This is a genomic window from Streptomyces sp. NBC_00289, from assembly GCF_041435115.1.
Classification (GTDB): domain Bacteria; phylum Actinomycetota; class Actinomycetes; order Streptomycetales; family Streptomycetaceae; genus Streptomyces.
In genome coordinates this window covers 3394197-3451152 of sequence record NZ_CP108046.1, presented here as the reverse complement: position 1 = coordinate 3451152, position 56956 = coordinate 3394197, and the positions used below count along the sequence as shown (strand labels likewise).

Below are 56956 nucleotides of genomic sequence, written 5' to 3'. Positions count from 1 at the left end.
GGTCATCGGCGAGGTGCTCAACCCCTCGGCGCTGCCCCAGGTCACCGTCGACGGCGCGCCGTGGACGAAGAAGGGCGGCTGGGACCACTTCGGGGACATCGAGTCATGAGCGTCTCCGGTGCACCGCCGAGGGTGCTGACGGTCGCGGGCTCCGACTCCGGCGGCGGCGCGGGCGTCCAGGCCGACCTGAAGACCATGCTCGCGCTCGGGGTGCACGGCATGAGCGTGATCACGGCCGTCACGGCACAGAACTCCCTGGGCGTGCAGGGAGCCTGGGAGCTACCGGTGGCGGCGGTGCGGGCCCAGTACCGCAGTGTCGTGGACGACATCGGCGTCCAGGCGGTCAAGACCGGGATGCTCGCCTCGGCCGAACTCGTCGAAACGGTGGCCGAGTTGATCGGGGCCACGGACGCGCCGGCGGTCGTCGACCCGGTGGGCGTCTCGAAACACGGTGACCCGCTGCTGGCGGCCTCCGCGCTGGACTCCGTACGGACGAAGCTGCTGCCCGTGGCCACCGTCGCGACGCCGAACCTCGACGAGGTGGCGCAACTCACCGGTGTGCGCGTCGCGTCGGAGAGCGACCTGCGGCGGGCGGCGGCGGCCGTGCTGGCGTACGGGCCGCGCTGGGTGTTGATCAAGGGCGGCCACCTGACCGGGGAGGCCGTCGACCTCCTCACCGACGGCTCGGCGGAGCACTGGCTGCGGGCGCCGAGGTACGACAACCGGCACACCCACGGCACCGGCTGCACCCTGGCCTCGGCGATCGCGTCGCAGCTCGCCAGGGGCCAGAGCGTGCCGGAGGCGGTCACAGCCGCCAAGGAGTACGTCACCGGGGCGATCGCGGCCGGGTTCGCACTCGGCGGCGGGATCGGGCCGGTGGATCACGGGTGGGCCCTCGACAGGGGAACTCCCGCGGTCTGAGGTCCGGGACCGCGTGCTACGGCGCCGTCCTCCGGCGGCTCACCCGGTGCGGGCATGGCAAAAAGCCGGTCCACACAAGGTGGACCGGCTCTGTGCGGCGAACCAGCAGTGGCCGCGCGTGATGGAGGTCCCCCCAACTCGACCCGGGTCGAGAGCGGGGGGATATGCGTCAGCGCGAGACCTTGCCGGCCTTGATGCACGAGGTGCAAGCGTTCACGCGCTTCGGCGTCCCGCCCACCACGGTACGCACACGCTGGATGTTCGGGTTCCAGCGACGGGACGTACGGCGGTGCGAGTGCGAGATGTTGTTGCCGAAGCCCGGCCCCTTGCCGCAGACGTCGCAGTTGGCAGCCACCGGTCACTCCAAAGACTTCAGATGCACTTACGGTTGATTCCGGCATGCCGAAATCGGATCGAGGATCTGAGTGGCGGTGCCGGGGGAGAGCCCGATCTGCATCGGGCAACCGGAGCAGCATACAACGACTGCGCCAGTACAACGAAACTACCATGGCTGCTCAGCGGGCGGCTCCACGCCCTCTTCCGGTGGGCACCGACCCGGGGTCTACGCTGCCTCCCACGTCCAGCAGCTCAAGGAGGCGCAGGTGGCGCAGGTGCCGCAGACATTCTTCGATGCTCTCGCGGTGCGCACCTGGTGCGGTCTCGCGCTCGAGGCGCTCGGGCGGGCCCGCGAGGAGATCGACGCGATCAACGTCTACCCCGTGGCGGACGGGGACACCGGCACCAACCTGTATCTGACCGTCGAGTCCGCCGTCACCGCCGTCGAGGCGGTGTTCGCGGGGCACGAGATGGGCTCCGGGAGCGCGGCGGGCGGGGAACCGTCGCTGTCCGACGCCGTCCGGGCCATGGCCCACGGGGCGCTCATCGGGGCACGCGGCAACTCCGGGACGATCCTCGCGCAGCTGCTGCGCGGCATGGCACAGGTGCTCGGCGCCGACGGTGAGGCGCCGCACACCGACGGGCAGGGCCTGCGGCTCGCCCTGCGGCACGCGGCCGACTCCGCCCGCCAGGCCGTGGCCCACCCCGTCGAGGGCACGGTCCTCACGGTGGCCTCCGCCGCCGCCGACGCGGCCGACGGGGCCGAGGGGGACTGCGGCACGGTCTCCCGCGCGGCCTACGAGGGGGCTCGTGCGGCCCTCGCCGCCACCCCGGGCCAGCTCGCGGTGCTGCGGCGGGCCGGCGTGGTCGACGCCGGGGGCCGGGGACTGGTGGCGGTCCTGGCGGCGCTGGTGGAGACGCTGACCGGGGAGGCGCCCAGGGCCGTCGCGCGGGGGCACGCGCGCGAGGACGCGGTTTCGGACGAGGCCGGCGACTGCGCCGACATACGGAGCCCGGGCGTGACCGCGGGCGCCCCGACGAAGGCCGGCCCCGCCTTCGAGGTCATCTACCTCCTGGAGGCCGGCGACTCCGCGGTCACACGGCTGCGGGCCCGGCTGGACGCCCTCGGGGACTCCCTCGTCGTCGTCGGCGGCGACGGGCTGTGGAACGTGCACGTCCATGTGGACGACGCGGGCGCCGCCGTGGAGGCGGGCGTCGAGGCCGGGCGGCCGTACCGGATCCGGATCACGCACTTCGGGGCCGGCGACGTGCACACCACCGGTGCCGAGCGGCCGCCCCGGGAGCGGGCCCAGCGGGCCGTGGTGGCCGTCGTGCCCGGCGAGGGGCTGGCCGGGCTGTACGCCGAGGCGGGCGCGACCACGGTGCTCGCCCGGCCGGGGGAGCCGCCCGCGAGCGGTGAGCTGGTCGAGGCCGTACGGCGGGCCCACGCGCGCGAGGTCGTGCTGCTGCCCAACGACGCGGAGCTGCGTCACACCGCTGCGGCGGCGGCCGAGCAGGCCCGCGCGGACGGCATCCGCGTGGCACTGATCCCGACCCGTTCCGCGGTCCAGGGCATCGCGGCGCTCGCCGTGCACGAGCCGGGGCGCCGCTTCGACGAGGACGTGGTGGCGATGACCTCGGCCGCGGGCGCCACCCGCTACGCCGAGGTCGCCGTCGCGGAACGCCAGTCCTGGACCATGGCCGGCATCTGCCAGGCCGGGGACGTGCTCGGACTCATCGACGGCGACGTGGCCGTGATCGGGTCGGACGTCACCGTCACGGCGGAGATCGTCCTCGACCGGATGCTCTCGGCGGGCGGCGAACTGGTCACCCTCGTCCTCGGCGACGAGGCCCCCGAACCCGTCGCCGCCCACCTGGAGACCCGCGTCCGGGAGGCGTACCTCGCCGTCGACACGGTGGTGTACCGGGGCGGCCGACAGGGAGCGGTGCTGCTCATCGGCGTGGAGTAGCGGCGCCGACGGAGTCGGGGCCCGGTGCGGGGGGACCCGTGTGACGGGGAAGATCCCGCGGCGGACGGATCGGGGGCGCTGTGCTCCCGTATGCGACGGGAGTGGGGTGGGCCCCGTCTAGTCCGCCTCCTCCTTCACCGCGTCGAGCAGTTGCCGGGCCTCTGCGCGGCGGGCCTGTGCCGTCTCGTCCTGGTCCTCGTCGGCGGTGGTCGTGTACGCCGTCAGTACCGCACGCGCGCGTGCGGCCGCCTCGGTGGGGCGGCCGAGGTCGGCCGCCAGCCGGCCCGCCGCGAGCTCGGCGCCGGTCCGGCCGTGCCGGGCGTCGTCGCCGAGGGTGGCGAAGACGTCGACCGCCTCCGCCATCCGGCCGAGGGCCTCCTCGAGCACGGAGCGGATCGCGTCGTCCTCCGTGTCCCCGGTGTCTTCGGCCTCCTCCGTGACCGAGCGGGTGAGCAGGTCGCCGAACTGCTGCTGGGTGTGGCCGAGTTCGGCGACGATCCGCTGCCGCGCCTCCTCGTCCTCCGCCACGGGCAGCGCCGCCTCGCACTCCCCGACCGCGGCCGCCATCAACTCCCGTGCTCCCTCCGGTCCGTCCTGTGTGCCGAGCGCGAGCCACGCGCGGGCGCGCAGGGCCCGCACCAGCCCGTGGACGTTGCCGAGGGAACGCCACAGGTCGCCCGCGCGCGCGTAGGCCCGGTCCGCCTCGTCCGGCAGCCCCGCGTGTCCCAGGGACTCGGCGGCGAGGTGGGCCAGCGTCGCGTGATCGTGCTGCTCGGGCCAGTTCCGGGCGATCTCGGCGGCGCGCAGCCATCGTTCGGCGGCCTCACGGTGTTCGCCGAGCTCGCTCAGACAGTCGCCGAGCCACCACTGCGTCTGGACGACCGCGCCGTCGCCGTGTGTCTCGGCGGTCAGGTCGGGCAGCGCCGACTCCAGCACCTCCGCGGCCTCGGCCCACCGCCCCTGCCGCAGGAGGAACCCGCCGAGCTGCTGCCGCGCCCAGGCGCCGAGGGTGGGACCCTCGCCGGCCTCGTCGGCCCAGTGCGCCGCCTCCAGGGCGTGTGCGGCGGCCTCCTCCGACAGGCCCCGGCCGCCGATGACCTCGGCCAGCTGCAGGTTCAGTTGTGCCCGGCCGGTCGCCTCCAGGTGCGGGCCGCCGTGCTCCAGGGCCGCGCGCAGGGCCCGTTCCGCTTCCTCGATGTCGCCGAGGTGGTGCGCGAGCCCCGCCAGCCGGGCCTCGTACTCCACCGCGAACCACGGCAGCCCCGCGCCGACGAACGCGTCCGCCGCCCGTGCGAACAACTGCGCGGCCCGCTCCACGTCCCCGGTGCGCGCCGCCAGTTCCGCCAGCATCGCCTGCGCCTCGGCGGCCCGCGAGGCGAGCCGTACGTCGTCCCCGACGTGGCCGTCCACCAGGGCCAGCACCTCCCGCGCGGCCGTCTCGGCATCGGCCAGGACCGCCGGCCCGACGGCTTCCCCGGCCTCGTGCACCCGACGCAGCAGAATCCGCGCCCGTCCCATCAGCACGGCAGCCGTCTGCCGGACGCCCGTGCCGTCCACGGCGTAGAGCGCCAGGACGTTGTCGTACGGTTCGGCGACCGCCGCCAGTGCCTCGTCCACCTCGCCCGCCAGAGCGCGGACGTACGCCGCACGCGCGCGTGCGGCCAGGCTCTCGCCGGGGTCGCCCGCCTCCCCGTAAAGCTCGGCCGCCCGCTCGAACAGCTCGATGCCCTCGGGGCCCCGGCCCATGGCCTCGTGATCGGCGATCTCCGCCCGGTCACGGGCGTCCAGGTCCAGGCCCTCCGCCGCCCTGGCGGCCGCCGCCCACGCCTCGACGGCATGGGGCCGCAACGTGTCGGACAGCCGCCGCGCCTCGGCGATCAGCGCGGCCGGATCCGGCGCGTCCGGCGCGTCCGTCGCGGGAAGGGGTGCCGGTGCCGCCACCGCCGGCGCGACGGACGCCCGCGCCGACCGCACCCCCAGCGGCAGCCGCTCCACCAGCGTCCGCTGCGCCATGCGCGCGCGGGCCCGCTCACTGACGTACGACGTGCCGTTGCGTTCGTCGAAGCGCGCGGCCAGCGCCAGCGCCTCCACGCGCGCGTGGACGGCGAGTTCCCGCGCGGTCCACGCCCGGCCGGCCGGACCGGGCACCTCCCGGTCGGCGTGCCCCAGCGCGGCCAGCCGCTCCATGAGCAGGGCCACCACCGCCATGAACTCCAGCTTGCTGCGCGGATGCCCGTCGTCGGTGAAGTACGCCGGCCGCTCCGCGAGGAGTTCGAGTCCGCGCGCCTCGTTGCCGGTCAGCGCGCAGAACTCGACGTGGTCCGCGTAGGCGCCGCGCATGCTCTCCATGACCCGTACCAGCCGGAAGCCCCGCAGATGGTTGGCGCGCGCCTCGTCCGTCCGGCCCAGCCGCAGCAGGGGCGTCAGGGAGGAGGCGAGGACCGTGTGCGGTTCGTGGGCGCAGGTGTACTCGCCCTCCAGGACCGGCCGCCACAGCTCCAGCGCCTCCGCGTCCCGGCCGCGCTCCGCCTGCCACCAGCCCTGCCCGTGCAGCTCGCACGCGTGGCAGTCGGCCATGGTGTCCCGGTCGGCGGCCAGCCAGGCGTCGTACGCCCGCTCCGCCCGCCCGATGTCACCGACGTGCGCGGCGACGCTGAACTCGGCGCTGCGCACCGCCCGTTCGGAGTGCCCGGCGAGCCGGTAGCGGTGCTCCATCTCGCCGAGCCACTTCTCGACGGAGGCCAGTGGCACGTGCGGCTGGTCCAGCATCCCGGACGACATCCACTTGAACACCCAGTGCAGCGAGTGGACCTCGTACTCGTCGAAGTCCTCGGGCCGCTCGTCCCACATGCGCAGCAGACGCGCGAAGGGGACGAACATCCGGTCCTTCTCGGAGCTGTAGTTGTAGACCTTCAGCTGGTGTCCGAGCGCCTCGATCACCGCGAGCGGGATGGTCAGCTTCTCGGCCTCGGCGAGCAGCAGCTCCGCGCGCGCGTTGCGGGCCGGGCCCTCCGGCTGCTCGGCGTTCTCCGCCATCGCCCGGCGCAGCGCGTCGAAGTCCGTGATCGCGCTCATCGGCGGTCGTCCTCCCGGGGGTCGGGGTCGCTGTGAGTGGCCCATTCCAGGAGGCCGATGAATGCCCGGTTCAGCAGGGCGGAGTCCGCCGGGCGCAGCGGGCGCTGGGCCATCAGCAGCGCCTGCCCGTACAGCGACTCCGTGGCGGTGCCGATCAGCTCCGGGTCGCCCAGCGAACTGATGCGCCGGATTAGCGGGTTGAGGTGGTTGAGCACGAGACGCGCGCGCGGGGCGCTGCCGCGCAGCGAGCCGAGGATGCCCGCCCACAGGTCGTCGGCCTGCTCCTCGGCGTCCGCGCGCGCCTGCTCGTGCCGGGCCGTCCGGTCGTCCAGGTGCAGCGCGGGCACGGAGAGCGGATGAAAGGCGCGGAGCGCTACGTCACAGCCCAGGGGGTCCAGCCTCGCCCGCGCGGCCGCCAGGAAGCCGGCCAGCGCCAGTTCCTCCGCCGGGTCGACCGCGTCCAGGTGGGCGGTCACGGTGTCGGCGTCCAGTTCGGCGACGACCGTGCCCGGCCGCACCGACGGCAGCGCCTCGACCAGGTCACTGTCGTAGGTGTAGCCGCCGTTGACCACGCCGACGCCCTGCGCCGACGCGATCGGCGCGACCTGGCGGTACTCCTCGACCGTCCGCGTGAAGTGCACCACCGGGTGCCGCTGGGCGAACTCCTCCAGGGACAGCCGCCCGTCGGTCGTCTCGAAGGGGAGCCACGGCAGCATGGTGCGCAGCATCTCCCGGTCGTGTCTGGCCAGCGACTTCACGCCCAGGTGGTGCACGTTCAGGAAGGCCGCCAGCCGCTGCGGATCACCCGCCGCGAGGCCCGTCAGCCAGGACCGGATCCGTTCGCCCAGTGCCTCCCGTACGGCGGCCAGCGTCTCGTCCTCGTACAGCGACTCGCGCGAGGCCGTGGGCCGCAGGCTGTCCGTGTCCAGGACGCAGCGCACGAAGAACGCCCAGTCGGGCAGCAGCTGTTCGGCCCGCTCGGTCAGCAGCATCCCCTTGAGGTGGACGCGGTGGCCCGCCCGCTGCGCCGGACTGACCGCCGACGGCAGGACGTACGCCGTCCCGCGGATCCCGGCGAGCGGCACGGCGAGGTCGATCGAGTCCAGCGGGGTGAAGCCGAACAGGTCGTGACAGTGCCGCGCCAGGGCCACCCTGCGGGTGGCGGGGCTGGGATACGCCCGGTCCCACGGCGCCGGCAGGTCGGTGACCGCCTCATCGCCCACCCGCACGTCGTACGGCAGCAGCGACCCGAAGTCCCGAGCCAGCGCGAGGACGCGCGCCTCGGACAGCCACTCCCCGGCCCCGGCCCGCGCCACCAGGTGCACGGTGGTGCCCGGCTCGGGACGGGCCCCGTCCGGCAGCGTCCGCACCGTGTACGAACCGTCGTCGGTCGCCGTCCACTCGACGGGCGGCGCGTCGGGGGTACGGGCGCTGCGGCTGACCACCCGGATCCGCTCGGCCACCACGAAGCAGGCCAGCAGCCCGATGCCGAACTGGCCGAGGAAGTCGGAGCGGACCTCCTGAAGGCCGTCGGCGCGCTTGGAGCTGCGGCCGATGGTGGCCAGCAGGTCGTGCACGTCCGACTCGGTGAGCCCCACGCCGGTGTCCTCGACGCGCAGGGAGCCGCCCGAGCCGCCGGAGCCGCTCTCGACGTACAGCCGTACGCGTGCGGGTGCGTCGGGCTGCTCGGCCCGCCGTGCGGTGATCGCGTCCACCGCGTTCTGCAGGAGCTCGCGCAGATAGACCTTGGGACTGGAGTAGAGGTGATGGGAGAGCAGGTCCACCAGACCGCGCAGGTCGACCTGGAACGAGTGAGGTGACGGGGATGCCTGGGATGCCTGTGAGGTCTGGGAGTCCATCGTCGCAGCGCCGGTGGGGGGAGGGGCGACGGCGCGGGGTCGGGCGGTCCCATGTGAGGTGGTGACCGCGGGGGATGGCCGGAGGCGCGCCATCCTAGAGCCCGAACCAGCCGCCTGACCAGGGGTTTCCCGGGACCTATACGGGATTGTCAGTACCGTGGTGTGCAATGGATCTCGTGCCCGCACTGGAAGAACCACTGAAAAAGGTGCTCGGCCCCGCCACCGCGAAGGTGATGGCCGAGCATCTCGGCCTGCATTCCGTCGGCGACCTCCTGCACCACTACCCGCGCAGATACGAGGAGCGCGGTCAGCTCACCCACCTCGCCGACCTCCCCATGGACGAGCACGTCACGGTGGTCGCCCAGGTCGCCGACGCCCGGCTGCACTCCTTCGCCTCCGCCAAGGCCCCCCGGGGCAAGGGCCAGCGGCTCGAAGTGACCATCACGGACGGCAGTGGCCGGCTCCAACTCGTCTTCTTCGGCAGCGGTGTTCACAAACCCCACAAGGAGCTCCTGCCGGGCACGCGCGCGATGTTCGCGGGCAAGGTCTCCGTCTTCAACCGCCGTCTGCAACTGGCGCATCCGGCCTACGAGTTGCTGCGCGGCGAGGAGGAGGAACCGGTCGAGACCTGGGCCGGCGCCCTCATCCCGATCTACCCCGCCACCGCCAAACTGGAGTCCTGGAAGATCGGCAAGGCGATCCAGACGGTGCTGCCCAGCGCCCAGGAGGCCGTCGACCCCCTCCCCGACTCCCTCCGCGAGGGCCGTGGCCTGGTCTCCCTCCCCGAGGCCCTGCTGAAGATCCACCGCCCGCACACCAAGGCGGACATCGAGGGGGCCCGGGACCGCCTGAAGTGGGACGAGGCCTTCGTCCTCCAGGTCGCCCTGGCCCGCCGCCGTCACGCCGACGCCCAGCTGCCGGCGGTCCCCCGCCGGCCCCGGCCGGACGGCATCCTCACCGCCTTCGACGACCGCCTCCCCTTCACCCTCACCGAGGGCCAGCGGAAGGTCTCCAAGGAGATCTTCGACGACCTCGCCAGGGAACACCCGATGCACCGGCTGCTCCAAGGGGAGGTCGGCAGCGGCAAGACGATGGTGGCGCTCCGCGCCATGCTCACCGTGGTCGACGCCGGCGGGCAGGCCGCCATGCTCGCGCCCACCGAGGTGCTCGCCCAGCAGCACCACCGCTCGATCGTGGAGATGATGGGGGAGCTGGCCGAGGGCGGAATGCTCGGCGGGGCCGACCGGGCGACCAAGGTCGTGCTGCTCACCGGGTCCATGGGGGCCGCCGCCCGGCGACAGGCGCTGCTCGATCTCGTCACCGGGGAGGCCGGTCTCGTGATCGGCACGCACGCCCTGATCGAGGACAAGGTCCAGTTCCACGACCTCGGGCTGGTCGTGGTCGACGAACAGCACCGCTTCGGCGTCGAGCAGCGCGACGCCCTGCGCGGCAAGGGCAAACAGCCGCCCCACCTCCTCGTCATGACGGCCACACCCATCCCGCGCACCGTCGCCATGACCGTCTTCGGCGACCTGGAGACCTCCGTCCTCGACCAGCTCCCGGCCGGACGCTCGCCCATCGCCAGCCATGTCGTCCCGGCCGCCGACAAGCCGCACTTCCTGTCCCGGGCCTGGGAGCGGGTGCGCGAGGAGGTCGAAAACGGTCATCAGGCATACGTCGTCTGCCCCCGGATCGGAGACGACGCGGACGAACCGGGTGACCCGAAGAAGAAGAAGTCCCCCGAGGACGAGGTAGAGAAGCGCCCGCCCCTCGCCGTCCTCGACGTGGCCGACCAGCTCGCCAAGGGGCCCCTCCAGGGCCTGGGGGTGGAAGTGCTGCACGGCAGGATGCACCCCGACGACAAGGACGCGGTGATGCGCCGCTTCGCGGCCGGCGATACCGGTGTGCTGGTCGCCACCACGGTCATCGAGGTCGGTGTCAACGTGCCCAACGCGACCGCCATGGTGATCATGGACGCGGACCGGTTCGGCGTCTCCCAGCTGCACCAGCTGCGCGGCCGCGTGGGCCGTGGCTCGGCCGCGGGGCTGTGCCTCCTGGTCACCGAGATGCCCGAGGCCAGCGCGGCCCGCCAGCGGCTGAACGCCGTCGCCGCCACCCTCGACGGCTTCGAGCTCTCCCGTATCGACCTCGAACAGCGCCGGGAGGGCGACGTCCTCGGACAGGCCCAGTCCGGTACCCGCTCCAGCCTGCGGATGCTCACGGTCATCGACGACGAGGAGATCATCGCCGAGGCCCGAGAGGAGGCGGCCGCCCTCGTCGCCGCCGACCCGGATCTCACCCGCCTCCCCGGTCTGAACACGGCGCTGGCCGCCCTCCTCGACGAGGAGCGGGAGCAGTACCTGGACAAGGGATGAGGACAGCGCCGCGGCAGAGCGCCGGGGCCCGTGTCACCGGGCCTCACGCACCCGCACACACCTACGGCCCGTCCGTCTTCCGCCACCGCCTGCCAGACTGGATCCGTCAGCACCCGCACGAAAAGCGCGCCCCACGAGAAGCACACCCACGAACGAGGACCTGAGATGACCCGCGTGATCGCCGGCGTGGCCGGCGGACGCCGCCTGTCCGTCCCGCCGGGCAACGGCACCCGCCCCACCTCCGACCGCGCACGCGAGGGCCTCTTCTCCACCTGGCAGTCCCTGCTCGGTGGCCCGCTGGACGGCGAGCGGGTTCTGGACCTGTACGCGGGCTCGGGCGCCGTCGGCCTGGAGGCGCTGTCCCGCGGCGCCGGGCACACCCTGCTCGTCGAGGCCGACGCCAGAGCCGTGCGCACCGTCCGGGAGAACGTGAAAAGCCTCGGTCTGCCCGGCGCCGAGGTCAGGGCGGGCAAGGCCCGGCAGATCATCCAGGAGCCGCCGCCACAGCCGTACGACCTCGTTTTCCTCGATCCCCCGTACGCCGTCACGGACGACGATCTTCGGGAGATTCTGCTCACACTCCGCACGGAGGGCTGGCTCGTGGCGGGAGCGCTCGTCACCGTGGAGCGGAGCACCAGAGGCGGCGAATTCCGCTGGCCGGTCGGTTTCGACGCGATCAGGGCCCGTCGCTACGGCGAGGGAACGTTTTGGTACGGTCGCGCCGCCTCTACGTGCGAAGACGCACGATGACCGGACCGGAGAGCGAGGGATCTCAGTTGCGCCGCGCCGTCTGTCCCGGGTCGTTCGACCCGATCACCAACGGACACCTCGACATCATTGGCCGCGCCTCGCGTCTGTACGACGAGGTCTACGTCGCCGTGATGATCAACCAGTCCAAGAAGGGCCTGTTCGAGATCGACGAGCGGATCGACCTGATCCGCCGGGTCACCGCCGAGTACGGCAACGTCGTCGTCGAGTCCTTCCACGGCCTGCTCGTCGACTTCTGCAAGCAGCGTGACATCCCTGCCATCGTCAAGGGCCTGCGCGCGGTCAGCGACTTCGACTACGAGCTGCAGATGGCCCAGATGAACAACGGCCTCTCGGGCGTGGAAACGCTCTTCGTGCCCACCAACCCGACCTACAGCTTCCTGTCGTCCTCGCTGGTCAAGGAGGTCGCCACCTGGGGCGGTGACGTCTCCCATCTGGTGCCCGCCGAGGTCCTGGAGGCCCTCGCCGGACGCCTCGGCGACAAGTGACGAACTGACGGCCCGTCACCCGGTGTCGGGCGGACACCCCGTGGCCTTACAGTCGTCCCGTCCGTCTCCAACACAGCAGTAGAGAGTGGCGAGCACAGGTGGACGTGCAGAAGAAGCTCGACGAGATCGTCACGATGGTCTCCGGCGCCCGGGCCATGCCCATGTCGGCCTCGTGCGTGGTCAACCGCGCCGAACTGCTGTCGATGCTGGAGGAGCTGCGCGAGGCGCTGCCCGGCTCCCTCGCGCAGGCGCAGGAGCTGATCGGCGGCCGCGAGCAGATGGTCGAGCAGGCCCGCCAGGAGGCCGAGCGGATCATCGAGCACGCGCACGCCCAGCGTGGCTCCCTGATCTCCGACACCGAGGTCGCCCGCCGCTCACAGGCCGAGGGCGACCGCATCCTGGCCGAGGCCCGCAAGGAGGCCGAGGACGTCCGCGCGGAGGCCGACGACTACGTCGACTCCAAGCTCGCCAACTTCGAGGTCGTCCTCACCAAGACCCTCGGCTCGGTCGGCCGCGGCCGCGAGAAGCTCCTCGGCACCGGACCGGGCGTCGACGAGCAGGGCTACGAGGACGAGGACGCCCCCGAGCGCAGCCACGACCCCGAGACCCTGCGCCGCAACGCCGACGAGTACGTCGACGTCAAGCTCGGCGCCTTCGAGGCGGTCCTCGCCAAGACCCTGGACGCCGTCGGACGCGGCCGGCAGACCCTGCACGGCCGGATCGCCTCGGACGAGCTCGGCTCCCTCGCCGACGACCCCACGACCGTCCAGCACTCCAGCGACGCCGACTACCTGGCCGACCTCGCCGCCATGACCGACACCCCGGCCGAACAGCCCCGGCAGCAGGACTACACCCAGCAGCCACAGCCCGCGTACGGCTACCAGCAGCAGCCCGATCCCTACGCGGGCGGCTACCCGCAGCAGGACTACGCCCAGCAGACCGACCCGTACGGCTACCAGCAGCAGCCCGACCCGTACGGCTATCAGGGCTACGACGCCCAGCAGGCGCCCGCCGGGTACGACCACAACGCCGTACAGCACCAGCAGCAGGACTACGCTCAGCAGCAGCCGCACGCTCTCGACGAGACCAGCCTCTTCGACACCGGCATGATCAGCGCCGAGCAGCTGCGGGCGTACGAGCAGGGGCGCGGCAACGGCTGAGCCCCCGCCCCGGGCGCCGACGGACACCGGATTGGGCCCTGAGGGAAAGGTCCAGTATCCTGGCTCTTCGGTCGCGTGTACGTCCGCGATCAACGCTGCCCGGGAACACCGAAGGGCGGCGTCCCCGAGCTCAGAAGATCGAAAGCAGGAATGGCCCTGAACGCCCGCCTCGACCATCGCAAGCCTCTCGTGTTCGACACACACGAGCTGGGGCGGCGTCCTGGTGCGCAGCAGCGTCTGACCCGCGAGATCGACGCTCCCAAGGATCTCGGGATCCAGGGAGTCATCGGAGTGCCGGAAGGCGCCACGGTGAAGCTTGACCTCCGGCTCGAGTCGGTCATGGAAGGTGTGCTCGTCACAGGCACCGTCCGTGCACAGGCCGAGGGGGAGTGCGTAAGGTGTCTGGAGCCGCTCGAGCTGGAGCTCGAAGCGGACTTCCAGGAGATGTTCTCGTACCCTGACGCCGACGACCGGGGCCGTGTCAAAGCGGAACCGGCCGACGACGCCGAGGAAGACGAGGACATGCTCTTCCTCGAGGACGGTCTGTTCGACCTCGAGCCCGTGCTGCGTGATGCGGTGGTGCTCGCACTGCCGATGCAGCCGGTGTGCCGGGAAGACTGCCCGGGTCTGTGCTCCGAGTGCGGAGCGCGGCTCGCGGACGACCCGACTCACCACCACGACGCCGTCGACATCCGTTGGGCGGCACTGCAGGGACTCGCCGGTTCACTCGGAGACGGCGAGAAGGACGAGATGAGCGGCGGCGCGCTTCCATCAGCGCACGCCGACGAGAAGCAGGAGAAGTAGCCGTGGCTGTTCCGAAGCGGAAGATGTCGCGCAGCAACACGCGCCACCGCCGGTCGCAGTGGAAGGCTGCGGTCCCCACCCTGGTTGCGTGTGAGCGCTGCCACGAGCCCAAGCTGCAGCACATTGCGTGCCCGTCTTGCGGCACCTATAACAAGCGCCAGGTTCTCGAGGTCTGAGCGGCTGGTGAGAGGTCTGATGTCTGACGCCACGGCGGAAGCCGACGCCAAGAAAAAGGCGGACAACACAGCCTCGTCCCACACGCTTCTGGAAGGGCGGCTCGGCTACAAGCTCGAGTCCGCCCTTCTGGTGCGTGCGCTGACCCACCGCTCGTACGCGTACGAGAACGGCGGTCTGCCCACCAACGAGCGCCTGGAGTTCCTCGGGGACTCCGTGCTCGGCCTCGTGGTGACGGACACGCTGTATCGCACCCACCCCGACCTGCCCGAAGGCCAGCTGGCCAAGTTGCGGGCCGCGGTGGTCAACTCGCGTGCGCTGGCGGAGGTCGGTCGCGGCCTCGAACTCGGCTCCTTCATCCGGCTCGGCCGGGGCGAAGAGGGCACGGGTGGCCGGGACAAGGCGTCCATCCTCGCCGACACCCTGGAAGCGGTGATCGGCGCGGTCTATCTCGACCAGGGCCTGGAAGCGGCGGGCGAACTCGTCCACCGTCTCTTCGACCCCCTGATCGAGAAGTCCTCGAACCTCGGAGCCGGCCTGGACTGGAAGACCAGTCTCCAGGAGCTCACCGCGACCGAAGGACTCGGTGTGCCCGAGTACCTGGTCACGGAGACCGGCCCCGACCACGAGAAGACCTTCACTGCTGCCGCCCGCGTCGGAGGCGTCTCGTACGGCACCGGCACCGGCCGCAGCAAGAAGGAGGCGGAGCAGCAGGCCGCGGAATCCGCGTGGCGGTCCATTCGGGCCGCGGCGGACGAGCGAGCCAAGGCGGCGGCCGAGAAGGCCGCCGAGGAGGACGGCGAAAGCCCGTCGTCCGTCTCCGCCTGACCGAACAGCGCATCCCGAGCGCCCGCCCCCTTCTTGGAGGGCGGGCGCTCGGTTCATCCACCGGTTCGTGACGGGAGCGCCCCATGCCCGAGTTGCCCGAGGTCGAGGTCGTCCGGCGCGGCCTGGAGCGGTGGGTGGCCCACCGGACCGTCATCGAGGCAGAGGTGCTGCACCCGCGCGCGGTACGCCGTCACCTCGCCGGCGCGGACGACTTCACCCACCGGCTCAAGGGCCACCGCATCGGCACCCCCAGCCGACGCGGCAAATACCTGTGGCTGCCCCTGGAGGACACCCACCAGGCCGTTCTCGCCCACCTCGGCATGAGCGGCCAGCTGCTGGTCCAGCCGCAGGAGGCACCCGACGAGAAGCACCTCCGGATCCGGGTGAGGTTCGCGGACGACCTGCACACGGAGCTGCGCTTCGTCGACCAACGCACCTTCGGTGGCCTCTCGTTGCACGACACCTCGCCGGACGGGCTGCCCGACGTCATCGCGCACATCGCCCGCGACCCCCTCGACCCGCTGTTCGACGACGAGGCCTTTCACCAGGCCCTGCGCCGCAAGCGCACGACGATCAAACGGGCTCTGCTGGACCAGTCGTTGATCAGCGGCGTCGGCAACATCTACGCGGACGAGGCGCTTTGGCGGGCCCGCGTCCACTACGAACGTCCGACCGCGAACTTCACCCGGCCGCGCTCGGCCGAACTCCTCGGCCACGTACGTGACGTGATGAACGCGGCGCTCTCCGTGGGCGGCACCAGCTTCGACAGCCTGTACGTCAACGTCAACGGCGAGTCCGGCTACTTCGACCGGTCGCTCGACGCGTACGGGCGGGAGGGCCTGCCGTGCCGGCGCTGTGCCACGCCGATGCGCCGGCGTCCCTGGATGAACCGGTCCAGCTATTTCTGCCCGCGCTGCCAGCGGGCACCGCGCATCACGCAGGCCTAGCGCCCTGCGGTGCCCGGCGTCACGCGGGCTTGGAAGGTCCGTCCTGGCGCGTCTCGTCGTAGCGTCGGCGTGCTTCGAGTACGTCGTCCATGCGCCCCTCCACGAACTCGATGAGGGTGATCAGGCGCTCGGCGACCGCGCGGCCCAGTACGGTCAGCTCGTAGTCCACCCGGGGCGGATTCGTGGGCTGGGCGTCGCGGCGTACCAGGCCGTCCCGCTCCAGCGCGTGCAGCGTCTGGGACAGCATCTTCTCGCTCACCCCGTCGACGCGACGGCGCAACTCGTTGAAGCGGAGCGAGCCCTCGTGCAGGGCGCCGAGCGTGAGTGCGCCCCAGCGGCCCGTGACGTGTTCGAGCGTGCCGCGCGAAGGACAGGCCCTGGCGAACACGTCGTAGGGCAGGTCCCGCACCTCCGTGGCCTCCTGCGTGATGTTCATGCGTCAAGCGTACTCGAACGCAGCGCTAACCAACAGGTTGCACTAACTAGAAGTTAGTGCTTACCTTTCCATACCGCTGGTGAGCTGCTGCTTCCTGTTGCGCTCGTGGGAACCCTGAGGAGTACGAACTGTGACCACCCCCGTTGTCTCCATCGCCTACCACTCCGGCCACGGCCACACCGCCGTCCTCGCCGAGGCCGTCCGTGCCGGGGCCGCCGACGCGGGCGCCGAAGCGCACCTGATCGACGTCGCCGGCATCACCGACGAGCAGTGGGCCGCCCTCGACGGCTCCGACGCGATCGTCTTCGGCTCGCCGACCTACATGGGCACCGCTTCCGGGGCCTTCCACGTGTTCGCGGAGGCGTCCTCGAAGCGCTGGTTCGGGCAGGACTGGAAGGACAAGCTGGCCGCGGGTTTCACCAACTCGGGCTCCAAGAGCGGCGACAAGCTGCACACCCTGCAGTTCTTCCAGATCCTCGCCGGGCAGCACGGCATGCACTGGGTCAACCTGGGTCTGCACCCGGGCTGGAACAACAGCGCCGGCTCCGAGAACGACCTCAACCGCCTCGGCGTCTTCGCGGGCGCCGCCGCGCAGAGCAACGTCGACGAGGGCCCGGAGGCCGTCCACAAGGCGGATCTGGCGACGGCGGAGCACCTCGGACGCCGGGTCGCCGAGACGGCGAAGGTCTTCCTGCGGGGCAGCGCGGCGGCCTGAGCGACCGGCCCGACCGCTGCCCAGGGGCTACCCGGGCTGACCGCCGAACGGCAGCAGAAGCGGCCGACCGGAGTCCGTGCGGCCCGAGGGGCCCCTCAGGCCGCCATCAGGGCCGCCAGGGCGCGGTCCATTGCGGCGTTGAACTCTTCCGGCGTCAGCGGCAGACGGGACTTGACGTCCCGACTCCACTGGTCGGCGAGGACCTCGGCGCAGCCCGCCTCAACACCGTCGAGCGCCGCGTCGGCCAGATCCGACGGAGCGATCTTGTCCACGGGCCAGCCCGCCGCCATGTCGGTGTCGGCCAGGCCGAGGTGTACCGCTGTGACGAGCGTGCCCTGCTCGGCGAGCTCCAGGCGGACGCCGTTGGTCATGGCCCAGGCGGCGGCCTTGGTCAGGTGGTAGGCATTGGCGCCCTTGCCGCCGAACCACGACATGGCGGAGAGGACGTTGACGATCGCGCCCCCGCCGTTCCTGGCGAGCGCCGGCGCGTACTCCCGGATCATTCCCAGGTGGCCGAACATGTTGGTCTCCAGCTCGTGCCGCACCGCGTCCAGCGAACCGGTCACCAGGTCGGTCCCCGTATTGATTCCCGCGTTGTTGATGAGGAGCGAGACGTCCGGGGCGGCCTCGGCGGCGGCCCTCACGGATGCGGGATCGGCGATGTCGAGGGGCAGCACCTCGACCCCGGGCAGGTCCACGGTCTCCGGTCGGCGGGCCGTCGCGTAGACCTTACGGGCGCCCCGTTCGAGCAGGCGCTGGGCGAAGGCGCGGCCCAGGCCGCGGTTGGCTCCGGTGACAAGGGCGACGGAGTTGTTGATATCCATGGCCGGTACGCTAAAACCTGACGCTAGCGTCAGAGGCAAGTGCTGGCCGCCAGGGCCAGGGGTGAGAGGAATCACCATGACTGTCACAGTGGCCGCAGCCGAGCGGTTGATCCGCATCGGCGAGGTGGCGCGAGGTGCCGGCGTCTCAGTGCGCGCCGTGCGCTACTACGAGCAGCAAGGGCTGCTCATCCCGGAGCGCAGCCCGTCCGGCCAGCGCCTGTACCGGCAGGACGCCATCGCCCTGGTCCGCTTCTTCCAGCAGATGTTCGCGGCCGGCCTCACCAGCCGAAGGATCACCGAACTCCTGCCGTGCTGGGACGCCGGGCACACCGACGCCCAGCAACGAGCCATGCTGCGAGCCGAGCGTGAGCGCATCCAGGCCAAGATCGACGACCTGCAGGCCGCCCTGGACCAGCTCGACGAGGTCATCGCGATCACGGACACGCACCCGTAGGCGCGGTCGGCCAGACGTCTCAACAGCGATCTGACCACGCTGTCGTGGTTGGGGCGATGAGGAGTCGTTGAGGTAGGACTGTTGTCGGGCGGCCGACGCGGACGATCAGCCTGCAAGCGACGGCCCTGAGGCGGCCCAGGAGGGTTCTTAGCTCTCTGACCTGCGGTTACCTCAGTATCCGAAGTCCTGTGTCCACCACGGGCCACCCGACCCGAAGTGCACGCCGACGCCCAGCGTCTTGAAGTCGCAGTTCAGTATGTTGGCCTTGTGTCCCGGGCTGTCCATCCAGGCTTCCATCACCGCGGCCGCGTCGGCCTGGCCCCGGGCTATGTTCTCGCCGCCCAGCCCGGATATCCCGGCCTTCTCGGCCCGGTCCCAGGGAGTGGCCCCGCTCGGGTCGGTGTGGTCGAAGAAGCCCTGCGCGGCCATGGCGTCGCTGAAGTCCGTGGCCAGCTCCGACAGCGAGCTGTTGGCGGACAGCGCGCTGCAGCCGATCTTCGCCCGCTCCTCGTTGACCAGCTTGAGCACCTCGGCGCCGGCCTGGGCCTCCGCCGACACCGTCGCCGGGGCCTTGTTCTGCCCGGGAACCTTGGTGGCCGCGGCCGGAGGCGTCGTCTTCGGCTTCTTGCTCGGGGTCGTCTTCGGCTTCTTCGACGGCGTCTTGGTCGGCGCGGCCGACGAGGCCGAGACGGACGGCGTCGGTGAGGCGGTGCGTTCGGCGTCGCGGCTCGTCGACGAGCCGTCGTCGCGGCTGCCGCTGCCGCTGTCGACGCTGCCCGCGCTGCCGGACGTACCGCCCTGCTCGGTGGCGCTGTTGGTCGGCGAGTCCGCGGCCTGCACGTTCTCGCCGCTGTTGGTGTTCCCGCCGAGCTTGTAGCTGTCGAGCCCGGGCACCGCGCCGGTGGCGACGGCGACCGTGCCGAGCGCCACCGCGGCGGAGACTCCGAGCAGGCCGGTGCGGACCGGCGTCACGCCCTTGCGCTTACGGCGGTGCGACCGCCCGCGGTCCCCGCCGGGCGAGAAGCCGTCGTTCGGGAAGACCGTGGCGTAGTCGTCGTCCGTCGCGAAGAGGTAGGCGGCGCTCCTGGCGGAGGCCCCCGCGTGCACCTCGTCGGTCACGGCGTACGGCTCGGCGTACACCTCGGTGTCCGGGGCGGGGGGCTCGGTGTATCCGCCGGCGTTCAGATAGGGGGCGATGCCCATCGTGCCGCGTTCGTCCGCGTACGCGCCCCGGGGCCCCGGGACGTAGGAGCCCTCCGCGACGTGGTCGAAGTTGTACGAGTCCAGCGGATCGTGGCTGCCTGTGTACGAGCCTCGCGTCTGCGTGACCCCCGTGGTGCGGCCCGTGGCGGCGCGGCCGGCGGCGGAGCGTCGGTGGCGTCCCATGTCCTTGCCTTCCTCATCCTCGGCGGTCGACGCGTCCCCCCGGTCAACCAAACTCACGAAACTCACACGATCAAGTGAGTTTCGTATGAGATTCATTGGGTGGGGACGGTACCGCATGACGCCAGGGAGGGAAGTGTCCCGAGGGACATTGTCCGGTTAGGTTGCACCCATGAGTGAGGATGTACGGCTGGTCGCCTGGGTGCGTGGACGCGTACAGGGCGTGGGTTTCCGCTGGTTCACCCGGGCCAAGGCCCTGGAGATCGGCAGCGTGAGTGGCTTTGCTCTCAATTTGGACGACGGACGGGTCCAGGTGGTCGCCGAAGGCCCCCGGCGGGGTTGCGAAGGTCTCCTCGCCTGGCTCCAGGGAAGCGACACGCCCGGCCGCGTCGACGGTGTCACCGAGATCTGGGACACACCACGCGGCGGCTACGAGGGCTTTGCCATCCGTTGAGTCCGGTCGGGAACACACTCCGCCGGAAGCCGGAACGCACGCCGGCGATGTCCCCGCTCAGCGGGAATGGCCTGGTGGTTGCCAAGAATCGCTTGCGTCGACAGGCTCCGCACGCAAGGATGATCGCCACGCCCCCAGGGCCCGCATGCGTCGCAGCGCCGCCGGTTTCCGGCCGCGCGCCCAGGGTCGCCCGCCGATACGGGGCGTGATCGTGTTGACCGTCAAACTTTTTGGTGAGACGCTGAAAGCACCCCGCGCACCTTAGCTGTTTGGCATGGATGAACGGCAAACCCGAACTCAAAAGTGTCATTCACGGCGGGTGCGAATCCCTCACGACCCACACCGCTTCGGTCGGTCACTCAGTGTGGAGGACCATCCATCATGGCAAAGGCGCTTCTCGGTTACGTCGGCGGCTCCGACCCTCGACTCCTCGCCGAGATGCGACGGCTCCAGCAGCGTGTACAGGACCTGGAATCCGAGCTCGTACGGATCCAGGCCGAGAACGACACGCTCGCGGCTGCCGCTTCTCACGACAGGATCATGGAGAGCATCGACGCACACCAGGCGGAGCCCGCGCTCACCTGATCACTGCCTCGCTCTACGACAGCTCACGCAGTGGTTGTGCGGCCTGTCTCAACCGCTAAGTTGTCAGATTTGCAAGGGACGCCGCTCAGGCGTCCCTTCTTTCTTTCCCCCGTGCAGCCTTTCACTTCCTTAACGTCTGGTGTGCCCTTCGCGTTCATGGGTGAAACCGCGGGTTCATGGAGTGAGACATCCCCGGAAGGTAGAGTCCGGCGGCGTGCACCTCAAGGCCCTGACCCTCCGCGGGTTCAAGTCGTTCGCCTCGGCGACAACGCTCCGGTTCGAGCCGGGCATCACGTGCGTCGTGGGACCGAACGGCTCGGGCAAGTCCAACGTGGTGGACGCCCTCAGCTGGGTCATGGGCGAACAGGGCGCCAAGTCGCTGCGCGGCGGCAAGATGGAGGACGTCATCTTCGCCGGCACCACCGGCCGCCCCCCGCTGGGCCGCGCCGAGGTGTCCCTGACCATCGACAACTCCGACGGGGCCCTGCCCATCGAGTACGCCGAGGTCACCATCACGCGGATCATGTTCCGCAACGGCGGCAGCGAGTACCAGCTCAACGGCGACACCTGCCGTCTCCTCGACATCCAGGAACTCCTCTCCGACTCCGGCATCGGCCGCGAGATGCACGTCATCGTCGGCCAGGGCCAGCTGGACTCCGTGCTGCACGCCGATCCCATGGGCCGTCGCGCCTTCATCGAGGAGGCCGCCGGCGTCCTCAAGCACCGCAAGCGCAAGGAGAAGGCGCTGCGGAAGCTGGACGCGATGAAGGCCAACCTCGCGCGCGTGCAGGACCTGACCGACGAACTGCGGCGGCAGCTCAAACCCCTGGGCCGACAGGCCGCGGTCGCCCGCCGGGCCGCGGTGATCCAGGCCGACTTCCGCGACGCGCGCCTGCGGCTCCTCGCCGACGACCTGGTACGGCTGCGCGAGGCGCTCACGGCCGAGATCGCCGACGAGGCCGCTCTCAAGCAACGCAAGGAGACCGCCGAGCGCGAGCTGAAGCAGGCCGCGCAGCGCGAGGCGCTCCTGGAGGACGAGGTACGGCAGCTCACCCCGCGCCTCCAGCGCGCCCAGCAGACCTGGTACGAGCTCTCCCAGCTCGCCGAACGGGTGCGTGGCACCGTCTCGCTGGCCGACGCCCGGGTGAAGAGCGCCACCTCCGCGCCGGCCGAGGAGCGGCGCGGCCGCGACCCCGAGGACATGGAGCGCGAGGCCGCCCGGATCCGCGAGCAGGAGGCCGAACTCGAAGCGGCCCTGGAGGCCGCCGAGCGGGCGCTGGAGGACACCGTCGCCCACCGCGCCGACCTGGAACGCGAACTGACCCACGAGGAACGGCGCCTGAAGGACGTCGCCCGTGCCATCGCCGACCGGCGCGAGGGCCTGGCCCGGCTGAACGGCCAGGTCAACGCGGCCCGATCGCGCGCCGCCTCCGCCCAGGCCGAGATCGACCGGCTGGCCACCGCCCGCGACGAGGCCCGGCAGCGGGCCGTCGCCGCGCAGGAGGAGTACGAGACGCTCAAGGCCGAGGTCGACGGCCTCGACGCGGGAGACCAGGAACTCGCCGAGCGGCACGAGACGGCGAAAGAGCGGCTCGCGGAGGCGGAGGCCGCGCTGACGGCGGCCCGCGAGGCGGTCACGTCGGCGGAACGCAGGCGCGCCGCGACCCAGGCCCGCCACGAGGCCCTCGCCCTCGGCCTGCGCCGCAAGGACGGCACCGGCGCGCTGATCGGCGCGCAGGACCGGCTCACCGGCCTGCTGGGCCCGGCCGCCGGGCTGCTGACTTTGACCCCGGGACACGAGGTGGCCCTCGCCGCCGCCTTCGGCGCGGCGGCGGACGCCCTCGCGGTGACCACGCCGGCCGCCGCCGCCGACGCGATCCGCCTGCTGCGCAAGCAGGACGCGGGACGGGCGGCACTGCTGCTGAGCGGCGCCCCCGACGACGTACCGCGGGAGCCGCGGAGCGAGAGCGGACCGCCGTACGCCGCCGATCTCGTCCGTGGTCCCGCCGAGCTGATGTCCGCCGTACGACGGCTGCTGCGCGGGATCGTCGTGGTCGGCACCCTGGAGGACGCCGAGGACCTCGTGTACGCGCGGCCCGAGCTGACCGCGGTGACCGCCGAGGGCGATCTGCTGGGCGCGCACTTCGCGCACGGCGGGTCGGCCGGGGCGCCCAGTCTGCTCGAGGTGCAGGCGTCCGTGGACGAGGCCGCCGCCGAGCTCGAGGAGCTGGCCGTGCGGTGCGAGGAGCTCACCGAGGCGCAGCACGCGGCCGTCGAGCGGCGCCGCGAGTGTGCCGCGCTGGTCGAGGAACTGGGGGAGCGGCGGCGGGCCGCGGACCGCGAGAAGTCGGCCGTCGCCCAGCAGCTCGGCGGACTCGCCGGTCAGGCGCGGGGCGCGGCCGGTGAGGCCGAGCGGTCCACCGCGGCCGCGGTACGCGCCCAGGAGGCGCTCGACCGGGCCGTGGAGGAGGCCGAGGAGCTCGCCGAACGCCTCGCCGTTGCCGAGGAGTTGCCCGTCGAGGAGGAGCCCGACACGTCGGTACGGGACCGTCTCGCCGCCGACGGGGCCAACGCGCGGCAGACCGAGATGGAGGCGCGGCTCCAGGCCCGTACCCACGAGGAGCGGGTCAAGGGGCTCGCCGGACGGGCCGAGTCGCTCGACCGGGCAGCGCGTGCGGAGCGCGAGGCACGCGCGCGTGCCGAACAGCGGCGGGCCCGGCTGCGGCACGAGGCGGCCGTGGCGGAGGCCGTCGGCTCCGGCGCGCGCCAGGTGCTCGCGCATGTCGAGGTGTCGCTCGGCCGGGCGGAACGGGAGCGGGCCGCGGCCGAGGCCGCCAAGGCCCGGCGCGAGCAGGAGCTGACCGCCGCGCGCGGCGCGGGACGCGACCTCAAGGCGGAACTCGACAAGTTGACGGATTCGGTTCACCGCGGCGAGGTACTCGGTGCCGAGAAGCGGCTGCGGATCGAGCAGCTGGAGACCAAGGCGCTGGAGGAACTCGGTGTCGAACCGGCGGGGCTCGTGGCTGAGTACGGCCCCCGCCAACTGGTGCCGCCCTCGCCCCCCGCCGAGGGCGAGGAACTGCCGGAGGACCCTGAGGACCCCCGCAACCAGCCCCGGCCGTTCGTCCGGGCGGAGCAGGAGAAGCGCCTCAAGGTGGCCGAGCGCGCGTACCAGCAGCTCGGGAAGGTCAACCCGCTCGCTCTGGAGGAGTTCGCGGCGCTGGAGGAGCGTCACAAGTTCCTCAGTGAGCAGCTCGAGGACCTGAAGAAGACCCGCGCCGACCTGCTCCAGGTCATCAAGGAGGTCGACGAGCGCGTCGAGCAGGTCTTCACCGAGGCCTACCGGGACACCGCGCGGCAGTTCGAGGGCGTCTTCAGCCGGCTGTTCCCGGGCGGCGACGGACGGCTCGTGCTGACCGACCCCGACAACATGCTGACCACGGGTGTGGACGTCGAGGCGCGGCCGCCGGGCAAGAAGGTCAAGCGGCTCTCGTTGCTCTCCGGTGGTGAGCGGTCGCTGACGGCCGTCGCGCTGCTGGTGTCGATCTTCAAGGCGCGGCCCAGCCCGTTCTACGTCATGGACGAGGTCGAGGCGGCGCTCGACGACACCAACCTGCAGCGGCTGATCCGGATCATGCAGGAGCTCCAGGAAGCCTCGCAGCTGATCGTGATCACGCACCAGAAGCGCACGATGGAGGTCGCCGACGCGCTCTACGGCGTGTCCATGCAGGGCGACGGTGTGTCGAAGGTCATCTCCCAGCGCCTCCGCTAGCTACGTGTTGCCTACACGTACCCCGACCTGCACTTTGTGATGACCTTCAAGTGTTGAACATATGCGGACCACATTCGGTCCCAGGTTCACACGTTTCCCCCTATTGACTTCGAAACTTGAAGGCATAGTCTCTGCAACGTTGCTTTTACCTTCAGGTGGTGGGCGGCGGTCGTCGTGCGCCACTGGAGGGCCGACCCCCACACCGGCAGCGTTGCCGGTGGCCCGAGGAGTACACGTGACCAGCACAGCGCAGGCATCCCAGTCAGGAGCCGGGACAGCCCACCCCGAACATCTCGGGCATGTCATCTTCATCGCGGCGGCGGCCGCGATGGGCGGGTTCCTCTTCGGCTACGACAGCTCCGTGATCAACGGCGCCGTCGAGGCCATTCGCACCCGCTACGACATCGGCTCCGCGGCGCTGGCCCAGGTCATCGCCGTAGCCCTGATCGGCTGCGCCATCGGCGCCGCGACCGCCGGCCGGATAGCCGACCGCATCGGCCGTATCCGGTGCATGCAGATCTCGGCCGTCCTCTTCACGGTCAGCGCGGTCGGTTCGGCGCTGCCCTTCGCCCTGTGGGACCTCGCCTTCTGGCGGATCGTCGGCGGCTTCGCCATCGGCATGGCCTCGGTCATCGGCCCGGCCTACATCGCGGAGGTCGCCCCTCCGGCCTACCGCGGCCGTCTCGGCTCCTTCCAGCAGGCCGCGATCGTCATCGGCATCGCCGTCTCGCAGCTGGTCAACTGGGGTCTGCTGAACGCCGCCGGCGGTGACCAGCGCGGTGAGCTGATGGGCCTGGAGGCCTGGCAGGTCATGCTCGGCGTCATGGTGATCCCGGCCGTCCTCTACGGTCTGCTCTCCTTCGCGATCCCCGAGTCCCCCCGCTTCCTGATCTCCGTGGGAAAGCACGAGCGCGCCCGCGGCATCCTCGAAGAGGTCGAGGGCGGTCACATCGATCTGGACGCCCGCGTCGCCCAGATCGAGGGCGCCATGAAGCGCGAGCACAAGTCCACCTTCAAGGACCTGCTCGGCGGCTCCTTCTTCTTCAAGCCGATCGTCTGGGTCGGCATCGGCCTGTCGGTCTTCCAGCAGTTCGTCGGCATCAACGTCGCGTTCTACTACTCCTCGACGCTGTGGCAGTCGGTCGGCGTCGACCCGACGGACTCCTTCCTCTACTCCTTCACGACGTCGATCATCAACATCGTCGGCACCGTGATCGCGATGATCTTCGTGGACCGCATCGGCCGCAAGCCGCTCGCCCTGATCGGCTCCGTCGGCATGGTGATCGGCCTCGGACTGGAGGCCTGGGCCTTCTCCTACGACCTGGTCGACGGCAAGCTGCCGGCCACGCAGGGCTGGGTCGCCCTGGTCGCCGCCCACGTGTTCGTCCTCTTCTTCGCCCTGTCCTGGGGCGTGGTCGTCTGGGTCTTCCTCGGCGAGATGTTCCCGAACCGGATCCGTGCCGCCGCCCTGGGTGTGGCCGCCTCCGCACAGTGGATCGCCAACTGGGCCATCACCGCGAGCTTCCCGTCGCTGGCCGACTGGAACCTCTCCGCGACCTACGTGATCTACACGGTCTTCGCCGCGCTCTCCATCCCGTTCGTCCTGAAGTACGTCAAGGAGACGAAGGGCAAGACGCTGGAGGAGATGGGCTGAGCCTCGTCACGAGGCCGCAGGACTCGAGGAGCGGGGTCAAGTCCCCGCTGCCCGCTCCTCGACATCTGTCAGGCGTGCTGCCCCGGCTCACCCGCCGAGCCGGGGCAGCACGCCTTCGCAGAACAGCCGCAGACTGCGCCACCCCTCGTCCACCGGCATCCCGCCGGACAGCGGATGCAGGACGAGGTTGTCCAGGCCCTGGGCCACGCACGCGTCGGGCGTGAGGATCCGGTAGACGCCCTCCGCGCGCAGCTCGTCCACCGTGGTGGCCGCCGACCTCACCGCCGACCGGATGTCGCCGGACTGCCAGGAGGCGTAGGTGCGGGCCTCGTGCAGGAAGTGCTCGCCGTAGCGTGCCCAGGCCCGGTCCGGGTCCTCAGCGATGTGCAGCAGGGGGGTCTCGGCGGCGGGCATCATGGTCCAGCCCTCGGTGCCGTACTCGACGAGCCGGTCCTTGTAGTAGGCCTCCAGCTCCGGCAGGTGCGCGCTGGGGAAGAACGGCAGGCCCAGCCGGGCGGCCCGGCGGGCGGCGGCCTTCGAGGAGCCGCCGACCAGCAGCAGGGGGTGCGGGTCGGAGAACGGGCGCGGGGTGACCCGTACCGTACGGCCCCGGTACTCGAACTCCTCGCCGCTCCAGGCCTTCAGCACGGTCTCCAGCAACTCGTCCTGGAGCCTCCCGCGGCGCTTCCACTCCACGTCGAACAGCGTGTACTCCTCGGGCCGGTACCCGATCCCGGCGACCGTCACCAGCCGCCCGCCGCTGAGCAGGTCCAGCACGGCGATGTCCTCGGCCAGCCGCAGGGGGTCGTGCAGCGGGCCGATGATCGCCGAGACGGTGACCGCGATGTTCCGGGTGGCGCCGAACACCGCGCCCGCGAACGCGAACGGCGACGGCAGCCAGTTGTTGTCGACCCCGTGGTGCTCCTCGGTCTGCACGGTGGTGATCCCGTGCTCGTCCGCGTACGCGGCCATCTCCAGGGCCGCCTTGTAGCGGGCGCCGAGCGAGGCGGGGGTGGCGCCGGGCTCGACCAGGTTGAAACGTACGACCGTGACGGGCATGGGTAGTCCCCCTTCGCGGGCGGGTGGGGTTCCGGTGCAGGGGGACGGTAGCTGACGGGGCGTCAGACGGCCAGAGTGGTGACGGTCGGGGTGGGGCGGGGTGGGGCGCGGAGACGACGGGGGCGGCCTCCCGCCCGGGGCGACCCGTCCGCGTGCCGGATCCCCGCCGGCACGGCCGGCTGGCCCCCTCGCCCCGCCCGCGGCGACCCGTCCGCGTGCGGGATCCTCGCCGGTACGGCCGGCTGGCCCCCTCGCCCCGCCCGCGGCGACCCGTCCGAGCCTGACCGGGTCCGCGCGGCTGGCCCGTCCCGTTCCCCCGCCCCCGCGCGGACAACCGGGGCCCGGGCGGGAGGTCACGCCATACTGGACCTGTTATGGAAACCGTCATCCTTGTTGTAGTCATCGCCGTGGTCCTGCTCGGTGCGCTCGGGGGGCTTGTCGTCGGCAGCCGGCGCCGGAAGCCGCTGCCCCCGCCGCCTCCCACCGCGCCCGACATCACCGCCCCTCCGGCCGAGCCGCACGTCGGCGACGAGGCCGAGACGCCGCGCGACGAACCGCGCCGGACGATAGAGGAGGTGGATCTTCCGGACGGCTCGGCCCCGACGGCCGTCGAGGAGCCGCTCTCCGTCCCCGAACTCGAAGTACCGGCGATCGAGGTGCCCGAGCCCACGGCCGGACGCCTGATCCGCCTGCGGGCCCGGCTCTCCCGGTCCCAGAACGCCCTGGGCAAGGGACTGCTCACGCTCCTGTCACGCGAGCATCTCGACGAGGACACCTGGGAGGAGATCGAGGACACGCTGCTCACCGCCGACGTCGGCGTGCTGCCCACCCAGGAACTGGTCGAGGGCCTGCGCGAGCGCGTGCGGGTGCTCGGCACCCGAACCCCGGACGAGCTGCGCGCGCTGCTCCGCGACGAGCTGCTCAAGCTGATCCGCACCGATGTCGACCGCACGGTCCGGACCGAGCCCGAGACCAGCAAGCCCGGCATCGTGATGGTCGTCGGCGTCAACGGCACCGGCAAGACCACCACCACCGGCAAGCTCGCCCGGGTCCTGGTGGCCGACGGCCGCAGCGTCGTGCTCGGCGCCGCCGACACCTTCCGGGCCGCCGCCGCCGACCAGCTGCAGACCTGGGGCGAGCGGGTCGGCGCCCACACCGTGCGCGGCCCCGAGGGCGGCGACCCCGCCTCCGTCGCCTTCGACGCGGTCAAGGAGGGCAAGGAGATGGGCGCCGACGTGGTGCTCATCGACACCGCGGGCCGGCTGCACACCAAGACCGGCCTCATGGACGAGCTCGGCAAGGTCAAGCGCGTGGTCGAGAAGCACGCGCCGCTCGACGAGGTGCTGCTCGTCCTGGACGCGACGACGGGCCAGAACGGTCTGGTGCAGGCGCGCGTCTTCGCCGAGGTGGTCTCCATCACCGGCATCGTGCTCACCAAGCTGGACGGCACGGCGAAGGGCGGCATCGTGATCGCGGTCCAGCGCGAGCTGGGCGTCCCGGTCAAGCTGATCGGTCTCGGCGAGGGCGCCGACGATCTGGCGCCGTTCGAACCGGAGGCGTTCGTTGACGCCCTTATCGGCGAGTAGGACATCGGCGAACCGGGCCTCACCGGCCGAACACGCCAGAGGCGAGGAAGCGCCCGCCCCCACACACTCGGGGACGGGCGCTTCGCCGTGTACGGCGTGGGGCCTACGCGCGTGACCGGTGCGCCACGTACGCCAGCGTGCCCAGCAGCAGCCTCGCGGCCGGCGGCCTCCTCGACGAGTCCAGGGCGGGGGAGCGCAGCCAGCGCACCGGACCCAGGCCGCCGCGGTCGGAGGGCGGGGCCGTGACGGACGTACCCGGACCGAGGCCGCGCAGGTCGAGGGAGTACGGGTCGTCCCAGCCCATGCGGTAGAGCTGGTCGGACAGTTCGGCGGCGGCGCCGGGGGCGACGAAGAACTGGGCGCGGCCTTCCGGGGTCACCGTCACCGGGCCGAGGGGCAGGCCCATGCGCTCCAGCCGGACCAGCGCGCGCCGCCCGGCGGGCTCGGCAACCTCGATCACGTCGAACGCCCGCCCGACCGGCAGCATCACCGAGGCGCCGGGGACCTCCGCCCAGGTCCTGGTCACTTCGTCGAGCGTGGCCCCGGCCGGGACCCGGGGTGCGAAGTCGAGCGGGTGGGCGCCCGGCGCGGGGCAGTCCGTGTGGCCGCAGGAGCAGCTGCCCGCGGCGGCCCGCGCACCCGGGACGACGTCCCAGCCCCACAGACCGGTGAACTCGGCTACGGCGGTGCACTCCGAGGAGCGGCCGCGCCGACGCGAGCCGGAGCGGATCTCCCGAATACCGCCGATCGTGAAGTCCATGCCCCCTCCAACGGGTCCAGCGCGCCGGTGGTTACGCGACGAACCCGTTCCGTGACTTTCCGTCACTTTCCCCGGATCGCGCAGCGCTCGGACGCGCCCTGGGTGGTGCGCCCGACCGAACGCGCCCCTGAGTGCTTCGCTCCGCCGACTCTCATTCGTCCTATGTCAAGTGAATCGTGCGCGGGCGACCGGGAGTTCATTCGAAGGGGTGGCGAATGGTGGCGTTTCCGCGTTCGCCATGGCTGGACGGGTGATCGTGGGATTACTGTCAGTGCACGAGTCCGGGTGGCACATGCGCTTGTGGGTATGCCGGAGGCAAGGCGGCTTTCCGTTCGAAGGATGAGAACCGCCGGACGGACGACGGTATTTACCGGCATTCTGATAGGGCTTGGCGCACTCAGTGACAAGTGGTCTCAGGGATGGGGGCGTTCCAGTGGGCGGCAACGGCGGAAGCGGGACAGGCGCTGGAAACGCTGCGCAGGCGGACAGGCGCCCCAACGAACTGCTGACGTCCTGGTTCGTGCGCAGCGGCTGGTCCAAGGGCGAGCTGGCCCGCCAAGTCAACCGCCGGGCCCGCCAGTTGGGGGCCAACCACATCTCCACGGACACCTCCCGGGTGCGTCGCTGGCTGGACGGCGAGAACCCGCGCGAACCGATCCCCAGGATCCTGTCCGAGCTGTTCTCCGAGCGGTTCGGCTGTGTCGTCTCCGTCGAGGACCTCGGACTGCGCGCGACCCGCCCGTCGCCATCCGTGTCCGGCGTCGACCTGCCCTGGACGGGTCCGCAGACAGTGGCCCTGCTCAGCGAGTTCTCGCGCAGCGACCTGATGCTGGCCCGGCGCGGCTTCCTCGGAACCTCGCTGGTCCTGTCCGCGGGCCCGTCCCTCATCGAACCGATGCAGCGCTGGCTCGTGCCCGCACAGACGCCTCCCCGGCTCCCGGACTCGTCCGAGCACGGGTCCGCCGCGCAGCCCGACCTGGAGGTGTCGGCCGCGAGCCGCCGCGCGGGCCGGCTGTCCCGGCCCGAGCTGGAGCTGCTGGAGTCCACCACCGTGATGTTCCGCCAGTGGGACGCCCAGTGCGGCGGCGGCCTGCGCCGCAAGGCGGTCGTCGGCCAGCTGCACGAGGTGACGGACCTCCTCCAGGAGCCCCAGTCCGAGAGCACCACCCGCAAGCTCTTCAAGGTCGCCGCCGAGCTGGCGGAACTGGCCGGCTGGATGTCGTACGACGTGGGGCTTCAGCCCACCGCCCAGAAGTACTTCGTGCTCGCCCTGCACGCGGCCAAGGAGGCCGGCGACAAGCCGCTCGGCTCGTACGTCCTGTCCAGCATGAGCCGTCAGATGATCCACCTCGGGCGGCCCGACGACGCGCTGGAACTGATCCACCTCGCGCAGTACGGCAGCCGGGACTGCGCGAGTCCGCGCACCCAGTCCATGCTGTATGCGATGGAGGCGCGTGCGTACGCCAACATGGGGCAGCCCGGCAAGTGCAAGCGGGCCGTCCGGATGGCGGAGGACGTCTTCGCCGACGCCGACGACTGGGACGAGCCGGACCCCGACTGGATCCGCTTCTTCTCCGAGGCCGAGCTGTACGGCGAGAACTCCCACTCCTACCGTGACCTGGCCTACGTCGCCGGCCGCAGCCCCACCTACGCTTCCCTGGCCGAGCCCCTCATGCAGCGGGCGGTGGACCTCTTCGCCAAGGACGACGAACACCAGCGGTCGTACGCCCTGAACCTGGTCGGCATGGCGACCGTCCATCTGCTGCAACGCGAGCCCGAGCGGAGCACCGTACTCGCGGCGCGGGCCATGCACATCGCCAAGAAAGTGCGGTCGGAGCGTGTCAACACCCGCATCCGGAAAACGGTCGACACGGCCGTACGCGATTTCGGAGACCTCGCCGAGGTCGTGGACCTGACCGACAAGCTCGCGGCAGAGCTGCCGGAGACCGCCGAAGCGGTCTGATCTCCCCTGAGCTCCGGCCGCGGCCGGCCCTCCCGAACTGCCCGACTCGGCTCCCCCGTGCCAGGTCATCGGAAGGCCGCCCGCGGCCGGTTTACGTCCCATCCCGAAGGTTGCGCCACGATAACGATCCACTCGACGAACATCAGGCAGTTCATCGACGCGTAACGCACAGGATGCCTTCGTCACGGCGGCGAAACATCGAGGGGCTTCCACCGAAACGGCGCTGCGTCAATCTCATGGCGCATAACCGGCCCACCCCTCAATTCCGCTCAGGCTTCGCCCGCACGGGGCCGTACCAATGACGAGGAGACGCCGATGGCCCCAGCCATCCAGCTAGCCGCAGAGGCACCCAAGCTCTCTGCCGCCAACACGGGCTTCATGCTCATCTGCTCCGCCCTGGTCCTGATCATGACCCCGGGTCTCGCCTTCTTCTACGGAGGCATGGTCCGCGTCAAGAGCACGCTCAACATGCTGATGATGAGCTTCATCAGTATCGGGATCGTCACCATCCTCTGGGTGCTGTACGGCTTCTCCCTGGCTTTCGGCACGGACTCCGGTGGGTTCATCGGCTGGACGTCCGACTGGGTGGGCCTCAGCAACATCGGCCTCACGGACCTGTGGCCCGGATACACCATCCCGATCTTCGTCTTCATGGTCTTCCAGATGATGTTCGCCATCATCACGCCCGCCCTGATCAGCGGTGCCCTCGCGGACCGTGTGAAGTTCACGGCGTGGGCGCTGTTCGTCGCCCTGTGGGCCACGGTCGTCTACTTCCCGGTCGCGCACTGGGTCTGGGGCGCCGGAGGCTGGGCCTTCGAGCTCGGTGTGATCGACTTCGCCGGTGGTACGGCGGTCCACATCAACGCGGGTGCCGCGGCGCTCGGCGTGATCCTGGTCATCGGCAAGCGGGTCGGCTTCAAGAGGGACCCGATGCGCCCGCACAGCCTCCCGCTGGTCATGCTCGGTGCCGGTCTGCTGTGGTTCGGCTGGTTCGGATTCAACGCCGGTTCCTGGCTCGGCAACGACGACGGCGTCGGCGCGCTGATGTTCGTCAACACGCAGGTCGCCACCGCCGCAGCCATGCTCGCCTGGCTCATCTACGAGAAGATCCGGCACGGCACGTTCACCACGCTGGGCGCCGCCTCCGGTGCCGTGGCAGGCCTGGTCGCCATCACCCCGTCGGGTGGTGCGGTCTCCCCGCTCGGCGCGATCGCCGTCGGCGCCATCGCCGGTCTGCTGTGCGCCATGGCCGTCGGCCTCAAGTACAAGTTCGGCTACGACGACTCCCTGGACGTCGTCGGCGTTCACCTGGTCGGCGGAGTCGTCGGCTCCCTGTTGATCGGCCTCTTCGCCAGCGGCAAGGGCCAGTCCACCGTCGAGGGTCTCTTCTACGGCGGCGGTCTGACCCAGTTCTGGAAGCAGTGCGCCGGTGTCTTCGCGGTCCTCGCCTACTCGCTGGTCGCCTCCGCGATCCTCGCGTTCCTGATCGACAAGACGATCGGTATGCGGGTCTCCGAGGACGACGAGGTGGCCGGTATCGACCAGGCCGAGCACGCCGAGACCGCATACGACTTCAGCGGCGCCGGCGGCGGCGCCGCCCGGACCGCGGGCCCCGCCCCGGTCGCCGACGCCGCGAGCAAGAAGGTGGACGCATGAAGCTCATCACCGCCGTCGTGAAGCCCCACCGGCTCGACGAGATCAAGGAGGCCCTCCAGGCCTTCGGGGTCCACGGCCTGACGGTCACCGAGGCGAGCGGCTACGGTCGTCAGCGGGGTCACACCGAGGTCTACCGCGGTGCCGAGTACACGGTCGACCTGGTCCCCAAGATCCGCATCGAGGTGCTGGCCGAGGACGACGACGCGGAGCAGCTGATCGACGTCATCGTCAAGGCGGCCCGGACCGGCAAGATCGGTGATGGCAAGGTCTGGTCCCTGCCGGTCGAGACGGCCGTCCGGGTCCGGACCGGCGAGCGCGGCCCGGACGCGCTCTAAAGACCGGACGCGCAACAGAAGAACGACAGGAGTCGCTGGGTGACGAGTACGCACGTGAGCAAGGAAGCAGAGGACTCGGGACCCAGCGGCTACGCGGCGGCCCGGCTGCGTCTCCTCACCGAGGAGGCGCGGTCCGGGCCGCCGCGCCGTGCCGCCCTCAGCGAACTGACCGACGACTGGCTCTCCGGCCTCTTCGAGGCGGCCGCCCCCGGACTGCGCGGAGCGTCCCTCGTCGCCGTCGGCGGCTACGGCCGCGGCGAGCTCTCCCCGCGCAGCGACCTGGACCTGCTCCTGCTGCACGACGGCAGCGACTCCGCCGCGGTCGCCGCCCTGGCCGACCGCCTCTGGTACCCCGTCTGGGACCTCGGTCTCGCCCTCGACCACTCGGTCCGCACCCCGGCCGAGGCCCGCAAAACGGCCGGCGAGGACCTCAAGGTCCAGCTCGGTCTGCTCGACGCCCGCCACCTCGCCGGCGACCTCGGCCTCACCGCCGGACTGCGCACCGCCGTCCTCGCCGACTGGCGCAACCAGGCCCCCCGGCGCCTGCCCGAACTCCACGAACTGTGCACCGAGCGCGCCGAGCGCCAGGGCGAGCTCCAGTACCTCCTGGAGCCCGACCTCAAGGAGGCCCGCGGTGGCCTGCGCGACGCCACCGCCCTGCGCGCCGTCGCCGCCTCCTGGCTGGCCGACGCCCCGCGCGAGGGCCTCGACGACGCCCGGCGCCGACTGCTCGACGTCCGGGACGCGCTGCACCTGACAACCGGGCGCGCGACCGACCGGCTCGCCCTCCAGGAGCAGGACCAGGTGGCCGCCGAGCTCGGCCTCCTCGACGCCGACACACTCCTGCGCCAGGTCTACGAGGCGGCCCGGGTCATCTCCTACGCGAGCGACGTCACCTGGCGCGAGGTGGAGCGCGTGCTGCGCTCACGCGCCGTACGGCCGCGGCTGCGCGCCATGCTCGGCGGCGGCAAGCCGGTCGCCGAGCGCTCCCCACTGGCCGAAGGCGTGGTGGAGCAGGACGGCGAGGTGGTGCTCGCCCGCGCCGCGCGCCCCGAACGCGACCCCGTGCTCCCGCTGCGCGCCGCGGCCGCCGCCGCGCAGGCCGGCCTCCCGCTGTCCCTGCACGCCGTACGGCGCCTCGCGGCCACCGTGCGCCCGCTGCCCACGCCCTGGCCCGCCGAGGCCCGCGAACAGCTCGTCACCCTGCTCGGCTCCGGCAGCCCCACCATCGAGGTGTGGGAGGCGCTGGAGGCCGAGGGCCTGATCACCCAGCTGCTGCCCGACTGGGAGCGGGTGCGCTGTCGCCCGCAGCGCAACGCCGTCCACATCTGGACCGTCGACCGGCACCTCATCGAGACCGCCGTCCGCGCCTCCGAGTTCGCCCGCCGCGTCAGCCGCCCCGACCTCCTCCTGGTCGCCGCGCTGCTGCACGACATCGGCAAGGGCTGGCCCGGCGACCACTCGGTGGCCGGCGAGATCATCGCGAAGGACGTGGCCGCGCGCATCGGCTTCGACCGCGCGGACGTGGCCGTCCTGGCCACCCTCGTACGCCATCACCTGCTGCTCGTCGAGACGGCCACCCGGCGTGACCTGGAGGACCCGGCCACCGTGCGCTCGGTCGCCGAGGCCGTCGGCAGCCAGGGCACCCTGGAGTTGCTGCACGCGCTGACCGAGGCGGACGCCCTGGCCACCGGACCGGCCGCCTGGTCGACCTGGCGCGGCTCCCTCGTCGCAGACCTGGTGAAACGGGTCGCCGCGGTCCTCGCCGGGGACGCCCCCGAGGAGCCCGAGGCCCTCGCGCCCACCGCCGAGCAGGAACGTCTCGCCATCGAGGCGGTCGCCACCGGCAGCCCGGTGCTGGCGCTGCGCGCCCAGACCGAGCCGCCGCCCACCGAGGAGCAGCCGTCCGGTGATCCCGAGCCGCTCGGCGTGGAACTGCTCATCGCCGTACCGGACCAGGCGGGTGTGCTGCCCGCGGTGGCCGGCGTCCTCGCCATGCACCGCCTGACCGTGCGCACCGCGGAGCTGCGCGCCCTGGACCTTCCCGACGGCGTCGAAGGCTCCGTCCTGCTGCTGAACTGGCGGGTCGCCGCCGAGTACGGGTCCCTGCCCCAGGCGGCCCGGCTGCGCGCCGATCTGGTCCGGGCGCTGGACGGCTCGCTGGACATCGCGGGCCGCCTCGCCGAGCGGGACGCCGCCTACCCCCGTCGCCGGGGTGTCGTGGCGCCTCCGCCGCGGGTGACGGTCGCCCCGGCCGCCTCACGGCTCGCGACGGTGATCGAGGTCCGCGCGCACGACGCTCCCGGCCTGCTGCACCGGATCGGGCGGGCCCTGGAGGACGCGAAGGTGCGGGTGCGCAGCATGCACGTGTCGACGCTCGGGGCCAACGCCGTGGACGCCTTCTACGTGACCGGCCCGGAAGGGACGCCGCTGCCGGGCGAGGAGGCGGCCTCCCTGACGCGGAAGCTGGAGGAGACGCTGCGGGGATGATCCCGCCGCCTGCCCGGCGTTCGGTGCCGTGCCCGCGCCGCTCGTCGAATCCGGCAGGCGGGGGCGATTGTCCTGCGCGGCCGGATACCCTGGAAGACGCTCACACTGCCCCCGACTCCGAGGACCGACGCCGCCGTGTTCGATACTCTCTCCGATCGCCTCTCAGCGACCTTCAAGAACCTGCGCGGCAAGGGGCGCCTGAGCGAGGCGGACATCGACGCCACGGCGCGCGAGATCCGTATCGCGCTCCTCGAAGCGGACGTGGCGCTCCCCGTGGTACGTACGTTCATCAAGAACGTCAAGGAACGCGCCCTCGGGGCCGACGTCTCGCGGGCCCTGAACCCCGCCCAGCAGGTCCTGAAGATCGTCAACGAGGAACTCGTCACGATCCTCGGCGGCGAGACCCGGCGTCTGCGTTTCGCCAAGCAGCCGCCCACCGTGATCATGCTCGCGGGTCTGCAGGGTGCCGGTAAGACGACCCTCGCGGGCAAGCTCGGCCGGTGGCTGAAGGACCAGGGGCACTCGCCCCTGCTGGTCGCCGCCGACCTCCAGCGCCCGAACGCCGTCAACCAGCTCAGCGTCGTCGCCGAGCGCGCGGGCGTCTCCGTGTACGCGCCCGAGCCGGGCAACGGTGTCGGCGACCCGGTCAAGGTCGCCAAGGACTCCATCGAGTACGCGAAGTCCAAGGTCCACGACATCGTGATCGTGGACACCGCCGGCCGCCTCGGTATCGACCAGGAGCTGATGCGGCAGGCCGCGGACATCCGCGACGCGGTCAGCCCCGACGAGATCCTGTTCGTCGTCGACGCCATGATCGGCCAGGACGCGGTGAACACGGCCGAGTCCTTCCGCGACGGCGTCGGCTTCGACGGTGTCGTGCTGTCGAAGCTCGACGGTGACGCCCGCGGTGGCGCGGCCCTGTCGATCGCCTCGGTCACCGGCAAGCCGATCATGTTCGCTTCGAACGGCGAGAAGCTCGAGGACTTCGACGCCTTCCACCCCGACCGGATGGCCTCCCGCATTCTCGACATGGGTGACCTGCTCACCCTGATCGAGCAGGCGGAGAAGACGTTCAGTCAGGAAGAGGCCGAGAAGATGGCCTCCAAGCTGGCGTCCAAGAAGGGCCAGGACTTCACCCTGGACGACTTCCTGGCCCAGATGGAACAGGTCCGGAAGATGGGCAGCATCAGCAAGCTGCTCGGCATGCTCCCGGGCATGGGCCAGATCAAGGACCAGATCGCCAACCTCGACGAGCGGGACGTCGACCGCACGGCCGCGATCATCAAGTCGATGACCCCGGCCGAGCGCCACGAGCCGACGATCATCAACGGCTCGCGTCGCGCCCGTATCGCCAAGGGCTCCGGTGTCGAGGTCAGCGCCGTGAAGGGCCTGGTCGAGCGGTTCTTCGAGGCCCGCAAGATGATGTCCCGGATGGCCCAGGGCGGCGGGATGCCGGGCATGCCGGGGATGCCGGGCATGGGCGGCGGCCCCGGCCGGCAGAAGAAGCAGCAGAAGCAGGCCAAGGGCAAGCAGCGCTCCGGCAACCCGATGAAGCGCAAGCAGCAGGAGCAGGAGGAGGCCGCGCGCCGCGCCGCCGCGGCGCAGAGCGGCGGCGCCCTCGGTGTGCCGGGCCAGCAGGCCCCTCAGGACTTCGAACTGCCGGACGAGTTCAAGAAGTTCATGGGCTGACGACGCCGGTGCTGTCGGTGCCGGTGCTCACGGTGCCGGCGCTCACGGCACTCGCGCGATGAGGTACCGGAACACGTTCGGCATCCACACGGTCCGGTCCCGCCGCCGGTACGGATGCAGTGCCTCCGTCAGCTCCTTGTCGACCTGCGCCGAATCCGTCGCGGCGATCGCCGCGTCGAACAGTCCGGTCGACAGCAGCCCGCGTACGGCGCTGGTGACGTCCGCGTAGCCGAAGGGGCAGGCGACCCGGCCCGAGCCGTCCAACGTGAGCCCGGCCCGCTGGGCGACCTCCTCCAGGTCGTCGCGCAGCGCCGGGCGCCAACTGACGTCGCCGCGCGGCGGATCCGTCGGCTTCCTGGCGACGCGCAGCACGGCCGACGTGGCGCACCGCTCCGGCGGACCCCAGCCCACCAGCACCACCGGAGCCCCGTGCGCGGCGAGCGGCGTCGCGGCGGCCAGCAGTGCGCCCAGGCCCGCCGAGTCGCCCGCGAGGCACCCGATGGGCTCGAAGGCGGTCACCAGGCTGTACGCGGGCGTCGTGGCGTCCGCCGCGTCCTCGGGTGAGCCGTCGACCAGCCGGGTGTCGCCGCGCACCTGCCCGCCGGGCGGGTCCGGGAGCAGCCGTTGCCGTGCCAGCGCCAGCCGTTCCGGGGCGGCGGGCTCGACTCCGGTGACCGCGGCGCCTCTCGAGGCGGCCATCAGCAGGGCGAGCCCGGAACCGCAGCCGAGGCCGAGCAGGCGCGTACGAGGGCCCACTTCCAGTCGCTCGTAGACGGCCTCGTAGAGCGGCACCAGCATCCGTTCCTGGATCTCCGACCAGTCACGCGCGCGTGCACTCCGGTCCACGCGGGACGCGGGTCCCGTGGGGGACAGGTGCTGCCGCACGAGCGTAGGTGACATAGAAAAGCGCCCCAATCCGCCGAGTGTCGTTGTCTCTGTGCCCGATTCCGTGGCCCCCGTGACATGCGTTCGCAGTCCCCCCGTATGTCAGGTAACTCCGCACTCGACCCCGCGTCCAGGGGTTGTCGGGCCCGGCTTGTGGTGTGCTCGCGCATGTGGCGAGATTTCACATCCCGGCAACCTGGGGCCGTACCATCGCGCCATGGCCAAGGCACCCGTACTCACACCGCGGGCGGACGACTTCCCCCGCTGGTACCAGGATCTGATCAACAAGGCGGAGCTGGCCGACAACGGCCCAGTGCGCGGCAGCATGGTGATCCGACCGTACGGATACGGCCTCTGGGAGCGGATGCAGCAGGAGATGGACGCCCGGATCAAGGAGACGGGCACCCAGAACGCCTACTTCCCGGTCCTGATCCCGCAGTCGTACCTGGCCAGGGAGGCCGACCACGTCGAGGGCTTCGCGCCCGAACTCGCCGTGGTCACGCACGGCGGTGGCAAGGAACTCGAGGAGCCCGCGGTCGTCCGCCCCACCTCCGAGATGATCATCAACGAGTACTTCGCGAAGTGGGTGCAGAGCTACCGCGACCTGCCGTTGCTGATCAACCAGTGGGCCAACGTGGTCCGTTGGGAGCTGCGCCCCCGACTCTTCCTGCGGACGAGCGAGTTCCTCTGGCAGGAGGGCCACACCGCGCACGCCACGTACGAGGAGGCGCGCGACTTCGCCTCGCACATCCACCGCGAGGTCTACGAGGACTTGGGCCAGAACTTCGCCAAGGCATTCAACACCCGGTACCTGTCCAGGGAAGGCCGGCAGGAACTCGTCTGGCAGACCTCCTGGGGCTCGACGACCCGCATGATCGGCGCCCTGGTGATGATGCACGGCGACGACAACGGCCTGCGGGTCCCGCCGAACCTCGCGCAGATCCAGGTCGTCGTCCTCGCCATCAAGGGCGACGAGCCGGTTCTCGCCAAGGTCCGCGAGATCGGCGACCGGCTGAAGGCGGCGGGCGTACGCGTGCGGGTGGACGACCGTACGGACATCCCCTTCGGGCGCCGCGCCGTCGACTGGGAACTGAAGGGCGTGCCCGTACGGATCGAGGTCGGCCCCCGTGACCTGGAGAACGGCACGGCGATGCTGGCCCGCCGCATCCCGGGAGGCAAGGAGCCGGTGGCCGTCGACGCCCTCGTCGGACTGCTCCCCGGGGTCCTGGAGGAGGACCAGGCACTGCTGCTGAAGCAGTCGCGCGAGCGGCGACTGTCCCGTACGTCGGAGGTGTCGACGATCGAGGAGGCCGTGGAGGCGGCCGGCGCCGGCGGGTGGGCGCGCATCCCGTGGGCGACACTCGGCGAAGAAGGCGAGGCCAGACTGGCCGAGCACGCCGTGACCGTACGGTGTCTGGTCGCCGAGGACGGGTCGGTGCCCGAGACCGAGGACGCGCCCGGTAACGTCGCGGTCGTCGCGCGCGCTTACTGAGGTGAGCCCCTTCCGGTGCGAGAGCGGCCGAAACGCCCCTTGCGCATCCGCGGACCACAGCCGCCCCCGCGTGCGGACATCGTCTACGCGCGGGGGCGTACGTCAGACTACGCACCAGCTTGGTACGAGCTGTGAGGCTTCTCCGCAGATCAGCGCACTAGCCCTCGTCAGGACGCATCAGCGGCAACTGACGGGTACGTGCAAATTATTTGGGATGCCCCGGAATCGGAACACAGGGGCACCCCGGCTCGTTGTCATTACGTGAGCACGACACAGACACCACCTGTTCTCGCCGCAGAACTGGCGCAGGCGTGGGCCGACATTCAGCGGTACCACCCCGAGCTGCCCGATCTTGCCGCGCCCGAGTCTCTGATCGGAGAGTCCTCGTCCGCCTGCGGGCACGAGCTCTCCTTCGAGCGGCTGCTTCACGAGGCAGTCCATGGCATCGCCGCCTCGCGCGGTGTGCGCGACACGTCCCGTGCCGGCCGCTACCACAACCGCCGATTCCTCGCGATCGCCGAGGAGCTGGGCCTGGACCATCCCGAGGAACCGCACCCCAGCAGCGGTTTCTCCCTGGTCACGCTCAACCCCGAGGCCAAACGCCGCTACCGCCCGACCATGGAACGCCTCCATCGCGCCCTCAAGGCCCACACGGCCGCGACCGCCGCGGACACGGCCCGTTCCTTCCGCGGACCCGCCGCCCGGCACGGCTCCTCGGGCGGAGGCGTGCGCGTGAAGGCCGTCTGCGACTGCGGCCGCAACGTCCGGGTCGTCCCGTCCGTACTCGCCCAGGCGCCGATCGTGTGCGGCGGCTGCGGAAAGCCGTTCCGTATCCCGGAGGTCGTGGGCGCGGCGGCGAGCTGACTGCCCATCCCGGCATCTCGTGGGTGTCGGACGAGCAGACGGTGTGGACGCGGGCGTGCCGGTGCCCGGTCCTCCCCGCGCGGTCGCGTGCACCCGTGGCCTCGCGGGGAGGACCGGGCCGCCGGGGCAACCGCGGGCGCGCTCGACGGAGGCCCCCAGGGGCCGGGTGTCGTTCAGGCATGCCCGCAGAACCGGGGTAAGGGCGACCCGCGCGGTGTGGCACAATGGCTAGCTGTACTCGACAGTCGCATAGGACCCCTCTCTCCTCCGGCTGACGCGTCCATCGGGCACTCGGGTACCGCAACCCCACGCGGCCATCTCGCCGTGCCCAACCACGTCAAGACCAGGAGACACCACTTCCGTGGCAGTCAAGATCAAGCTGAAGCGTCTGGGCAAGATCCGCGCGCCTCACTACCGCATCGTCGTCGCCGACTCCCGTACCCGCCGTGACGGCCGGGCCATCGAGGAGATCGGCCTGTACCACCCGGTGCAGAACCCCTCGCGCATGGAGGTCGACGCGGACCGCGTGGCCTACTGGCTCTCCGTCGGCGCGCAGCCGACCGAGCCCGTGCTCGCGATCCTGAAGAAGACCGGCGACTGGCAGAAGTTCAAGGGCGAGCCCGCCCCGGCTCCGCTGCTGCAGCCGGCCCCGAAGGCCGCGCGTCCGCTGTTCGAAGCCCTTGGTGGCGACGACGAGGGCAAGGGTGAGGCCATCACCCAGAAGAAGAAGGCCGAGAAGAAGGACGAGGCCACCGCTGAGTCCTCTGCGTCTGCGCCGACCGAGGCCTGAGCATGCTCGAGGAGGCTCTCGAGCACCTCGTGAAGGGCATCGTCGACAACCCCGACGATGTGCAGGTCGCCTCGCGTGACCTGCGCCGCGGGCGCGTGCTCGAGGTCCGGGTCCATCCCGACGACCTCGGCAAGGTGATCGGTCGCAACGGCCGTACCGCTCGTGCCCTGCGCACCGTCGTGGGCGCCATCGGCGGCCGCGGAGTCCGTGTCGACCTCGTCGACGTGGACCACGTCCGCTGACGTCGAAACACAGCACCGGCTCGGGCCGGGGAGGGCCACTGGCCCTCCCCGGCCCGACGTCGTATGACCCTCGGGGTCGTACGGCCGCTCGTACGACAGGAGATCAACACAAGTGCAGCTGGTAGTCGCTCGCGTCGGCCGCGCCCACGGCATCAAGGGCGAGGTCACCGTCGAGGTACGCACCGACGAGCCGGAACTGAGGCTCGCCCCCGGCGCCGTCCTGGCCACCGACCCGGCCTCGACCGGACCGCTGACCATCGAGACGGGCCGCGTCCACAGTGGCCGCCTCCTGCTGCGCTTCGCGGGCGTGCGTGACCGCAACGCCGCCGAGGCGCTGCGCAACACCCTGCTGATCGCCGAGGTGGATCCGGAGGCTCTCCCCGAGGAGGAGGACGAGTACTACGACCACCAGCTGATGGACCTGGACGTGGTGACCAAGGACGGCGTCGAGGTGGGCCGGATCACCGAGATCTCGCACCTGCCCTCCCAGGACCTCTTCGTCGTGGAGCGGCCGGACGGCACGGAGGTGCTGATCCCGTTCGTCGAGCAGATCGTCACCGAGATCGACCTGACGGAGCAGCGCGCGGTCATCGACCCGCCCCCCGGCCTGATCGACGACCGGGCCGAGATCGCCTCCTCGAGGGACGAGTCCGGGGAAGAGGCGTGATGCGGCTCGACGTCGTCACGATCTTCCCGGAGTACCTGGAGCCGCTGAACGTCTCCCTCGTCGGCAAGGCACGCGCGCGTGGACAGCTGAACGTGCACGTGCACGACCTGCGCTCCTGGACGTACGACCGGCACAACACCGTCGACGACACCCCGTACGGCGGCGGTCCCGGCATGGTGATGAAGACCGAGCCGTGGGGCGACGCCCTGGACTCCGTGCTGGCCGACGGCTACGAGACGGGCTCCCACGCGCCGGCCCTCGTCGTCCCCACACCCAGCGGCCGCCCCTTCACCCAGGAACTCGCCGTCGAACTTTCCGAGCGCCCGTGGCTGGTCTTCACGCCGGCTCGCTACGAGGGCATCGACCGCCGTGTCGTCGACGAGTACGCCGCCCGGATGCCCGTGTACGAGGTGTCCATCGGCGACTACGTCCTGGCCGGCGGTGAGGCGGCCGTGCTCGTCGTCACCGAGGCCGTGGCGCGGCTGCTGCCCGGTGTCCTGGGCAACGCCGAGTCGCACCGGGACGACTCCTTCGCGCCGGGAGCGATGGCCAACCTCCTGGAGGGGCCCGTCTACACCAAGCCGCCCGAGTGGCGCGGCCAGGGCATCCCGGACGTGCTGCTCAGCGGGCACCACGGCAAGATCGCCCGCTGGCGCCGCGACGAGGCGCTGCGGCGTACCGCGGCCAACCGGCCCGACCTCATCGAGCGATGCGAGCCCAAGGCCTTCGACAAGAAGGACCGCGAGATGCTCTCCATCCTGGGCTGGGCCCCGGACCCCGAGGGGGAGTCCCACGGCCGATTTTGGCGCAGGCCAGAGGGCATGGAACAATAGGCCGCTGTTGTGTGCCGTCCGGCGTGCGCCCCTGCCACAGGGGGACACGACGCCCGCCCCGACGCGCACGGCTCTCATCCAGAACATCAACTTCCGTCGATGACCTGTGGCATTGACGAAGAAAGCAGACGAAATGGCTCACCTGCTCGACTCCGTCGACTCCGCATCGCTGCGGACCGACATCCCGGCCTTCCGCCCGGGTGACACCGTCAACGTCCACGTCCGCGTCATCGAGGGCAACCGCTCTCGTGTGCAGCAGTTCAAGGGCGTCGTCATCCGCCGCCAGGGCGCCGGTGTCCGCGAGACCTTCACGGTCCGCAAGGTCTCGTTCTCCGTCGGCGTCGAGCGCACCTTCCCGGTGCACACCCCGATCGTCGAGAAGATCGAGCTCGTCAGCCGCGGTGACGTGCGTCGCGCGAAGCTCTACTACCTGCGCGAGCTGCGCGGCAAGGCCGCGAAGATCAAGGAGAAGCGCGACCGCTGATCTCGCGCCGGTTACCACAGCAGGGCCGGATAGCATCTGGCCCCGATGGACACCGAAGCACAGCCGACGGAGCGCGACCGCTCCTCCCGCCCTCAGGGATCCGAGACCTCGGACCCGAAGGAGCCGGAGGGACGGTCGCGTTTCGCGTTGGTGTCGAGGATCACCGACTGGCTCCCCGGCGGGCGGATCACGCTGACCTTCCTGGTCTGCCTGCTGTTTTTGCTCGTCCTCAACACATTCGTGGTGCAGCCCTTCCAGATTCCCAGCGGATCCATGGAATCCGGATTGAGGATCGGGGACCGGGTTCTCGTAAATAAGTTGGCGTACCGTTTTGGTGCCGAGCCGCGGCGCGGCGACGTCGTCGTGTTCGACGGCACGGGCTACTTCGGGGACGCGGACTACATCAAACGCGTTGTGGGTGTGGGGGGAGACCACGTGGTCTGCTGTGACGAGGAGGGGAGGGTCCGGGTGAACGGCCGGCCGGTCGACGAGTCGACTTTCCTGTACCCCGGTGACAGTCCGTCCACGGTGCCCTTCGACCTCGCGGTGCCCGACGGCACCCTTTTCGTGCTCGGCGACCACCGCAGCGACTCCAGCGACTCCCGCGACCACCTCGGTTCACCGGGCGGCGGCATGATCCCGGTCGGGGAGGTCGTCGGCCGCGCCGACTGGATCGTGTGGCCCACCGCCCACTGGACCCGCCTGCAGCGGCCCGGCGCCTACGCGCGCGTGCCCGCCCCGGACGGTGCCCATGGGTAACCGGGGCAGACGGCGCGGTACGGGCGTCAGCGCGGCCGAGGACCTGCTGCCCACCGGCTCCCGGCGCGCCGCCGGATCGGCCGCCGGCCGCTCGCGCGCCGACCGGCGCAAGCTCCAGCGCAAGGTCAAGCGGCGCCGCAGGCGCAGCGCGGTCAAGGAGATACCCCTCCTGGTCGGCGTCGCGGTCCTCATCGCGCTCGTCCTGAAGACCTTCCTTCTCCAGGCGTTCGTCATCCCGTCCGGCTCGATGGAGCAGACGATCCGGATCGGCGACCGTGTCCTGGTCGACAAGTTCACCCCCTGGTTCGGCTCCGAGCCCAAGCGCGGGGACGTCGTCGTCTTCAAGGACCCCGGCGGCTGGCTCCAGGACGAGCAGACCACCACCAAGAAGGACGACCCCATCGTCGTCAAGCAGGTCAAGGAGGGGCTCACCTTCATCGGCCTGCTGCCGTCCGACAATGAGAAGGACCTCATCAAGCGGGTCGTCGGCGTCGGCGGCGACCGGGTCAAGTGCTGTGACGCCCAGGGCCGGGTCACCGTCAACGGCGTGCCCCTGGAGGAGGGGGCGTACCTGTATCCGGGAAACGTCCCCTCCGAATCGGAGTTCGACATCACCGTGCCGCAGGGGCGGTTGTGGGTGATGGGCGACCACCGGGGAAACTCCGCCGACTCCCGCGCGCACCAGAACACCGACTACGGCGGCACGGTCTCCCTCGACTCGGTGGTGGGCCGTGCCAAGGTCATCGCCTGGCCGCTCGGACACTGGACCTCACTGGACGAACCGAAAACCTTCGCTTCGGTGTCCGACTCGGCAGCCGGGTCGACCGCGGCTCCCGAACTGTCGCATAGGGTTGCCTCCGAGGATCTCAACGGAATGATCCGACTCCCGAGCCCTGCGGAACTCCCGCTCGTTATGGGAGTGGTGGGCCTGCGCCGCGTCTGGGGCAGGCAGCGGCACAGAGTGAGGAGTTGGCGTGGGGGATGTTGCGGTTGGCGCACGGTCCGGACACGACGGCGAGGAGCACCGCGGACGCCCCGTGGAAGCGGACGCCCCGGCCGCGGACGGCGCCGTGACCTTCGGGAGTGACGCCGGAGCGACGGAGGACGGACCGGGCACGGGTGAGGAGCCGAGGACACAGGGACCCGAGGGCGAGGGTCCGGGAGACTCGGCCCGGGGGCCGAAGAAGCCCCGCTCCTTCTGGAAGGAGCTGCCGATCCTGATCGGCATCGCGCTCGTGCTCGCGTTGCTGATCAAGACGTTCCTGGTGCAGGCGTTCTCGATTCCTTCCGACTCGATGCAGAACACCCTCCAGCAGGGTGACCGCGTCCTCGTCGACAAGTTGACCCCGTGGTTCGGCTCCGAGCCGGAGCGCGGCGAGGTCGTCGTCTTCCACGACCCCGACAACTGGCTGGCCGGCGAGCCGACGGCGAACCCGAACGCCGTGCAGACCTTCCTCAGCTGGATCGGCCTCATGCCGTCCGCGGAGGAGAAGGACCTGATCAAGCGCGTCATCGGGGTGGGCGGCGACACCGTCTCGTGCAAGGGCACCGGCCCGCTGAAGGTCAACGGCAAGGCGCTGAACGAGTCGTCGTACGTGTACGCGGGCAACACTCCGTGCAGCGTCGACGACCAGGGCGGCCAGTTCACGGTGAAGGTCCCCAAGGGCTCCATCTGGGTGATGGGCGACCACCGGCAGAACTCGCGCGACTCCCGCTACAACCAGGCGGACGAGCACAAGGGCATGGTCCCGGTGAAGGAGGTCGTCGGCCGCGCCGTGGTCAAGGCCTGGCCGATCAACCGCTGGGGCACGCTGCCGGTTCCCGACACCTTCGACCAGCCCGGTCTGAACGACCAGTCGTCGGCCTCCGCCGCCCTGACGGTGGCACCGAACGGCATCGCGCTCGTCGGCGTGGTCCCGGTGGCGCTGTGGCGTCGCAGGAGGACGGCCGTCGCCGAGACCCGCTGAGAAGCGGTTCTGCGGAGGCGATCCTTCCGCCGCGTTACCCGGGTGCGTGAATCCCTGGTGGAGCTGTGACCCCGGCCGCGCCGGAAGGGCTGACCGGGTCAGGTACTGCCGGGTAGGGTGCGGACCCATGGGTGGCGAGAGTGCGACGCGTACGGCCCCGCGCAGCGGCGGCACAGACAAGGGCCCGGTGGGCAGCCGGACCGGACAGCGGTTGTCCGGTCTGGCTGTGGCGCTGGGCCTGCTGCTGTTTCTCGGGGGGTTCGGCTGGGGAGCGGTGGTCTACCGGCCGTACACGGTGCCCACCAGTTCGATGAGTCCGACCATCGCCGCGGGCGACCGCGTGATGGCGGAGCGCGTCGACGGTTCAGAGGTGCGTCGCGGTGACGTCGTGGTGTTCACGGACAAGACCTGGGTGAGCAACGCCGCCGTGGTCAAGCGCGTGGTCGCGGTCGGCGGCGACACGGTCGCCTGCTGCACGAACGGCAAGCTGACCGTCAACGGCAAGCAGATCGAGGAACCGTATCTGCCCAAGGGGAGCCTGGCCGAGATCACGGACTTCCCGACCGTGACGGTGCCTAAGGGCCGGCTGTTCCTGCTCGGTGACGAGCGCCAGGGATCACTGGACTCCACGGCCCACCTGGCCGACGCGGCCGGGGGCACCGTCTCCCGTACCGCGGTGTCGGCCCGAGTCGACGCGGTCGTGTGGCCCATGAACGGGATGCTGAAGCGACCGACCGGCTTCGAGACGCTCGGCACCCTCTCCACGCCGGGACCGCTCCGGGCGGTGGTGGCCCTGATTATCGCCGGCGCCGTGCTCATCCTCGGCGGTGGCGCGTACGGCCCGATCGCCAAGCGGATGGGCGGCGCCCGGGCCCGTACGGGGACGGAGCCGGCCGGTGCCCGCTGAGGCCACCGGGACCGGCGAGGGCGCGCACACGGACGAGGGCGGGCTGCGCAGGGTGGCCCGGGTGGTGCTGCTCGACCCGCAGGACCGCATCCTGCTGTTGCACGGACACGAGCCGGACGATCCGGCGGACGACTGGTGGTTCACCCCCGGCGGCGGGGTGGAGGGCGACGAGACCCGTGAAGAGGCCGCTCGCAGGGAACTCGTGGAGGAGACCGGCATCACCGAGGTCGAGCTGGGCCCGGTGCTGTGGCGGCGGACGTGCTCCTTCCCCTTCGCGGGGCGCCGCTGGGACCAGGACGAGTGGTACTACCTGGCCCGTACGACGCAGACGGTCGTCGAGGCCGCCGGCCTCACCGAACTGGAGCGACGCAGCGTCGCCGGAGCGCGCTGGTGGACGTGTCAGGAACTGACCCGGGCACGTGAGACGGTGTATCCGACCAGACTCGCCGAGCTGCTGCGCAGGCTGCTCGACGAAGGTCCCCCGGCCGGGCCCGTGACCCTGGACACCGAAATCGTCTAGGGGCCGACGGGACTGGCGCACAATGGTGGGATCGCACGGCTGAAGGGGAACATGCCATGAGCGCCGAGGACCTCGAGAAGTACGAGACCGAGATGGAGCTGAAGCTCTACCGGGAGTACCGCGATGTCGTCGGTCTGTTCAAATACGTGATCGAGACCGAGCGGCGTTTCTACCTCACCAACGACTACGAGATGCAGGTGCACTCGGTCCAGGGTGAGGTGTTCTTCGAGGTGTCGATGGCGGACGCCTGGGTGTGGGACATGTATCGGCCGGCGCGCTTCGTGAAGCAGGTGCGCGTGCTGACGTTCAAGGACGTGAACATCGAGGAGCTCAACAAGAGCGACCTCGAGCTGCCGGGCGGGTGACGGTCACTCGCGGGGGTGACGGGGTTTTCCACAACCGCTGAGTAGTCCACCAAGATCCACTTCATGGGTGGGGATGCGTGACGGTTGGCGCCGGAGGTGGTGCCGACATGAACGCCGATCAGACACGCAGGGCACTGGGCAGGTACGGCGAGGATCTCGCCGCGCGGCGGCTGACCGAGGCCGGGATGACGGTGCTGGAGCGCAACTGGCGCTGCGGCCGGACCGGAGAGATCGACATCGTGGCACGGGACGGTGACGTCCTGGTCGTGTGCGAGGTCAAGACGCGCAGGACGGGTGTTTTCGAGCACCCCATGGCCGCGGTGACCCCCGACAAGGCGCAGCGGCTGCGCGGCCTCGCCGAACGCTGGATCCAGACCCACGGCGGCGCTCCACCGGGAGGCGTCCGCATCGACCTCGTGGGCGTCGTCCTGCCCCGGCGCGGAGCCGCCGTGGTCGAGCACGCGCGAGGGGTGGCCTGATGGCATTCGCCCGTACGTGCTCGGTGACGCTGGTGGGCGTCGAGGGTGTGGTCGTCGAGGTCCAGGCCGACCTCGAACCGGGAGTCGCCGCGTTCACGCTGGTGGGACTGCCCGACAAGAGCCTGACGGAGAGCCGGGACCGGGTACGGGCCGCGGTGGTCAACTCGGGCGGGGAGTGGCCGCAGAAGAAGCTCACGGTCGGACTCAGCCCGGCGTCGGTGCCGAAGGCGGGCAGCGGGTTCGACCTCGCGGTCGCCTGCGCGGTGCTCGGCGCCGCCGAGCGGATCGACCCGCGTGTGCTGGCAGACATCGTGATGATCGGCGAGCTCGGCCTGGACGGCCGGGTCCGCCCCGTGCGGGGCATCCTGCCCGCGGTGCTGGCCGCCGCGGAGGCCGGCTACGAACAGGTCGTCGTGCCGGAGTCCGCGGCGGCGGAGGCCTCCCTCGTACCGGGCGTCTCCGTGCTGGGCGTGCGCAGCCTGCGCCAGCTGATCGCCGTCCTCGCGGACGAACCCGTGCCCGAGGAGGAGCCCGACGACCTCGGGCGTCCCGATCCGCTCCTCGCCGGTCTCCGCATGCCGGGCACGGGTGCCGCGACCGGCCTGCACGGCATGGGCGCCGCACACCACGACCAGGCCCACGACCTGGCCGATGTCGTGGGCCAGACCTCGGCACGCACGGCGGTGGAGGTGGCCGCGGCAGGTGGTCACCACCTGTTCCTCGAAGGACCGCCCGGTGCCGGGAAGACGATGCTCGCGGAACGGCTGCCCGCAGTGCTGCCCCGGCTCGGCCGGCAGGAGTCGCTCGAGGTCACGGCGGTGCACTCGGTGGCAGGCCTGCTCCCCGCGGGCAAACCGCTGATCGACGTCGCCCCCTACTGCGCCCCGCACCACTCGGCGACCATGCAGGCCCTGGTCGGCGGCGGTCCCGGCATCGCGCGGCCCGGAGCCGTGTCGCTGTCCCATCGGGGTGTGCTGTTCCTGGACGAGAGCCCGGAGTTCGGCAGCCGGGCGCTCGACGCGCTGCGGCAGCCCCTCGAGTCGGGGCATGTGGTGATCGCGCGCAGTGCGGGCGTCGTGCGCTTCCCGGCGCGTTTCCTGATGGTTCTCGCGGCCAACCCGTGCCCGTGCGGCCGCTTCTCCGTCCGGGACTCCCTGTGCGAGTGTCCGCCCTCGGCGATCCGCCGCTATCAGGCCCGGCTCTCCGGCCCGCTCCTCGACCGGGTCGACCTCCGGGTCCAGGTGGAAGGAGTCACGCGGGAGCAACTGACCGCGCGCGGCACCCGGGGCGAATCCACCGCCACGGTCGCCGAGCGGGTCCGGGCGGCCAGGGAACGGGCGGCTACGCGCCTGGCCGACAGCCCGTGGCGGGCCAACAGTGAGGTTCCCGGACGCGAGCTGCGCAGTCGTTGGCACGCCACGGCCGGCGCCATGGACGAGGCGGAACGCAGTCTGGAGCGGGGCGTCCTGACCGCGCGCGGACTCGACCGGGTCCTGCGCGTCGCCTGGACCGTCGCGGACCTCGTCGGCCACGACCGGCCCGACGCGACCGACGTCGCCCTGGCCCTGCAACTGCGCACCGGAGTGCCACGGGGTGTGCCCATGGCCATCGGGGCACTGACGTGACCCCCGCTGCCGGTCCGGCCGACGAACTGCTCGCCCGGGTCTTCCTCACCCGGGTCGTCGAGCCGGGCGACGAGGCCGGTGGCCGGTGGGTGCGGCAGCGCGGGGCTCAGGAGGCCGTCCGCCTGTTGCGCGGTGGCGCGCCGCGGCCCCCGGGAGTGAGCGAGCGGCGCTGGACCGGGCTGCTGGCCCGAGCGGAACGGGCCGAGCCACAGCGCGATCTCGAGGTCGCGAGGGAGTCCGGGGTGCGGTTCGTGTGCCCCGGCGACCCCGAGTGGCCGCGGCAGCTCGAGGACCTGGGCGACGCGCGGCCCCTGGGGCTCTGGGTGCGCGGCCGGCCGAGTCTGCGGATGTGGGCGCTCCGGTCGGTCGCGGTCGTCGGCGCCCGCGCCTGCACGGCGTACGGCGCGCACATGGCGGCCACCCTCTCCGCCGGACTCGCCGAACGCGGATGGGTGGTCGTGTCCGGCGGCGCCTACGGAGTCGACGGAGCCGCCCACCGTGGTGCCCTCGGCGCCGGCGGCGCCACCGTCGCTGTACTGGCCTGCGGCGTCGACCGGCCCTACCCGCGCGGACACACCGAGTTGCTCACCAGGATCGCGGGACAAGGTCTCGTGGTCGGGGAGTTGCCGCCGGGGGAGCATCCGACACCGAGCCGTTTCGTCCTGCGGAACCGGGTGATCGCCGCGCTCACCAGGGGAACCGTGGTGGTCGAGGCAGCCCACCGCAGCGGCTCGCTGGTCACCGCCCGGGCCGCGCAACGGCTGGGACGTCACACGATGGGGGTACCCGGCCCGGTCACCAGCGGTCTGTCCGCGGGTGTGCACGAGCTGCTGCGCGGGGACGCCGTGCTGGTCACGGACGCGGCAGAGGTCGTCGAACTGGTCGGCGACATGGGCGAGCTGGCCCCGGACAGACGGGGGCCGGTACTGCCGCGCGACCTGCTCGACGCCGCCGCCAGACGCGTCCTGGCGGCCCTGCCGGGGAGTCGCGGGGCGACGGCGGACGAGATCGCGCGCGGCGCTCAGACCACGCGGGACGACGCGGTCGCCAGGCTGTACGAACTCCGATCACTTGGTTACGTCGAACGACACGGCGACGGCTGGAAGTTGACACGCCAGGCGATGATCTCCGTCCGCGGTGATCGGAGTCGATGCTGACCGAGCGTGTTCGGCCGTCCGGGGGAAGCCCGGAAGCCCTTGGAATGCGCGGAGTTGGTGTGATCTGGTGATCACATTCAGCGACCGGCACGCCTGGGCGGGGTGTCCGGCGGAACGCGCCCACGCGTACGGCGGGCCCCGCTCTTCGCGCACTGCGACGCTCCAGTCACGCTACGCTCACGTGAATTCAGACGCACACCGGCAAGCTCCCATCAGACCGACAGCTCACCCAGGTACCACCACTTCACGGCAGAACGGCACAAGGCGACGAATGCCCCAGCACACCTCCGGGTCCGACCGGGCGGCGATCCCCGCAGCCGCCCGTGACGGTGGCAGCGTGCGACCGCCCGCTCCCTCGACGCTCGACGAGCTGTGGCGGTCGTACAAGACGTCGGGGGACGAGCGGCTGCGCGAGCAGCTGATCCTGCACTACTCACCGCTCGTCAAGTACGTGGCCGGCCGGGTGAGCGTGGGGCTGCCGCCCAACGTCGAGCAGGCCGACTTCGTCTCCTCCGGGGTGTTCGGGCTCATCGACGCGATCGAGAAGTTCGACATCGACCGGGAGATCAAGTTCGAGACGTACGCGATCACGCGGATCCGCGGAGCGATGATCGACGAGTTGCGGGCGCTGGACTGGATCCCGCGGTCCGTGCGGCAGAAGGCGCGCAACGTCGAGCGGGCGTACGCCACACTGGAGGCACGGCTGCGGCGGACGCCGAGCGAGCTGGAGGTGGCCTCCGAGATGGGCATCGCGGTGGACGAACTCCACGCGGTGTTCAGCCAGTTGTCGCTGGCGAACGTGGTGGCCCTGGAGGAGCTGCTGCACGTCGGGGGTGAGAGCGGGGACCGGCTCAGCCTGATGGACACGCTGGAGGACACCGCCGCGGACAACCCCGTGGTGGTGGCCGAGGACCGGGAGCTGCGGCGTTTCCTGGCGCGGGCGATCAACACGCTGCCCGAGCGGGAGAAGACGGTGGTCACGCTGTACTACTACGAGGGCCTCACGCTCGCGGAGATCGGCAACGTGCTGGGTGTGACCGAGAGCCGGGTGAGCCAGATCCACACCAAGTCGGTGCTGCAGCTGCGGGCGAAGCTGGCGAGTTTCGGTCGCTGACCTGGGCGGATGGCCGGGTGAGGCGCGGGAGGAGTTGTGCGGGGGTTGCTCAGCCACGGGGTCGGTGCTGAGCTGCCGTCGCCCTGACTCCGGCCGGCCGGAGTCAGGCTGCGCCCGGGCTCTGGCCGCGCTCCGGCGAGGCTCCGACGGGCTCCGGTCCGGTGGAGTGACTCCCGTCGGGGGTGGCGCGTCCGTAAAGTGGATGACGTGCCAAGGATTCGAGCGGCCTCCGTGGCCGAGCACCGGTCGATGCAACGAGCCGCCCTGCTGGACGCGGCTCGTGCCCTGTTGTCCGAGGGCGGGACGGAGGCGCTGACCTTCCCGGCCCTCGCCGAGCGGACGGGGCTCGCCCGGTCGTCCGTGTACGAGTACTTCCGCTCTCGCGCCGCGGTGGTCGAGGAACTGTGCGAGGTCGACTTCCCGGTGTGGGCCGACGAGGTCTCGGCGGCGATGGACCGGGCGGACTCTCCCGAGGGCAAGGTCGAGGCGTATGTCCGCCGACAGCTCGCCCTGGTCGGGGACCGGCGGCACCGGGCCGTGGTGGCGATCTCCGCCAGTGAGCTCGACGCGGGGGCCCGGGAGAAGATCCGGGCCGCCCACGGAGCGCTCGTGGCGATGATCGTCGAGGCGCTGGGCGAGCTGGGACACGCGGAACCGCGCCTGGCGGCGATGCTGCTCCAGGGCGTGGTCGATGCCGCCGTGCGGCGCATCGAGCTGGGGGCGGCGGAAGATCCCACGACCGTCACGGACGCGGCTGTCGCGATGGCGCTGCGGGGACTACGGGGCTGATCCGATCGCATGTGGCGGCCGCCCGGCCCCCGGGGCGCGCTCGGCGGACCGGCGGTCAACCAGGCAGCGGGATGCCGAGTACCGGCAGCAGCCGTGACGGGCCCCGCCTCAGGAGCCATGGGGGCAGTACGGACAGCGGGTTCAGATAAGTCTCTCCTCTGAGCAGGCCCCAGTGGACACAGGTGGCCGGGCAGTGCGAGCCCGTGGGCTCCACCGTGCCGAGCACCTCGCCCGCCGCCACCGCCTGACCCTTGCGTACGGTCGTCCGGACCGGCTCGTACGTCGTCCGCAGCGGTGGGTCGCCCGTGCCCGTCAGCTCCACCGAGACCACTCCCTTGCCGGCCACCCGGCCCGCGAAGGAGACCCGGCCCGCCGCCACCGCTCGTACCGACGTTCCGGCCGGCGCCGCCAGATCCACTCCGCGGTGGCCCCGGCCGTACACCGTCGCCGGTGGCTCCCAGCCGCGCAGGATCGCCGGGCGCGTCCCCACGGGCCACACGCGGCCGACCGGCTGGGCCGGCGGGGCGGGCGCCTGTGGGCGGCCGACCGGCTCCCACGCCGTCCGGCCCCCGGTGCTTCCCGGGAAGGCCGCCGAGGTGACCAGCACCGCCGTCACCAGCAGCGATCCCGGCCCCGTACCCATCCATCGCTTGGCTCGCATACGAGAACCGTCCCGTACCCGCCCCGGTACCGACCGGGATCTGTGGACTACTCCCGGGTTGTGGACAGCGGCGTCACCCGAGGGGTCGCGGGTCCCGTACACTTCTTCTGGCGATCCGGGTCACCGGGTCGACTTCGCACGCCCCGGCATCGGGTCGGTTTTCCGGCCGGTGTCTGCGCCCCTCGGTCCCTCGTGGCACGGCGCAAGTGGGCGTCAGGCGCGAGTGCCGTCCGGCACCCGCGGCACAACCGAGAACACCAAGGAGAACGGCCATGGCCGTCGTCACGATGCGGGAGCTGCTGGAAAGCGGCGTCCACTTCGGTCACCAGACCCGTCGTTGGAACCCGAAGATGAAGCGCTTCATCTTCACGGAGCGCAACGGCATCTACATCATCGACCTGCTCCAGTCGCTGTCGTACATCGACCGCGCCTACGAGTTCGTCAAGGAGACCGTCGCCCACGGCGGCACGGTCATGTTCGTCGGCACGAAGAAGCAGGCGCAGGAGGCCATCGCCGAGCAGGCCACCCGCGTCGGCATGCCCTACGTCAACCAGCGCTGGCTGGGCGGCATGCTCACCAACTTCTCGACCGTCTACAAGCGTCTGCAGCGCCTCAAGGAGCTCGAGCTCATCGACTTCGAGGACGTCGCCGCTTCGGGTCTGACCAAGAAGGAGCTTCTCGTGCTCTCGCGCGAGAAGGCCAAGCTGGAGAAGACCCTCGGTGGTATCCGCGAGATGTCCAAGGTGCCCAGCGCCGTCTGGATCGTGGACACCAAGAAGGAGCACATCGCGGTCGGCGAGGCCCGGAAGCTCAACATCCCGGTCGTCGCCATCCTCGACACCAACTGCGACCCCGACGAGGTCGACTACAAGATCCCGGGCAACGACGACGCGATCCGCTCCGTCACCCTGCTCACCCGTGTGATCGCGGACGCGGTCGCCGAGGGCCTCATCTCCCGCTCCGGTGTCGCCACCGAGGGCAAGGGCGACAAGGCAGCGGGCGAGCCGCTGGCCGCGTGGGAGCGCGACCTGCTCGAGGGTGAGAAGAAGGCCGACGAGGCCGAGGCCCCCGCCGCCGAGGCTGCTGCCGAGGCCCCCGCGGAGGCGCCGGCCGAGGCCGCTGCCGAGGCTCCCGCCGAGGCCGAGGCCCCTGCTGAGGCTCCGGCCGCCGAGGCCCCCGCCGCCGAGGCTCCCGCCGCGGACGCCGAGCAGGCCTGACCCGTCACCGCTTCAGGTCAATGAACGGCGGGGGCCGCGAAGCCCCCGCCGTTCGGCCCGTAGATCTTCAGACTTCGAGAGAGATTCCAGGAATCATGGCGAACTACACCGCCGCCGACGTCAAGAAGCTCCGTGAGCTCACCGGCGCCGGCATGATGGACTGCAAGAAGGCGCTGGACGAGGCCGAGGGCCACGTCGAGAAGGCCGTCGAGGCGCTCCGTATCAAGGGCCAGAAGGGCGTCGCCAAGCGCGAGGGCCGCTCCGCCGAGAACGGCGCCGTGGTCTCCATCATCGCTGACGACAACACCTCCGGTGTCCTGGTCGAGCTGAAGTGCGAGACGGACTTCGTCGCCAAGGGCGAGAAGTTCCAGGCCGTCGCCAACGCGATCGCCGAGCACGTCGCCAAGACCTCCCCGGCCGATCTCGAGGCGCTGCTCGCCTCCGAGATCGAGGCCGGCAAGACCGTTCAGGCGTTCGTCGACGAGGCCAACGCCAACCTGGGCGAGAAGATCGTCCTGGACCGCTTCGCCCAGTACGCCGACGGCTACGTGACGGCGTACATGCACCGCACGATGCCCGACCTGCCGCCGCAGATCGGTGTCCTCGTCGAGCTGGACAAGCCCAACGCCGACGTCGCCAAGGGCATCGCCCAGCACATCGCCGCCTTCTCGCCGAAGTACCTCTCCAAGGAGGACGTGCCGGCCGAGGTCGTCGAGTCCGAGCGCCGCGTCGCCGAGGAGACCACCCGCGCCGAGGGCAAGCCCGAGGCCGCCCTGCCGAAGATCGTCGAGGGTCGCCTCAACGGCTTCTTCAAGGACGCCACGCTGCTCGGCCAGCCGTACGCGCTCGACAACAAGAAGTCCGTCCAGAAGGTCCTGGACGAGGCGGGTGTCACCCTGAAGCGCTTCACGCGCATCAAGGTCGGCATCTGAGTCCGTACCGCGATCGACGCGCGATCCCCGGCGGAACCCCGCTAGGGTCGACAGCAGTCGTCCGGGTACGCCGCCGCACACGCGCGTGTGGCGGACGACAGCAGATCTGACGAGGAGGCCATTGCCGCGCATGGGATGCGAACACCCCACCGGCAATGGCCTTCTTCGTATGTGCACCATGAGGAGAACGCCATGACCACCAAGGCCCAGAAGAGCGACGACGGCAAAGTACACGGCCGGTTTCTGCTGAAGCTGTCCGGAGAGGCCTTCTCCGGTGGCGGGGGCCTGGGCGTGGACCCCGACGTGGTGCACAAGATCGCCCGCGAGATCGCGGCCGTCGTGCGTGACGGCGCGGAGATCGCCGTCGTCATCGGCGGCGGCAACTTCTTCCGCGGTGCCGAACTGCAGCAGCGCGGCATGGACCGGGCCCGCTCGGACTACATGGGCATGCTCGGCACCGTCATGAACTGCCTCGCCCTCCAGGACTTCCTGGAGAAGGAGGGCATCGACAGCCGGGTGCAGACCGCCATCACCATGGGCCAGGTCGCCGAGCCGTACATTCCGCTGCGCGCCGTGCGCCATCTGGAGAAGGGCCGCGTGGTCATCTTCGGCGCCGGGATGGGCATGCCGTACTTCTCCACCGACACCACCGCCGCCCAGCGCGCCCTGGAGATCGACGCCGAGGCA

The 56956-nt window shown here is 71.2% G+C and carries 54 protein-coding genes (2 of these 54 only partly in view); 44 read left to right on the top strand and 10 right to left on the bottom strand.

The features are described from left to right. Nucleotides 1-109, top strand: partial view of a thiamine-phosphate kinase gene (locus OG985_RS15665; RefSeq protein ID WP_371668947.1) — the final stretch only. It extends 857 nt beyond the left edge of the window; 109 of the gene's 966 nt are visible here — the last part of the coding sequence; the start codon falls outside the window, past its left edge; its stop codon occupies nucleotides 107-109. Further along, entirely contained in the window at nucleotides 106-921 is an 816-nt protein-coding gene (thiD, locus tag OG985_RS15660) for a bifunctional hydroxymethylpyrimidine kinase/phosphomethylpyrimidine kinase (protein ID WP_371668946.1), read from the top strand. Before OG985_RS15665 ends, thiD begins: the two co-directional genes overlap by 4 nt. A gap of 169 nt (nucleotides 922-1090) precedes the next feature. Here the strand turns inward: thiD and rpmB are convergent, their stop codons facing one another. Then, nucleotides 1091-1276: a 50S ribosomal protein L28 gene (gene rpmB / locus OG985_RS15655; RefSeq protein ID WP_003993230.1), complete on the bottom strand. Its 186-nt coding sequence runs from the start codon at nucleotides 1274-1276 to the stop codon at nucleotides 1091-1093. A 247-nt stretch (nucleotides 1277-1523) separates the two neighbouring features. Here rpmB and OG985_RS15650 point away from each other — a divergent pair, with 247 nt between their 5' ends. Further along, nucleotides 1524-3227 (top strand): DAK2 domain-containing protein, encoded by a 1704-nt coding sequence (locus OG985_RS15650; protein ID WP_371668945.1) that lies wholly within the window; start codon nucleotides 1524-1526, stop codon nucleotides 3225-3227. A 117-nt stretch (nucleotides 3228-3344) separates the two neighbouring features. On the opposite strand, the gene OG985_RS15645 is transcribed toward OG985_RS15650, so the two are convergent. Further along, nucleotides 3345-6302: a tetratricopeptide repeat protein gene (locus OG985_RS15645; protein ID WP_371668944.1), complete on the bottom strand. Its 2958-nt coding sequence runs from the start codon at nucleotides 6300-6302 to the stop codon at nucleotides 3345-3347. Then, the gene (locus OG985_RS15640; protein WP_371668943.1) at nucleotides 6299-8161 is read right to left on the bottom strand and encodes an HSP90 family protein; all 1863 of its coding nucleotides are present in this window, start codon (nucleotides 8159-8161) and stop codon (nucleotides 6299-6301) included. Before OG985_RS15640 ends, OG985_RS15645 begins: the two co-directional genes overlap by 4 nt. Nucleotides 8162-8328: 167 nt before the next feature. Between OG985_RS15640 and recG the strand changes: the two genes are divergently transcribed. From recG to mutM, 8 genes are all read left to right on the top strand, one after another. Then, a complete protein-coding gene (recG, locus tag OG985_RS15635; RefSeq protein ID WP_371668942.1) occupies nucleotides 8329-10536 on the top strand; it encodes an ATP-dependent DNA helicase RecG in 2208 nt (735 codons plus the stop codon). A gap of 165 nt (nucleotides 10537-10701) precedes the next feature. After that, nucleotides 10702-11286, top strand: a complete 585-nt coding sequence (gene rsmD / locus OG985_RS15630; protein ID WP_371668941.1) for a 16S rRNA (guanine(966)-N(2))-methyltransferase RsmD — start codon at nucleotides 10702-10704, stop codon at nucleotides 11284-11286. Between the two features lie 26 nt (nucleotides 11287-11312). After that, nucleotides 11313-11792: a pantetheine-phosphate adenylyltransferase gene (gene coaD, locus OG985_RS15625; protein ID WP_371674383.1), complete on the top strand. Its 480-nt coding sequence runs from the start codon at nucleotides 11313-11315 to the stop codon at nucleotides 11790-11792. 98 nt (nucleotides 11793-11890) lie between these two features. Beyond that, nucleotides 11891-12952 carry a cell division initiation protein gene (locus OG985_RS15620; protein WP_371668940.1) on the top strand — a complete coding sequence of 354 codons (1062 nt, stop codon included), beginning with the start codon at nucleotides 11891-11893 and terminating at the stop codon, nucleotides 12950-12952. A gap of 150 nt (nucleotides 12953-13102) precedes the next feature. Beyond that, nucleotides 13103-13756, top strand: a complete 654-nt coding sequence (locus OG985_RS15615; RefSeq protein ID WP_371668939.1) for a DUF177 domain-containing protein — start codon at nucleotides 13103-13105, stop codon at nucleotides 13754-13756. Between the two features lie 2 nt (nucleotides 13757-13758). After that, complete coding sequence (gene rpmF, locus OG985_RS15610; RefSeq protein ID WP_007493396.1) at nucleotides 13759-13932, top strand: 50S ribosomal protein L32; 174 nt, start codon at nucleotides 13759-13761, stop codon at nucleotides 13930-13932. A gap of 19 nt (nucleotides 13933-13951) precedes the next feature. Next, a complete protein-coding gene (rnc, locus tag OG985_RS15605) occupies nucleotides 13952-14758 on the top strand; it encodes a ribonuclease III (RefSeq protein WP_371668938.1) in 807 nt (268 codons plus the stop codon). An 83-nt stretch (nucleotides 14759-14841) separates the two neighbouring features. After that, complete coding sequence (gene mutM / locus OG985_RS15600) at nucleotides 14842-15705, top strand: bifunctional DNA-formamidopyrimidine glycosylase/DNA-(apurinic or apyrimidinic site) lyase (protein WP_371668937.1); 864 nt, start codon at nucleotides 14842-14844, stop codon at nucleotides 15703-15705. Between the two features lie 19 nt (nucleotides 15706-15724). Here the strand turns inward: mutM and OG985_RS15595 are convergent, their stop codons facing one another. Continuing rightward, nucleotides 15725-16141 carry a winged helix-turn-helix transcriptional regulator gene (locus tag OG985_RS15595; RefSeq protein WP_371668936.1) on the bottom strand — a complete coding sequence of 139 codons (417 nt, stop codon included), beginning with the start codon at nucleotides 16139-16141 and terminating at the stop codon, nucleotides 15725-15727. Between the two features lie 130 nt (nucleotides 16142-16271). Here OG985_RS15595 and OG985_RS15590 point away from each other — a divergent pair, with 130 nt between their 5' ends. Beyond that, entirely contained in the window at nucleotides 16272-16856 is a 585-nt protein-coding gene (locus tag OG985_RS15590) for a flavodoxin family protein (protein WP_371668935.1), read from the top strand. 95 nt (nucleotides 16857-16951) lie between these two features. On the opposite strand, the gene OG985_RS15585 is transcribed toward OG985_RS15590, so the two are convergent. Continuing rightward, nucleotides 16952-17680 carry an SDR family oxidoreductase gene (locus tag OG985_RS15585; RefSeq protein WP_371668934.1) on the bottom strand — a complete coding sequence of 243 codons (729 nt, stop codon included), beginning with the start codon at nucleotides 17678-17680 and terminating at the stop codon, nucleotides 16952-16954. A 76-nt stretch (nucleotides 17681-17756) separates the two neighbouring features. On the opposite strand from OG985_RS15585, the gene OG985_RS15580 reads away from it, so the two are divergent. Continuing rightward, on the top strand, nucleotides 17757-18134 hold the full coding sequence (locus OG985_RS15580; RefSeq protein ID WP_371668933.1) for a MerR family transcriptional regulator: 378 nt from the start codon (nucleotides 17757-17759) through the stop codon (nucleotides 18132-18134). 171 nt (nucleotides 18135-18305) lie between these two features. Here OG985_RS15580 and OG985_RS15575 read toward each other — a convergent pair whose 3' ends face one another. Continuing rightward, nucleotides 18306-19520 (bottom strand): CAP domain-containing protein, encoded by a 1215-nt coding sequence (locus OG985_RS15575; RefSeq protein ID WP_371668932.1) that lies wholly within the window; start codon nucleotides 19518-19520, stop codon nucleotides 18306-18308. A 169-nt stretch (nucleotides 19521-19689) separates the two neighbouring features. On the opposite strand from OG985_RS15575, the gene OG985_RS15570 reads away from it, so the two are divergent. The 4 genes from OG985_RS15570 to OG985_RS15555 all read left to right on the top strand — a co-directional run bounded on the left by OG985_RS15570 (nucleotide 19690) and on the right by OG985_RS15555 (nucleotide 25982). Further along, entirely contained in the window at nucleotides 19690-19971 is a 282-nt protein-coding gene (locus tag OG985_RS15570; RefSeq protein ID WP_371668931.1) for an acylphosphatase, read from the top strand. Between the two features lie 381 nt (nucleotides 19972-20352). Then, on the top strand, nucleotides 20353-20556 hold the full coding sequence (locus OG985_RS15565; protein ID WP_053747983.1) for a hypothetical protein: 204 nt from the start codon (nucleotides 20353-20355) through the stop codon (nucleotides 20554-20556). A gap of 214 nt (nucleotides 20557-20770) precedes the next feature. Then, on the top strand, nucleotides 20771-24328 hold the full coding sequence (gene smc, locus OG985_RS15560) for a chromosome segregation protein SMC (RefSeq protein WP_371668930.1): 3558 nt from the start codon (nucleotides 20771-20773) through the stop codon (nucleotides 24326-24328). 235 nt (nucleotides 24329-24563) lie between these two features. After that, complete coding sequence (locus OG985_RS15555) at nucleotides 24564-25982, top strand: sugar porter family MFS transporter (RefSeq protein ID WP_371668929.1); 1419 nt, start codon at nucleotides 24564-24566, stop codon at nucleotides 25980-25982. An 87-nt stretch (nucleotides 25983-26069) separates the two neighbouring features. On the opposite strand, the gene OG985_RS15550 is transcribed toward OG985_RS15555, so the two are convergent. After that, nucleotides 26070-27041 (bottom strand): LLM class flavin-dependent oxidoreductase, encoded by a 972-nt coding sequence (locus OG985_RS15550; RefSeq protein ID WP_371668928.1) that lies wholly within the window; start codon nucleotides 27039-27041, stop codon nucleotides 26070-26072. A 374-nt stretch (nucleotides 27042-27415) separates the two neighbouring features. On the opposite strand from OG985_RS15550, the gene ftsY reads away from it, so the two are divergent. After that, nucleotides 27416-28627, top strand: coding sequence for a signal recognition particle-docking protein FtsY (ftsY, locus tag OG985_RS15545; protein ID WP_371668927.1), 1212 nt, complete (start codon nucleotides 27416-27418; stop codon nucleotides 28625-28627). 103 nt (nucleotides 28628-28730) lie between these two features. On the opposite strand, the gene OG985_RS15540 is transcribed toward ftsY, so the two are convergent. After that, the gene (locus tag OG985_RS15540; RefSeq protein ID WP_371668926.1) at nucleotides 28731-29387 is read right to left on the bottom strand and encodes a bifunctional DNA primase/polymerase; all 657 of its coding nucleotides are present in this window, start codon (nucleotides 29385-29387) and stop codon (nucleotides 28731-28733) included. Nucleotides 29388-29820: 433 nt separating this feature from the next. Here OG985_RS15540 and OG985_RS15535 point away from each other — a divergent pair, with 433 nt between their 5' ends. From OG985_RS15535 to ffh, 5 genes are all read left to right on the top strand, one after another. Next, nucleotides 29821-31350, top strand: a complete 1530-nt coding sequence (locus tag OG985_RS15535) for a hypothetical protein (protein ID WP_371668925.1) — start codon at nucleotides 29821-29823, stop codon at nucleotides 31348-31350. A 315-nt stretch (nucleotides 31351-31665) separates the two neighbouring features. Further along, nucleotides 31666-33006, top strand: coding sequence for an ammonium transporter (locus tag OG985_RS15530; RefSeq protein WP_371668924.1), 1341 nt, complete (start codon nucleotides 31666-31668; stop codon nucleotides 33004-33006). Further along, nucleotides 33003-33341, top strand: coding sequence for a P-II family nitrogen regulator (locus tag OG985_RS15525; RefSeq protein WP_003997576.1), 339 nt, complete (start codon nucleotides 33003-33005; stop codon nucleotides 33339-33341). The genes OG985_RS15530 and OG985_RS15525 overlap by 4 nt, the downstream gene beginning before the upstream one ends. A 39-nt stretch (nucleotides 33342-33380) precedes the next feature. Next, nucleotides 33381-35831, top strand: coding sequence for a [protein-PII] uridylyltransferase (locus OG985_RS15520; RefSeq protein WP_371668923.1), 2451 nt, complete (start codon nucleotides 33381-33383; stop codon nucleotides 35829-35831). Nucleotides 35832-35966: 135 nt separating this feature from the next. Next, nucleotides 35967-37520: a signal recognition particle protein gene (ffh, locus tag OG985_RS15515; RefSeq protein WP_371668922.1), complete on the top strand. Its 1554-nt coding sequence runs from the start codon at nucleotides 35967-35969 to the stop codon at nucleotides 37518-37520. 42 nt (nucleotides 37521-37562) lie between these two features. On the opposite strand, the gene OG985_RS15510 is transcribed toward ffh, so the two are convergent. Continuing rightward, the gene (locus OG985_RS15510) at nucleotides 37563-38420 is read right to left on the bottom strand and encodes an SAM-dependent methyltransferase (RefSeq protein WP_371668921.1); all 858 of its coding nucleotides are present in this window, start codon (nucleotides 38418-38420) and stop codon (nucleotides 37563-37565) included. Between the two features lie 202 nt (nucleotides 38421-38622). Between OG985_RS15510 and OG985_RS15505 the strand changes: the two genes are divergently transcribed. The 18 genes from OG985_RS15505 to OG985_RS15420 all read left to right on the top strand — a co-directional run bounded on the left by OG985_RS15505 (nucleotide 38623) and on the right by OG985_RS15420 (nucleotide 53459). After that, nucleotides 38623-39897, top strand: coding sequence for a His/Gly/Thr/Pro-type tRNA ligase C-terminal domain-containing protein (locus OG985_RS15505; RefSeq protein WP_371668920.1), 1275 nt, complete (start codon nucleotides 38623-38625; stop codon nucleotides 39895-39897). A gap of 261 nt (nucleotides 39898-40158) precedes the next feature. Further along, entirely contained in the window at nucleotides 40159-40761 is a 603-nt protein-coding gene (locus OG985_RS15500) for a hypothetical protein (RefSeq protein ID WP_371668919.1), read from the top strand. A 361-nt stretch (nucleotides 40762-41122) separates the two neighbouring features. Next, nucleotides 41123-41551: a 30S ribosomal protein S16 gene (gene rpsP / locus OG985_RS15495; RefSeq protein WP_371668918.1), complete on the top strand. Its 429-nt coding sequence runs from the start codon at nucleotides 41123-41125 to the stop codon at nucleotides 41549-41551. Between the two features lie 2 nt (nucleotides 41552-41553). Next, nucleotides 41554-41793, top strand: a complete 240-nt coding sequence (locus OG985_RS15490) for an RNA-binding protein (RefSeq protein WP_005479813.1) — start codon at nucleotides 41554-41556, stop codon at nucleotides 41791-41793. A gap of 112 nt (nucleotides 41794-41905) precedes the next feature. After that, on the top strand, nucleotides 41906-42460 hold the full coding sequence (rimM, locus tag OG985_RS15485; RefSeq protein WP_371668917.1) for a ribosome maturation factor RimM: 555 nt from the start codon (nucleotides 41906-41908) through the stop codon (nucleotides 42458-42460). Then, nucleotides 42460-43293, top strand: a complete 834-nt coding sequence (gene trmD, locus OG985_RS15480; RefSeq protein ID WP_371668916.1) for a tRNA (guanosine(37)-N1)-methyltransferase TrmD — start codon at nucleotides 42460-42462, stop codon at nucleotides 43291-43293. Before rimM ends, trmD begins: the two co-directional genes overlap by 1 nt. Nucleotides 43294-43426: 133 nt before the next feature. Beyond that, the gene (rplS, locus tag OG985_RS15475; protein WP_371668915.1) at nucleotides 43427-43777 is read left to right on the top strand and encodes a 50S ribosomal protein L19; all 351 of its coding nucleotides are present in this window, start codon (nucleotides 43427-43429) and stop codon (nucleotides 43775-43777) included. Nucleotides 43778-43822: 45 nt separating this feature from the next. Next, nucleotides 43823-44536 (top strand): signal peptidase I, encoded by a 714-nt coding sequence (lepB, locus tag OG985_RS15470; RefSeq protein ID WP_371668914.1) that lies wholly within the window; start codon nucleotides 43823-43825, stop codon nucleotides 44534-44536. Further along, nucleotides 44529-45623, top strand: a complete 1095-nt coding sequence (gene lepB, locus OG985_RS15465; RefSeq protein WP_371668913.1) for a signal peptidase I — start codon at nucleotides 44529-44531, stop codon at nucleotides 45621-45623. Before lepB (OG985_RS15470) ends, lepB (OG985_RS15465) begins: the two co-directional genes overlap by 8 nt. After that, nucleotides 45511-46503, top strand: coding sequence for a signal peptidase I (lepB, locus tag OG985_RS15460; protein WP_371668912.1), 993 nt, complete (start codon nucleotides 45511-45513; stop codon nucleotides 46501-46503). The genes lepB (OG985_RS15465) and lepB (OG985_RS15460) overlap by 113 nt, the downstream gene beginning before the upstream one ends. A gap of 127 nt (nucleotides 46504-46630) precedes the next feature. Beyond that, a complete protein-coding gene (gene lepB / locus OG985_RS15455; RefSeq protein ID WP_371668911.1) occupies nucleotides 46631-47410 on the top strand; it encodes a signal peptidase I in 780 nt (259 codons plus the stop codon). Further along, a complete protein-coding gene (locus OG985_RS15450; RefSeq protein WP_371668910.1) occupies nucleotides 47400-47930 on the top strand; it encodes an NUDIX hydrolase in 531 nt (176 codons plus the stop codon). Before lepB (OG985_RS15455) ends, OG985_RS15450 begins: the two co-directional genes overlap by 11 nt. Nucleotides 47931-47986: 56 nt before the next feature. Beyond that, nucleotides 47987-48295 (top strand): DUF2469 domain-containing protein, encoded by a 309-nt coding sequence (locus OG985_RS15445; RefSeq protein ID WP_003965949.1) that lies wholly within the window; start codon nucleotides 47987-47989, stop codon nucleotides 48293-48295. Nucleotides 48296-48402: 107 nt separating this feature from the next. Then, a complete protein-coding gene (locus OG985_RS15440; RefSeq protein WP_371668909.1) occupies nucleotides 48403-48774 on the top strand; it encodes a YraN family protein in 372 nt (123 codons plus the stop codon). After that, nucleotides 48774-50399: a YifB family Mg chelatase-like AAA ATPase gene (locus OG985_RS15435; RefSeq protein ID WP_371668908.1), complete on the top strand. Its 1626-nt coding sequence runs from the start codon at nucleotides 48774-48776 to the stop codon at nucleotides 50397-50399. Before OG985_RS15440 ends, OG985_RS15435 begins: the two co-directional genes overlap by 1 nt. Then, nucleotides 50396-51556 (top strand): DNA-processing protein DprA, encoded by a 1161-nt coding sequence (gene dprA / locus OG985_RS15430; RefSeq protein WP_371668907.1) that lies wholly within the window; start codon nucleotides 50396-50398, stop codon nucleotides 51554-51556. The genes OG985_RS15435 and dprA overlap by 4 nt, the downstream gene beginning before the upstream one ends. A gap of 271 nt (nucleotides 51557-51827) precedes the next feature. Next, nucleotides 51828-52670 carry an RNA polymerase sigma factor WhiG gene (whiG, locus tag OG985_RS15425; RefSeq protein WP_371668906.1) on the top strand — a complete coding sequence of 281 codons (843 nt, stop codon included), beginning with the start codon at nucleotides 51828-51830 and terminating at the stop codon, nucleotides 52668-52670. A 231-nt stretch (nucleotides 52671-52901) separates the two neighbouring features. After that, entirely contained in the window at nucleotides 52902-53459 is a 558-nt protein-coding gene (locus tag OG985_RS15420) for a TetR/AcrR family transcriptional regulator (RefSeq protein WP_371674382.1), read from the top strand. Nucleotides 53460-53514: 55 nt separating this feature from the next. On the opposite strand, the gene OG985_RS15415 is transcribed toward OG985_RS15420, so the two are convergent. Beyond that, on the bottom strand, nucleotides 53515-54120 hold the full coding sequence (locus OG985_RS15415) for a M23 family metallopeptidase (protein ID WP_371668905.1): 606 nt from the start codon (nucleotides 54118-54120) through the stop codon (nucleotides 53515-53517). A gap of 272 nt (nucleotides 54121-54392) precedes the next feature. On the opposite strand from OG985_RS15415, the gene rpsB reads away from it, so the two are divergent. The 3 genes from rpsB to pyrH all read left to right on the top strand — a co-directional run. Then, nucleotides 54393-55337 carry a 30S ribosomal protein S2 gene (rpsB, locus tag OG985_RS15410; protein WP_371668904.1) on the top strand — a complete coding sequence of 315 codons (945 nt, stop codon included), beginning with the start codon at nucleotides 54393-54395 and terminating at the stop codon, nucleotides 55335-55337. A gap of 95 nt (nucleotides 55338-55432) precedes the next feature. After that, the gene (tsf, locus tag OG985_RS15405) at nucleotides 55433-56269 is read left to right on the top strand and encodes a translation elongation factor Ts (RefSeq protein WP_371668903.1); all 837 of its coding nucleotides are present in this window, start codon (nucleotides 55433-55435) and stop codon (nucleotides 56267-56269) included. 192 nt (nucleotides 56270-56461) lie between these two features. Continuing rightward, nucleotides 56462-56956: the 5' portion of a UMP kinase gene (gene pyrH / locus OG985_RS15400; protein WP_371668902.1), read on the top strand. The gene runs 264 nt beyond the window's last position; 495 of the gene's 759 nt are visible here — the first part of the coding sequence; it begins with the start codon at nucleotides 56462-56464; the stop codon falls past the right edge of the window.

Bases quoted from the DNA above. Each gene is read 5' to 3' on its own strand.
- thiD (WP_371668946.1), top strand. From the start codon at position 106: ATGAGCGTCTCCGGTGCACCGCCGAGGGTGCTGACGGTCGCGGGCTCC.
- OG985_RS15645 (WP_371668944.1), bottom strand. From the start codon at position 6,302: ATGAGCGCGATCACGGACTTCGACGCGCTGCGCCGGGCGATGGCGGAG.
- OG985_RS15640 (WP_371668943.1), bottom strand. From the start codon at position 8,161: ATGGACTCCCAGACCTCACAGGCATCCCAGGCATCCCCGTCACCTCAC.
- recG (WP_371668942.1), top strand. From the start codon at position 8,329: ATGGATCTCGTGCCCGCACTGGAAGAACCACTGAAAAAGGTGCTCGGC.
- rsmD (WP_371668941.1), top strand. From the start codon at position 10,702: ATGACCCGCGTGATCGCCGGCGTGGCCGGCGGACGCCGCCTGTCCGTC.
- OG985_RS15615 (WP_371668939.1), top strand. From the start codon at position 13,103: ATGGCCCTGAACGCCCGCCTCGACCATCGCAAGCCTCTCGTGTTCGAC.
- rnc (WP_371668938.1), top strand. From the start codon at position 13,952: ATGTCTGACGCCACGGCGGAAGCCGACGCCAAGAAAAAGGCGGACAAC.
- mutM (WP_371668937.1), top strand. From the start codon at position 14,842: ATGCCCGAGTTGCCCGAGGTCGAGGTCGTCCGGCGCGGCCTGGAGCGG.
- OG985_RS15595 (WP_371668936.1), bottom strand. From the start codon at position 16,141: ATGAACATCACGCAGGAGGCCACGGAGGTGCGGGACCTGCCCTACGAC.
- OG985_RS15585 (WP_371668934.1), bottom strand. From the start codon at position 17,680: ATGGATATCAACAACTCCGTCGCCCTTGTCACCGGAGCCAACCGCGGC.
- OG985_RS15580 (WP_371668933.1), top strand. From the start codon at position 17,757: ATGACTGTCACAGTGGCCGCAGCCGAGCGGTTGATCCGCATCGGCGAG.
- OG985_RS15575 (WP_371668932.1), bottom strand. From the start codon at position 19,520: ATGGGACGCCACCGACGCTCCGCCGCCGGCCGCGCCGCCACGGGCCGC.
- OG985_RS15570 (WP_371668931.1), top strand. From the start codon at position 19,690: ATGAGTGAGGATGTACGGCTGGTCGCCTGGGTGCGTGGACGCGTACAG.
- OG985_RS15565 (WP_053747983.1), top strand. From the start codon at position 20,353: ATGGCAAAGGCGCTTCTCGGTTACGTCGGCGGCTCCGACCCTCGACTC.
- OG985_RS15550 (WP_371668928.1), bottom strand. From the start codon at position 27,041: ATGCCCGTCACGGTCGTACGTTTCAACCTGGTCGAGCCCGGCGCCACC.
- ftsY (WP_371668927.1), top strand. From the start codon at position 27,416: ATGGAAACCGTCATCCTTGTTGTAGTCATCGCCGTGGTCCTGCTCGGT.
- OG985_RS15540 (WP_371668926.1), bottom strand. From the start codon at position 29,387: ATGGACTTCACGATCGGCGGTATTCGGGAGATCCGCTCCGGCTCGCGT.
- OG985_RS15530 (WP_371668924.1), top strand. From the start codon at position 31,666: ATGGCCCCAGCCATCCAGCTAGCCGCAGAGGCACCCAAGCTCTCTGCC.
- OG985_RS15525 (WP_003997576.1), top strand. From the start codon at position 33,003: ATGAAGCTCATCACCGCCGTCGTGAAGCCCCACCGGCTCGACGAGATC.
- OG985_RS15510 (WP_371668921.1), bottom strand. From the start codon at position 38,420: ATGTCACCTACGCTCGTGCGGCAGCACCTGTCCCCCACGGGACCCGCG.
- OG985_RS15505 (WP_371668920.1), top strand. From the start codon at position 38,623: ATGGCCAAGGCACCCGTACTCACACCGCGGGCGGACGACTTCCCCCGC.
- OG985_RS15490 (WP_005479813.1), top strand. From the start codon at position 41,554: ATGCTCGAGGAGGCTCTCGAGCACCTCGTGAAGGGCATCGTCGACAAC.
- trmD (WP_371668916.1), top strand. From the start codon at position 42,460: ATGCGGCTCGACGTCGTCACGATCTTCCCGGAGTACCTGGAGCCGCTG.
- rplS (WP_371668915.1), top strand. From the start codon at position 43,427: ATGGCTCACCTGCTCGACTCCGTCGACTCCGCATCGCTGCGGACCGAC.
- lepB (WP_371668914.1), top strand. From the start codon at position 43,823: ATGGACACCGAAGCACAGCCGACGGAGCGCGACCGCTCCTCCCGCCCT.
- lepB (WP_371668913.1), top strand. From the start codon at position 44,529: ATGGGTAACCGGGGCAGACGGCGCGGTACGGGCGTCAGCGCGGCCGAG.
- lepB (WP_371668911.1), top strand. From the start codon at position 46,631: ATGGGTGGCGAGAGTGCGACGCGTACGGCCCCGCGCAGCGGCGGCACA.
- OG985_RS15445 (WP_003965949.1), top strand. From the start codon at position 47,987: ATGAGCGCCGAGGACCTCGAGAAGTACGAGACCGAGATGGAGCTGAAG.
- OG985_RS15440 (WP_371668909.1), top strand. From the start codon at position 48,403: ATGAACGCCGATCAGACACGCAGGGCACTGGGCAGGTACGGCGAGGAT.
- OG985_RS15435 (WP_371668908.1), top strand. From the start codon at position 48,774: ATGGCATTCGCCCGTACGTGCTCGGTGACGCTGGTGGGCGTCGAGGGT.
- whiG (WP_371668906.1), top strand. From the start codon at position 51,828: ATGCCCCAGCACACCTCCGGGTCCGACCGGGCGGCGATCCCCGCAGCC.
- OG985_RS15415 (WP_371668905.1), bottom strand. From the start codon at position 54,120: ATGCGAGCCAAGCGATGGATGGGTACGGGGCCGGGATCGCTGCTGGTG.
- rpsB (WP_371668904.1), top strand. From the start codon at position 54,393: ATGGCCGTCGTCACGATGCGGGAGCTGCTGGAAAGCGGCGTCCACTTC.
- tsf (WP_371668903.1), top strand. From the start codon at position 55,433: ATGGCGAACTACACCGCCGCCGACGTCAAGAAGCTCCGTGAGCTCACC.